This window comes from Helicobacter pylori (assembly GCF_014497725.1).
GTDB lineage: Bacteria > Campylobacterota > Campylobacteria > Campylobacterales > Helicobacteraceae > Helicobacter > Helicobacter pylori_DE.
The window spans coordinates 1-57,671 of record NZ_JACTGF010000008.1 but is presented as its reverse complement, the minus strand read 5'-3'; the positions used below and the strand labels follow the sequence as shown (position 1 = coordinate 57,671).

Genomic DNA, 57,671 nt, shown 5'->3' with positions numbered 1-57,671 from the left:
TTTATCAAGCGCTTTTGAGGCTTTAATGGCTGGGGTGTATTTAGAAGCGGGGTTAGCTAAGGTGCGTAAGATCATACAAAATTTACTCAATCGCGCTTACAAGCGTTTGGATCTGGAGCATTTGTTCATGGACTATAAAACCGCTTTACAGGAATTGACCCAAGCGCAATTTTGCGTGATCCCCACTTACCAATTACTCCAAGAAAAAGGGCCAGACCATCATAAAGAATTTGAAATGGCTCTATACATTCAAGATAAAATGTATGCGACCGCTAAAGGCAAAAGCAAAAAAGAAGCCGAACAGCAATGCGCTTATCAAGCGCTTCAAAAACTTAAGGAAGCCAAATGAACACTTTGGGGCGTTTTTTAAGGCTCACGACCTTTGGGGAATCGCATGGGGATATGATAGGGGGGGTATTAGACGGCATGCCTAGCGGGATTAAAATAGACTATGCACTATTAGAAAATGAAATGAAGCGCCGCCAAGGGGGGAGGAATGTTTTCACCACGCCACGAAAAGAGAACGATAAGGTGGAAATAACAAGCGGGGTTTTTGAAGATTTTAGCACAGGGACGCCCATAGGGTTTTTAATCCACAACCAAAGGGCTAGGAGTAAGGATTACGATAACATTAAAAACCTTTTCAGGCCTAGCCATGCGGATTTCACTTATTTCCATAAATACGGCATCAGGGATTTTAGGGGTGGGGGGAGGAGTTCGGCCAGAGAGAGCGCTATAAGAGTGGCTGCTGGGGCGTTTGCTAAAATGCTTTTAAGAGAAATTGGTATTGTTTGTGAAAGCGGGATTATTAAAATTGGGGGCATTGAAGCCAAAAATTATGATTTTAATCACGCTTTAAAAAGCGAGATTTTTGCCCTAGACAAAGATCAAGAAGAAGCGCAAAAAACAGCCATTCAAAACGCTATCAAAAACCATGACAGCATTGGGGGTGTGGCTTTGATTAGAGCAAGGAGTGCAAAAACTAATCAAAAGCTCCCCATTGGCTTAGGTCAAGGGCTATACGCTAAATTGGACGCTAAAATCGCTGAAGCGATGATGGGGCTTAATGGGGTGAAAGCGGTTGAAATAGGCAAGGGGGTAGAAAGCTCTTTATTAAAAGGCTCAGAGTATAACGATTTAATAAATCAAAAAGGGTTTTTGAGCAATCATAGCGGAGGGGTTTTAGGGGGCATGAGCAATGGGGAAGAAATCATTGTTAGAGTGCATTTCAAACCCACGCCAAGCATTTTCCAACCTCAACAAACCATAGACATCAATAATAACGAATGCGAATGCTTGTTAAAGGGTAGGCATGATCCTTGCATTGCGATTAGAGGGAGTGTGGTGTGCGAGAGTTTGTTAGCGTTGGTGTTGGCTGATATGGTATTACTCAATTTGACTTCAAAAATAGAGTATTTAAAAACGATTTATAATGAGAATTAAACGAAATTGGATACAATCAGCTTAAAAAGGATATAAATGGAAAAATTACCTAAAAAACGAGTTTCTAAAACCAAATCACAAAAACTTATCCATAGCCTAACCACCCAAAAAAACAGAGCCTTTCTCAAAAAAATCAGCGCTAATGAAATGCTTTTAGAGTTAGAAAAAGGGGCGTTCAAAAAAAATGAAGCCTATTTTATTTCTGATGAAGAAGATAAAAATTACGTTTTAGTGCCGGACAATGTGATTTCTCTTTTGGCAGAAAACGCCAGAAAGGCTTTTGAAGCCAGGCTTAGGGCGGAATTAGAAAGGGATATTATCACCCAAGTGCCGATTGATTTTGAAGACGTGCGCGAAGTTTCCTTGCAATTATTGGAAAATTTACGCCAAAAAGACGGGAATTTGCCCAATATCAACACCTTAAACTTTGTCAAACAAATCAAAAAAGAACACCCTAATTTATTTTTTAATTTTGACAACATGTTCAAACAACCCCCTTTTAATGAGAATAATTTTGAAAATTTTGACAATAGCGATGAGGAAAATTTTTAATGCAAACCATTGATTTTGAAAAATTTTCACAATACTCCAAGCCCGGCCCACGATACACCAGCTACCCCACAGCGGTGGAGTTTAAAGAAAATTTTAATGAAGAGAGCTTGAAAACGGCGTTTTTTAACCATGACCATCTCAAAAACCCTATGCCTTTATCGCTTTATACGCATTTGCCCTTTTGCAGGAGCGCATGTTATTTTTGCGCTTGTTCAGTCATTTACACCAGCTTAGAAGAGAAAAAAACCCGTTATATCAGCTACCTTAAAAAAGAACTCGCTCTTTTAAAAAACGCCATGAATACCAACAGAGAAGTGGCGCAATTCCACTATGGAGGCGGCACGCCGACCTTTTTTTCGCCCATTCAATTAGATGAAATCACGCAAAGCATTCAAGAAGTTTTCCCTAATTTCAGTCAAGATGTTGAAATGAGTTGCGAGATTGATCCTAGGCATTTCACTAAAGAACACATGCAAACCTTGTTTGATAGGGGGTTTAACCGCTTGAGTTTTGGGGTGCAGGATTTTGATTTTGAAGTCCAAAAAGCCATTCACAGGATCCAGCCTTTTGAAATGGTTCAAGAATCGGTGAAACTCGCCAGAGATTACGGCATCAAATCCATTAATTTTGATTTGATTTATGGCTTGCCCAACCAGACTAAAGAAAGTTTTTTAAAAACTTTGGAATGGGTTTTGAAACTGGATCCGGACCGATTAGCGGTGTTTAATTACGCGCATGTGCCTTGGGTGAAAAAAGCGATGCGTAAAATTGATGAGACCTTATTGCCAAGCCCTAGAGACAAACTAGAGATTTTAGAATCCCTTATTAGTTTTTTAGAAAAAGCCAACTACCAAATGATAGGCATGGATCATTTCGCTAAAAGCGATAATGAGTTGTATCTAGCCCTTCAAAAAGCGGAGTTACGCCGTAATTTTCAAGGCTATACCACGAAGAAATTCACCCAAACCATTGGCATTGGCGTTACGAGCATTGGCGAAGGGGGCGATTATTACACGCAAAATTATAAGGATTTGCACCATTATGAAAAAGCCCTTGATTTGGGGCATTTACCGGTAGAAAGGGGTGTAGCGCTCAGCCAAGAAGATGCGTTGAGAAAAGAAGTGATCATGCAAATGATGAGCAATTTAAAATTGGATTACTCTAAGATTGAAGAAAAATTTTCTGTTGATTTTAAAGTGCATTTTAAAAAAGAATTAGAAAAATTAAAGCCTTATGAAGAAGCGGGCTTGCTTTCTTTCAATTCTAAAGGCTTTGAGATGACAAAAACAGGGGGCATGCTCGTAAGAAACATGGCTATGGAGTTTGACGCGTATTTGCGTGGGGGCGAAAAACATTTCAGTAAAACGCTATGAATGAAAATGTTAATGGAAATATCTTTGAAGAAGTAGGGGACGCTTGCGTTAAATGCGCTAAATGCGTGCCAGGTTGCACCATATACCGCATTCATAAAGACGAAACGACTTCGCCTAGAGGCTTTTTAGATTTGATGCGCCTAAACGCTCAAAACAAGCTCCAATTAGACACGAATTTAAAACACCTTTTAGAAACTTGCTTTTTATGCACCGCTTGCGTGGAAACTTGCCCCTTTCATTTGCCCATAGACACTTTAATAGAAAAAGCCAGAGAAAAAATCGCTCAAAAATACGGCATCGCTTGGTATAAAAAATCCTATTTTTCCCTTTTAAAAAACCGCAAAAAAATGGATAGGGTGTTTTCGGTGGCGCATTTTTTAGCCCCTTGTATCTTCAAGCAAGTGGGGGATAGTTTAGAGCCTAGGGCGGTGTTTAAAGGTTTGTTCAAACGCTTCAAAAAAAGCGCTCTGCCTCCCTTAAATCAAAAAAGTTTTTTACAAAAGCATGCAGAGGTTAAGCCTTTAGAAAACCCCATTCAAAAAGTGGCGATTTTTATAGGGTGCTTGAGCAATTACCATTACCAACAAGTGGGGGAAAGCTTGTTGTATATTTTAGAAAAACTCAACGTTCAAGCGATCATCCCTAAGCAAGAATGCTGCTCAGCGCCTGCGTATTTTACCGGCGATAAAGACACCACGCTTTTTTTAGTGAAAAAAAACATAGAATGGTTTGAAAGCTATTTAGATGAAGTGGATGCGATCATCGTGCCTGAAGCCACATGCGCTAGCATGCTTATTAATGATTATTACAAGGTGTTTTTAGGCGAAAAAGATAAGGATTTGTATGTGAAACGCTTGGAAAAAATCACGCCTAAAATCTATCTGGCGAGCGTGTTTTTAGAGAAACACACCTCTTTAAAAAATCTTTTAGAAAAAATCCCTAAGGGAAAAAAAGAGGTTATCACTTATCATAACCCTTGCCATGCTAAAAAAACCCTAAACGCTCATAAAGAAGTGCGAAATTTGCTCAATTCGCATTATGAAATTAAAGAAATGCCGGACAATTGCTGCGGTTTTGGGGGGATTACGATGCAAACCGAAAAGGCGGAGTTTTCTTTAAAAGTGGGGCTTCTTAGGGCTAAAGAAATCATAGACACCAAAGCTGCAATTTTAAGCGCAGAATGCGGAGCATGCCACATGCAACTTAACAACGCCTTAAAGTCTTTAGACGACCCTAACACCCCGCAATTTTTGCACCCTTTAGAACTCATCGCTAAAGCCTTAAAAAGCGCTGAATAAAAGCCTTTTTAACCCCACTTTCCAACATCTTTTTATATAATGTAGGACTTTATAACGCCACTATAAGGAATGAAAATGCAAGAAATCAGCGCCTATAAACTCATCAAAGAAAAACTGCATGCCATACCTAACCTTCGCCATAAAGGGAGCTTGTTTGAAAAAATTTCTAAGCAATTTTTACAAGAGCATGACAGCGCTAACGAATACGAGTCTATTGATCTTTGGTATGATTGGGAATTAAGGGGGAAGGAGCGCGATAAGGGGATTGATATAGTCATTCAAACGACTTCAAAAGAATACATCGCCGTGCAATGCAAATTCCATCAAAACAACATCTCGTATAACGACATTTCACCTTTTTTAACCCAATTGCTAAGCGGGGTAGGGGAGATCAAGTTTAAAAAAGGGATCATCATCTCCACTTCTAATTTAACCTCTGAAGCCCTTAAAGCAATTGAGCAAATCAGAAGCACAGGAATGGGGATTGATATTGATGAAATCACTGAAGAGGATTTCATTTATTCTCGCATTGATTGGGAAAAGTTTGATCCCACAAAAACCGAAGACGAAATCCCCTTATGCGATAAGAAAAGACCGCGCTCCCACCAAACAGAAGCGATAAACGCCACCAAAGAGTATTTTTCTAGCCCTAAAAACACCAGAGGCAAGCTCATTATGGCATGCGGGACAGGCAAAACCTACACTTCTTTAAAAATCATGGAAGCTTTAGATCCTAAGATCACGCTTTTTCTAGCACCCAGCATCGCTTTGCTTTCTCAAACTTTTAGAGAATACGCGCAAGAAAAAAGCGAGCCTTTTTACGCTTCTATCGTGTGCAGCGATGATAAAACCGGGCAAAGTAAGAATGAAGACAATGACGATATTAAATTTTCTGAGCTCCCTTTAAAGCCCTCCACCCGCCTAGAAGACATTTTAAGCGCTTATGAAAAAGCGCAAAAAGAAAACAAGCGCTTCATTATCTTTTCAACTTATCAAAGCGCGTTGCGTATCAAAGAGGCGCAAGAAGCGGGTTTGAATGGAATCGATCTCATCATTTGCGATGAAGCCCACAGAACGGTAGGGGCTATGTATTCCACGAATGAAAGGGACGATAAAAACGCTTTCACGCTTTGCCACAGCGATGAAAATATCAAAGCTAAAAAACGCCTTTACATGACCGCCACGCCTAAAGTGTATAGCGAAAGTTCCAAAGCTAAAGCCAAAGAGAGCGATAACGTTATCTATTCCATGGATGATGCGGATACTTTTGGTGAAGAAATCTATACGCTCAATTTTGAAAGAGCGATCGCTTTGGATCTTCTCACAGACTACAAAGTCATGATTTTAGCGGTGCGAAAAGAAAATTTAAGCGGCGTTACTAACAGCGTGAATAAAAAGATCAGCCAGCTCAAAGCCGAAGGCACTAAATTGGATAAAAAGCTCATCAATAACGAATTTGTTTGTAAGATTGTCGGCACTCATAAAGGGTTAGCCAAGCAGGATCTAATCGTTTTAGATGATGAAAACAAAGAAGATCACAACTTGCAAAACCAATACGACACCGCTCCTTCTCAAAGAGCCATAAACTTTTGTAAAAGCATTAACACGAGCAAGAACATTAAAGACTCCTTTGAAACGATTATGGAATGCTATGATGAAGAGCTGAAGAAAAAGAGTTTTAAAAACCTACAAATCAAAATCGATCACATTGATGGCACCATGAATTGTAAGGAGAGGCTTGGCAAATTAGAAGAACTCAATCAATTCCAACCCAACACTTGCAAGGTTTTAAGCAACGCCAGGTGTTTGAGCGAGGGGGTGGATGTCCCGGCACTAGATAGCATTGTCTTTTTTGATGGCAAAAGCGCTATGGTGGATATTATCCAAGCGGTGGGTAGGGTGATGCGCAAAGCCAAACGCAAGAAAAGAGGCTATATCATTTTGCCTATCGCTTTAGAAGAGAGTGAAATTAAAAACCTGGATGAAGCCGTCAATAACACCAATTTCAAAAACATTTGGAAAGTGATAAAAGCCTTAAGAAGCCATGACCCAAGCCTGGTTGATGAAGCCACTTTTAGAGAAAAAATCAAAGTCTTTGGAAGCGATGACAATAATGAAACCAATCAAAGCGATAAAGAGCCACAAAAAGATAAAACCAAGCAAGATCCCAAACAAGCCCAAAAAACCCTTTTTGACGCTATCTTATTGCAAGATCTAGCAAACGCTGTGTATAATGTCATGCCCACTAAATTAGGGGACAGGAATTATTGGGAAAATTTCACCAAAAAAACGGGAAATATCGCAAGGACCTTGAACAACCGCCTAAAAATGATTTTTGACAAAAACCCTGAATTTTTCCACGACTTTTTAAATTCCTTAAGGGAAAATATCCATCAAAACATCAAAGAAGATGAAGCCTTGGATATGATCACCTCTCACATCATCACTAAGCCCATTTTTGATGCGATTTTTGGGGACAATATCCAAAACCCTATCGCTAAAGCCTTGGATAAAATGGTTCAAAAGCTTGCCACTCTGGGCTTAGAAGGGGAAACCAAAGATCTTAAAAACCTCTATGAAAGCGTGAAAACCGAAGCAGCGCACGCCAAAAGCCAAAAAAGCCAGCAAGAACTCATTAAAAACCTCTACAACACTTTCTTTAAAGAAGCCTTTAGAAAGCAAAGCGAAAAACTAGGGATTGTTTATACGCCTATAGAGGTGGTGGATTTCATTTTAAGAGCCACTGATGGCATTTTGAAAAAGCATTTCAATACGGATTTTAACGATAAAAACATCACGATTTTTGATCCTTTCACCGGAACCGGGAGTTTTATCGCCCGTTTGCTTTCTAAAGAAAATAATCTCATTAGCGACGAAGCCTTAAAAGAGAAGTTTTTAAACCATTTATTCGCTTTTGACATCGTGCTTTTATCTTATTATATCGCTTTAATCAATATCACTCAAGCCGCGCAAAGTAGGGATGTGGCTCGTTAAAAAATTTCAAAAACATCGCGCTCACGGACAGCCTGGATATTTATGAGGAAAAAAACGATAAGGGGGTGTTGCCAATCTTTGAAGATTTGAAAGAAAACAAAAAAATCAAATCCACCATAGAAGAAAAAAACATTAGAGTCATCATAGGCAACCCGCCTTATTCAGCCGGCGCAAAATCTCAAAACGATAACAACCAAAACCTTTCACACCCTAAGCTTGAAAAATGGGTTTATGAAACTTACGGCAAAAATTCCACATCTGGAAATGTGGGGAAAACCATACGAGACACGCTCATTCAAAGTATACGCATGGCGAGCGATCTTCTTAAAGATAAGGGGGTGGTAGGCTTTGTGGTGAACGGGAGTTTTATTGACTCTAAAAGCGCGGACGGGTTTAGAAAATGCGTGGCCAAAGAATTTTCGCATCTTTATGCGCTGAATTTGAGAGGCAATCAGCGCACTTCAGGGGAAGTGTCAAAAAAAGAGGGAGGGAAAATCTTTGATAGCGGATCCAGAGCGACGGTAGCGATTGTCTTTTTTGTGAAAGATAAGAGTGTTCCTAATAATACGATTTTTTACTATGAAGTGGAAGATTACTTGAAAAGAGAAGCCAAACTCAACTTGCTCGCGGGTTTTGAAAATTTAGATTCGGTGCCTTTTAAGGAAATCACCCCGAATGACAAAGGCGATTGGATCAATCAAAGAGAAGACGGCTTTGACAAACTCATCCCTTTAAAAAGAGACAAAAAACTCCAAAACCCTAGCATTTTTGACATCAATTCTAGCGGTGTTGTGAGCGGGCGTGATCCTTGGGTGTATAACTTTTCTCCAAAAAATTTAATGCAATCGGTGCAAACATGCATTGACACTTATAACGCTGATTTGAAGCGCTTCAATGAGGTTTTTAGGGAAGCTTTCAAACAACGCATAAAAGAAGGCGTCAAATCAGACAAACTTTACAAGCAACTCAACGATTCAGAAATCACCACCGATAAAACGAAAATTTCTTGGACTCGCGCTTTGAAACAAGAATTTATCAAAAATAAAAATCTGCAAGAAAGCCATAAAGATCGCATAAGATTGGCCCTGTATCGCCCTTTTAACAAACAATGGCTTTATTTTGATAAAAATTTAAATGAAAAACAATCCCAATTGCCAAAAATTTTCCCGGATAAAGACGCTCAGAATGTAATGATCAATACCGGTGTGGGTAATGGTAAGAATTTTAGCGCTCTTGTAAGCGATTTTATTTCTGATGATAGTTTGATCTCACCCAACCAAGCTTACCCTTTGTATCATTACGATGATCTGGGGAACCGCTATAACGCTATCAGCGGCTATGCGCTCAACCTCTTCAGGAGGCATTATAAAGATAATGCTATTACTGAAGAAGAGATTTTTTACTACATTTATGCGGTTTTACACCATAAGGGCTATTTGGAAAAATACAAAAATTCCCTCGCCAAAGAAGCGCCACGCATCGCTTTGAGCGATGATTTTAAAGAACTCTCTACTCTTGGCAAGGAATTAGCCGAATTGCACTTAAACTATGAGAATGGGGAAATGCACACAAGCGTTAAACACACCACACTGATGAACGCCGGAATGGAAGGCTATTATGATGTGGAAAAAATGACCAAAAAAGGGGATCGCATCACATATAACCACCATATCACCATCACTCAAATCCCTGAAAAAGCTTTTAAATATGTGGTGAATGGCAAAAGCGCGATTGACTGGGTGATTGAACGCTATCAAAAGACTATGGATAAAGACAGCTTGATTGAAAACAACCCGAACGATTACGCCGGCGGCAAATACATTTTTGAACTCCTTTGTAAGGTCATCACACTTTCGGTAAAAAGCGTGGATTTGATAGAAAAGATCAGCGAGAAGAGGTTTGAGTAAATAACCAACAATATAAAGAGTTTATTGAGACATCAATAGACAATATTAGGAAAGCTCACAATGAAAACTATTTAAGCATATTCGCAGGAGCTGGAATAAGCGCTGAATCAAAATTGCCTAAATGGGGTGATTTGATCAATGAGCTTCAAAAGTGTCTTTATGGTGATACCAAAAAAAATGAGGATTATCTTGTCCTTGCAGAAAAATTTTACAATCAATTTGGAGAGAGTTTTTATTACCAAACTTTAAAATCTCTAATCCCTAATAAATAGTGCAAAGAAAAATGATTTGCATTTGGAGATTGTCAAATTGAATATTAAAAATTTAATCACGACAAATTGGGACAATCTGTTTGAGCAAGCAATCAATGAGGAGGGCAGATTTTTTAATATTATAAAGAGCGATAAAGATATTGGGAGCTCAACCGGCTTTGCAAAGTTTATTAAAATGCATGGAAGTTTAGATGAAAACAACATCGTATTTAAAGAGCAAGATTATCTAGAATATAGTAAGTATTTCCCTTTGATTGAAACTATATTAAAGGAGTTTTTTCAACGGATACAGTGATTTTGCTTGGCTACTCATTGAGCGATCAAAATGTAAAGCAAATTATTTCTTGGGTAAATTCTCATTCAAAAAGTGTAAAACCAATCTATTTTATTAAAACAGCTAAAGAGTTTGATAGGATTGAATTTGAATTTTACAAAAATAAAAATATTCACATTCTTTATACCCAAGAACTTTTTGAAAAAAAAGGACATTATGAGGAACTGCTAAGCTTTCTAAAAGAGATAAAAAAAGATAAACCAAAAGATATTTCTAAAAGTTACAGCGGAGTTGTTTCTTCAACTAAGCAACTAAGAAAAATGATTTTTAATTTTGATTATAACGCAATGAAAAAAAGAATTAGTGAAATATCACTAAAAAGCTCTAGCGTTCTTAACGAATTAGAAAAAGCATTTTTACTCTACCATCTTGGACAAGGTATTCAAGCTTTTGAGACATTAAAAATAAATTCCAAACAAGCCTTTCGTGAAAGAAACTATGATGTTTGGTATATTAGTTTGTATAATATGTACAATATACCGCTATTTTATGGGTATAGTGATGAAAACAATAAAAAATTAGAAAAATATCACGAAGAAAGAGTATCAATAGATCTAAATGAGAGTTTTTATGAACTCCCTTTTTATAAAAGAGAGCAGCTAAAATATCTTAGAGATATTGGCACCACACTCGATACTAACTTGATAAAAGCCTACCAACTAAAAGAAAAAGCGTTAAAGGACTTAGAAATATGGAGCAGTAGCGATAGTTCTTTTAGCTTCAATAACAATCAAAACAAAGCTGATGGAATATTCAAAAAAACCCTGTCAGAATATTTCAGTTTCCTTATTATTGATGGAAATCAAGAGAAATTTTTTGAACAAATGACTGAAATATTCTTTTCTTTTTTAGCAATATATCAGATCCAAGAAAAAAGAAGAAACAATAATGAAGCAATACCGATTACTTTAAAATCGGAACAAATTTACTGCATCTTGAAATATTTCGATAACAAAATTCTAATGCAAAAACTCAATCAATATTTTCAAAAAACAAATATTATTTTTAAAACAGAAAGAGATATTGACTTGATAGGGATTTTTAAAAATATTTCTTCTCAATTTGTTAATATTGATATGTTTGAAACTAAATTTAGCAGACTTTTTAAGAATTTTTTGGTATTAAGCGCTTGGATAGAGTTGGATCAGAATACATTTGACGCTATTATTGAAATATGCCAAGAAAAAATAGATGAAGACCTGCTATGGAATAGTTACGATTCGATGGGATATTTCATTACAAAACAATGGAATAAATTTAAAATGGAAATTAAAACAGAGATCAAGTTTTCTATTTTGGATCGCATTCTCTTTTCTTTTATTAGAAAACTGACTGAGAACTTTAGCGGGTATTTAATAATCCTAGAAAGTTCACCACGCTGTATGCAAAATTTGCTCTTTATTTTGCAACAATACAATATTGAGTATAATATTGAGCTAGATCTCATACAGCAAGCCCTAATCAATACGCTTATTAAAGAAATAATGGAACTTCCTAATGACACACAGATATTCATTTCTAATTATCTCATTTGCGATTTATTTCCCATTACGAAGAATAACGATGGTGTCAATCAAAATGTAAAAAATTTTCTGCTCAATATTTGGGAAAAGAATCAAAATAGAAAGACAATACAAGAAGATGAAAATTATTTACTTCTAACACACAACATGCACAGAGTATGCATTTTAAATAGCGAGCAATATCAAAAGATATTCTTGAAACTAAAAAATAAATACATGAATAGAGAAACAATGAAAAAGTTCAATAATGAACAACCTATTCATGAGCAACTACTTAAACAAGCAATGCAAGAAGATGCGCTTGATAGGATGCTTGCTTTGCTTAAAGATTGTGAGAATAGTTTTAAAAAAGAATAGATTATTTCCTAATACTCATTGTTTAAAACATTGGAAGTTTATTAAACTTTATTAAGAAACCCCCAAAAACAGAAAAAATCGCAGAGCCAAACCGCCAAAACCCCCTAGAAAATTTAAAATTTTAAGTTTTAGGGGTGTTTTTCTTAAGAAATTTAGGTTTTTTATAGATTATTATGTTATTATTATACGAAATGTAGACTTTTAGAAGGAAAAATGTTGTATGAAAAAGTTTGTAGTGTTTAAAACGCTCTGTTTATCGGTAGTGTTAGGTAATAGTCTTTTGGCAGCAGAAGGTAGCACAGAAGTGCAAAAGCAATTGGAAAAGCCAAAAGACTATAAAGCAGTGAAAGGCGAGAAAAACGCTTGGTATTTGGGGATTAGCTATCAAGTCGGTCAGGCTTCACAAAGCGTTAAAAACCCTCCAAAGAGCAGTGAATTTAACTATCCTAAGTTCCCTGTGGGTAAAACCGACTATCTGGCTGTTATGCAAGGCTTAGGGCTTACTGTGGGTTATAAGCAGTTTTTCGGGGAGAAGAGATGGTTTGGTGCTCGTTATTACGGCTTTATGGATTATGGGCATGCCGTGTTTGGAGCGAACGCTTTGACATCAGATAATGGTGGGGTGTGCAAACTCAATGAGCCATGTGCGACCAAAGTAGGGACTATGGGCAATCTGTCTGACATGTTCACTTATGGTGTGGGTATTGACACTTTATACAATGTCATTAATAAAGAAGATGCGAGTTTTGGTTTCTTTTTTGGGGCTCAAATCGCGGGTAACTCTTGGGGTAATACGACAGGGGCCTTTTTGGAAACTAAAAGCCCTTATAAGCACACCTCTTATAGCCTTGATCCGGCGATTTTCCAGTTCCTTTTTAATTTAGGGATTCGCACCCATATTGGCCGGCATCAAGAATTTGACTTTGGCGTGAAGATTCCTACTATCAATGTTTATTATTTTAACCATGGGAATTTGAGCTTCACTTACCGCCGTCAATACAGCCTTTATGTAGGGTATCGTTACAATTTCTGATTTAAAACGCTTGTTTTTCTCTAATTGAAGTTTTTCAATTAGAGTTTTCTCCATAGACCACCGCTTTCTTTTGAAACATTTTTGAAAGTTTTTTGAAAATTAGAATTAAAATCTTTTTAATCATGTTATGATAATCCAAAAATTTAATAAGGATTAAGCATGCCCTATTCTTCTAAAGTCCAATCCCTTTCAGAATCCGCAACGATCGCTATCAGCACGCTCGCTAAAGAATTGAGATCGCAAGGAAAAGATATTTTAAGTTTTTCAGCGGGCGAGCCTGATTTTGACACCCCGCAAGCGATCAAAGATGCGGCTGTAAAAGCCCTAAATGACGGCTTCACCAAATACACTCCAGTGGCTGGGATCCCTGAATTACTAAAAGCGATCGCTTTTAAATTGAAAAAAGAAAACAACCTGGATTATGAACCGAGTGAAATTCTGGTGAGCAATGGCGCTAAGCAAAGCTTGTTCAATGCGATTCAAGCTTTAATAGAAGAGGGCGATGAGGTGGTTATCCCTGTGCCTTTTTGGGTAACTTACCCTGAGCTTGTGAAATACAGCGGAGGAGTGAGTCAATTCATTCAAACCGATGAAAAAAGCCACTTTAAAATCACCCCAAAGCAACTTAAAGACGCCTTAAACCCCAAAACAAAAATGCTCATTCTCACCACCCCATCAAACCCTACCGGCATGCTTTATAGTAAGGCGGAGTTAGAGGCTTTAGGCGAAGTTTTGAAAGATACCAAAGTTTGGGTGCTTAGCGATGAAATTTATGAAAAGCTTGTCTATAAAGGGGAGTTTGTTTCTTGCGCGGCGGTGAGTGAAGAGATGAAAAAACGCACCATTACCATTAATGGCTTGAGCAAGTCAGTGGCGATGACAGGCTGGCGTATGGGCTATGCGGCGAGCAAGGATAAAAAATTAGTCAAATTGATGAGTAATTTGCAAAGCCAATGCACTTCCAATATCAATTCTATCACGCAAATGGCTTCTATTGTGGCACTTGAGGGATTGGTGGATAAGGAAATTGAAACGATGCGTCAGGCTTTTGAAAAGCGCTGTAATTTGGCCCACGAAAAAATCAATGCGATTGAAGGGCTAAACGCTTTAAAACCTGATGGGGCGTTTTATCTGTTTATTAATATTGGCAGTCTTTGTGGGGGGGATTCGATGCGATTTTGCCATGAGCTATTAGAAAAAGAAGGCGTGGCGTTAGTGCCTGGAAAGGCTTTTGGATTGGAAGGCTATGTTCGTTTGTCTTTTGCATGCTCAGAAGAACAGATTGAAAAGGGGATTGAACGCATCGCTCGCTTTGTCAAATCAAAGGGATAAAAAAATTGGTATTTAAAAAAAGGGGGGTTAATCTTGTTTAGGATTTTATTTTGGGATTTTGTATTGTAGTTTAGCGGCATAGCGTGGTATAATGGTTTGATTTAAAAGTTTGAAAAGTGTAGTTTTCATAACTAAAATAGATTTTAAGGAATAATAAATGACAATGAGATTTGATCATATCTATCGCATTTTAAAAACGTGATGAGGAGTGGCTACCTTTCTTCTGAACCAACAAAGCAAGATCGGATAAAATCTTTCTTAATAAATAAGCGTGAATTTATAGGGTTTATTGAAATTGTTATTGGACCTAGCGAAAGCTTGTTTTTTGTATATGAAAACGAGCCGAGTGCAACATTTAATTTAAAAAACTACTTGTTGGTGTTAGCCAATAAGTGCAAAAAGTCATGATTTTGGGAAAGAAATGGACTCTATTAGGTGTTGAACTTTCAAACTCTAATACTTTTATTCAATCTCTTTTAAAATTAGGGTCTTTTTTGCATGGAAAAACTATTGAGTCTCTTAATAATCCAACAAACTATCCGCCAATTAATTTGGTAGTTACTCCAGCTTTGGCACCTTGGAAAACAACGGTGGAGATAGAGGAGCATAGAAAAATATAACATTTGACCACTATAGGCAAAGCTCTGCACAAAACATTAAAATCAATGAAATTGCTAATGATTTAAAAAGTGGTAAGATAGTTGGCACTAAAATTATTAGTGATGCTTTATTGAGTGCTAACTATTGTTTCATGGATGATGAGAATTTACTTCCGCCATAATTGACAAGATTGAATATCATTTCCGTGATAATACATTCCATTTTATCTTTAATGTTAGCAATAACTTCTTAAGCGGAAAATCAAGATTAACTATTGAAGTGCCTAGAAATGACATTAGAAAATATTAAGTTACCTGATATGAAAGAAATATATGTTAATCAATGGTATATAAACATTTTTATAGATATGTTGAAATGTTCTATCTATGAGGGTTCTTATATTATTGAAGGGATTAAACTATAATGGAAAACACAGATAATTGGAATGAGTGTTTCATGCCTGTTGTTAGCAGTGAAAACAATAACGAATCGTTTTTTTCTAAATTAAAATTAGTAGGTAGTATTGAACTTTTAATGATATATTTAAAGAATGAAGGCTATATTGTCTCATCTAATGATAATAATTTGTCTGTTCATATAGGTTGCGAGTGTGTTAATATAGATTTTAAATTAACAGAATTTGATCGTGATGATAAAAAATGTTACAATCGTATTGTTTTTGAATTTAAATATGATTTAAATGAAGAAGACAAACAATATTTGATTGAATTTGTTCCCATAAAATACAACAATAATCTATCTTATTCCCCAAAAGAAGAAAATCAATTTAAAAAAAAGGTTTAACACCACTAATTCTTAAAGCCTTTGAGCATAACCATATAAAAGTGAAACATAGGGAAAAAGAATTAGAAATTCTATTTTTTGAAAATAAACAAGAGCTTTATAACTCTATTAATAAACCCTAAATGAAGCACCCCCTAGAAAAGTTAAAAGACCCTGTAGAAAATCTTTTACTATGGATTGGGTGCTTTTTGAGGACGACTAAAATCATTTTTTCATCATTTGGGAATGGTTTTAATTCTTGTGCTAAAATCGGCATTTAAGGATCGTTTTTGTTTTTACAAATAAATTAAAAGAGGTGTTGGATGTTATTGAATTATGATTTTTTAGAATTTGAAAATGATAAAAAAGTTAGAGTGATAGACGATAAGTTGTGTGTAAATATTTTAGATTTTTTTGGCATTGGCGATGAGAACGATAAGATTTTTCTTGGCGATGAAATCTCTAATATTAAGGACAACCCTACTGAAGCTTATGCTGCTGAAGTTTATGCAATTGAGGGTGCTAAGCTTAATAGAGTGTATGAGAAAATTAGGAGCGGACTACCTTTTGGGATTATCTCAGCGTTTAGACCTTTTAAAGGAGTTTTTACAAAGGATTTTACTGATGAAGAGCAAAAAGCGCTTATAAAAGCAGCTAAAAGCGATTCTTTAACTAGGGATTTCCTTAGAGAAAATGATGGCATCTATAGAAAACTCTGTAATTGTAAAACATTCAATAAAGCTTTTGTGGATAAATTCACAACAGATAAGAGCAAAGCGACAATGAAAGATTTCATGTCTACTCAAGGATTTATCACTAAATACAAATACTCCTATAGCGACTATGCACAAGAAACACAACGCCTAAAATCTTTTTTAGATGGAAAGCGTGATTTTCTTGGTTATATTCAAGCGATTGGTTATTGGAAAGAAGAGGTAGAAAACGATATTTTGCCTAACAAAGAAATAAGTTTTTTTGTATTTCAAAACGAGCCAAGCAAGACATTCAATTTAAGAAATTATTTGTTGTTATTGGCAAGATTGTTTGATCAAGAGGCGATCTGTTATTGTAAAAACGCTATTCATGATAAAGAAAACACTTATAAGGTAGAATTGGTGAGCACTTTATCTGGTGATTTTAGTGAGGTGTGGGCTGAGTTCTCGGATATTACATTCTCAGTGCCTAGTCAATTACCGCAATCTCTCACACACTTAAAAAATAAGGTAGCTGCATTCTTTTCAAAACAGCCTGGTGGCAATTGTGGTATGAGTTTTAAGGAAATTGATAAGGTTCAAATAAAAGCGACATGCATGCCTAATATTGTTACTGGGGCATTTGAAGATGACATAAAATTATCTATTAAGCATAGTCAGTGGCGCGGTTATCCTAAAGTTTTTGATATTGAAAAGATAGAGAGCATAGAAAGAAAAGTTATTGAAGAGAGAGAACAATATAAAATAGGTTCGGCACAGAACCTTAAAATCAATCAAATTGCTGATGATTTAAAACAAGGTGAGATAGTTAGTAATAAACTTATTGCGAACGCGCTTGTAACGCAAAAAGTGCCTAGTGATACGCCACATGATGACGATTTAGATTAATTTAAAAACCCTAAATGAAACACCCCCTAGAAGAATTAAAAGACCCTATAGAAAATCTTTTGCTATGGATTGGGCGCTTTTTGCGTTATAAATGCACAAGCCTGTCTAATTCCCAAGTGAAAGATCAAAACAAGGTTTTTGAATGCTTGAACGAATTCAATCATGCGTTCATCAATTCAAGCCAATTAGAAAAAGTTTGCAAAAAAGCCCGTAATGTTGGATTACTAGGTATCAACACTTACGCATTGCCCCTACTCAAATTTCATGAATACGCTCAAAAACTTTCTTTAAAATCGCTCAAAAATATAGATGAAGTCATGCTGGCTGAATTTTTGAGTATTTATACCGGGGGTTTGAGTTTAGCCACCAAGAAAAATTACCGGATCGCTCTGCTAGGGCTTTTTAGTTACATAGATAAGCAAAATCAAGATGAAAATGAAAAATCTTATATCTATAATATCACGCTTAAAAATATAAGTGGAGTGAGTCAAAGCGCAGGCAACAAGCTCCCTACTCATTTAAACAATGAAGAATTAGAAAAATTTTTAGAGAGCATTGATAAAATAGAAATGTCCGCTAAAGTGCGTGCACGAAACCGCCTGCTCATTAAAATTATCGTTTTTACAGGCATGCGCTCCAATGAAGCCTTGCAGCTTAAAATAAAGGATTTCACTTTAGAAAATGGCTGTTATACGATTTTAATTAAAGGCAAGGGCGATAAATACAGAGCGGTGATGCTCAAAGCTTTCCACATTGAGAGCCTTTTAAAAGAATGGCTCACAGAAAGGGAATTGTATCCTGTTAAAAACGATTTATTGTTTTGCAACCAAAAAGGCATGGCTTTAACGCAAGCTTATTTGTATAAGCAAGTGGAGCGCATCATCAATTTTGCAGGACTCAGGCGGGAGAAAAATGGGGCGCACATGTTAAGGCATTCTTTTGCGACCTTGCTCTATCAAAAACGCCATGATTTGATTTTAGTTCAAGAAGCTCTAGGGCATGCGAGCTTGAATACGAGCAGGATTTACACGCATTTTGACAAACAGCGTTTAGAAGAAGCGGCGAGCATTTGGGAAGAAAATTAAAAAACACCCCCCTACTCCCTTAAAAAAAGGATTTTTACCATAGAATAACCAAAACCCCATTTTTTAAGAAATTAAAAAATTTTTAGCTTGCTCATTTAAAATTTTGCTTTCAAATTCTAACAGCCACTTTTTGACTTCTATGCCCCCATTATACCCCCCTAAAGCGCCATTTTTACGCACCACTCTATGACAAGGCACGATCAAAGAAATAGGGTTATTATGATTAGCGTTGCCAATCGCTCTGCAAGATTTAGGGTTATTAATAAGCTTTGCGATTTCATCATAACTTTTTGTCTTGCCATAAGGGATAGTCATTAACGCAGACCAAACTTGTTTTTGAAAAAAAGTCCCTATCAAATCTAAAGGCGCATCAAATTCAAAAAGTTGTCCCAAGAAATAACGCTCTAAGGCTTGAACGCTGAGTTTTAATGGGGTATTCATAGGGGTATTATGAGAAAAATTGGCCACATCAAAATCCAATCTCAATAAATGGCTCTCATTAGCGCACAAATGCAAATACTCTAAAGGGAAACTCTTAGGGGTCTTAAAATAGTAGTGGTATAAAACCATCAATTAAAAAAAGAGTTTGTATAAAATAATCAATAACGACAAACCATACACCCCTAAAATCAAAGCTTTATGCATTTTTTCATTCAAAAGCCCTATGATCCATTTAATCCCAATGCTCACGCCCATAACAGATCCTAATCCCACAATCGCCCCTGCTAAGAGCACCTCTTTATTGATGATGTGGTGATACATTAAAGAAAAAGCTCCTGAAATAGAAGAAAACAAGATGAAAAATAACCCTAGCGCCACGCATTTTTTAGAATCATACCCTAAAAAATAATGCATCAAAGGCACCATGAGCATCCCCCCACCAATCCCTAAAGTGATGGCAAAAAACCCGGTGAGCGCGCCAATTAAAAATAATTTTAAACCTTGCAAATGATAGCGTTTAGTATTCGCTATCAAATCTTTTTTTTTGGGTTTCAAAACAAATTGGATCATAGAATACACGACTAAAAGCGCGAAAATAACCATTAAAATTTTACTGGAAACGATTTTTAAAACAAATCCGCTAAAACTCGCCCCTATCAGCCCCCCTGCCCCTATCAACAAGCCTAAAGAAAAATCAAGCGACTTTTTTTTGAAATTCAAAACAGAGCCAACAAACGATGAAAGCGCCATTTGCAAAATGGAAATCCCAATGGATTCTTCAAAAGAATGCCCGGTTGCGAGCATGATAGGGACAATGATCAGCCCCCCACCAATGCCAAAAATCCCTGATAGAATGCCAGTAAAAAGCCCTATCGCTATATATAACGCATAAATATCCATAAAAAACCCTTAAAAAGTAAGAACCCCCTAAAAAACCTCTCTAAAAGAAAATTGAAAATAACCCTATTCTAATCAAACGCTAACACCAAACCCCCTAAACAACGCCTTTAAAAGTGGTGCCTTTATTGGTCTGTTTTGTTTTTGCAACACAAAACATGCGAATCTTCATTGGGTTCGCTGACTGAAAGGTTTCTTAATTCATAAGCCAGTTTGATAGACGCCATAGCGTCATCCAAGCCAAACCCCCCTTGAGCTAAAATCTGTTTGTAGCTTTCTATATACAGGTTATCAAAGCTCTGCGTGAGATTGACTTCTTCGCCCTCTAGGATCATTTTATGATAAACTTTTTCTTTAGCCACTCCCATGTGTTCTGGATTGATGGAAAAAAACCATCTTATTTTGGCATGCTCTAAAAAGAGTATCCCACACACGCAGTCAGGCTCTTCTCTATTAATAACCTTGTCTTTAACGCCTCCAAACAAATACAATAAAGTGTCAAAAATATTCACTCCCATTTGAGTGGCTAGCCCCCCACTCCTATTCACATCCGCTCGCCATGAAGAAAAATACCATTTCCCTTGAACGCTGATATAAGTGAGCGTGATGTCAAACACCTTTTCAGGGTTTTTGTCTAATTCGCTTTTAATTTTTTCTTTTAAAGCCAGCGTGTCGCAATGCAAGCGCAAAGGCAAAAGACTGAACACCCTTTTTTGGTATTTCACCTCTAAATCTTTTAATTCCTGTATTTCGCTAGGGTCTAAAACTAAAGGTTTTTCACAAATCACATGCATGCCGTTTCTTAACCCGAAACGGATGTGATCAAAATGCGTGTGCGTGGGCGTGCAAACACTCAAATAGTTGATTTCTTTACCCATAGCCTTAGACTGCTCTAAATGCTTTTCAAAATCTTCAATATTGGTAAAAAACTCTGATTGTGGGAAATACTCATCTAAAACCCCCACGCTATCATGAACATCAAAAGAGCAATCCAAAAAATGCCCTGTATCTCTAATCGCTTGCAAGTGCTTGGGAGCGATAAACCCCCCTGAACCAATCATCGCAAAAAGCATTCATCTTCCTTAAATCATTTTGAATCTCATTTTAGCAAAGATTAGCTTATTTAAGCTTATATTATTGGCAATTAAAACACTCCACCGATCGATCCAACACGCTTTTTTCATCTATGCTAGGGCTTTCGCTGCGCAAATAATAAGTGGATTTGAGTCCTAATTTCCAAGCGAGCGTGTAGATTTCATGCAAGGTTTTACCGCTAGCGTTTTCTATGCGTAAAAACACATTAATGCTTTGGCCTTGATCGATCCACTTTTGGCGCACGGCCGCTGCTTTAATCAAATCTTTAGCGTCAATATCATAGGCTGATGTGTAAAAATTCCATGTTTCTACATTCAAATTAGGCACTACCACAGGAATGAGCCCGCTCAAATTTTCTTCAAACCATTTTTTCTTATAAATGGGCTCAATCGTTTGGGTTGTGCCTACTAAAATAGAAATGGAGCTTGTGGGAGCGATCGCCATTAAATAGCCATTACGCATGCCGTTGGCTTTGACTTTTTCCCTCAAACCTTGCCAATCGCAAGCGTGATTGAAAAGCCCTTTTTCGGTGAGCTTTAAGGCTTCATTATTGGCTTTATCAATGGGGAAAATCCCCTTACTCCATTCTGAATTTTCAAAATCCTTATAAACCCCTTTTTCTTTCGCTAGATTCGCGCTCGTGTCAATCGCATGGTAGCTGATTTGCTCCATTAAAGCGTCAATTTTTTCTAAATGCTCTTTAGACCCCCAAGCGATTTGGTGTTCTGCGAGCATTTGCGCTTCACCCATAACCCCTAACCCTATGGCTCTATTTTGTAAATTGGTAGCTTTGACTTTGCGGTTAGGGTAGAAATTCAAATCAATCACATTGTCTAAAAGCCTGATAATGATCGGCACGACCCTTTTAATATCTTCTTCAGTGTTGATCTTGCTTAAATTGATGCTCGCCAGATTGCACACCGCCGTTTGCCCGTCTTTAGCGATTTTAGTAGCGATATAGATTGGCTTGCCTTTTAGAATATCCGTGCTAGTGAGCTTGTTAGCGCATTTAGTGATATTACTATCTGTCGTTACCAACTCTTTTTCTTCAAAAAACTCTATGGTGCCATCAGTGTATTCTATTTGCATGTAGTAGTGGTTGGGTGCGGTGTTTTGAAAAATCTCCGTGCATAAATTAGACGATCGAATGATTCCTGCATGAGCGTTTGGGTTGCACCGATTGGCGTTATCTTTAAAGGCCAAGAAAGGCAAACCGGCTTCAAAATAATTCATTAAGATTTTTTTCCATAAATCTTTAGCGTTAATGTATTCTTTAATGATTTTGGGATCTTTTTCATACTCTAAATAGCGTTTTTCAAAATCCTGCCCATAAAGCTCAGTCAAATCCTTACACTCATAAGGGTCAAACAAAGTCCACATCGCGTCTTCTAAAACCCTTTTCATGAACAAATCGCACACCCAAAGAGCCGGGAATAAATCATGCGCTCTTCGCCTTTCATCGCCGCTATTTTTCCTTAAATCAATGAACTCCATCACATCAATGTGCCAAATTTCCAAATACACCGCAATCGCGCCCTTTCGTGTGCCTAATTGATCCACCGCAATCGCCACATCGTTAGCGATTTTTAAAAACGGGATCGTGCCAGCGCTCGCATTCTTATGCCCATCAATATAACTCCCAATAGAGCGCACCAAAGAAAAATCCCAGCCAATCCCCCCGCCGTATTTGGACAACAGCGCCATTTCCTTATAGCTGTCAAAAATCCCTTCAATATTATCCGGCGTGCTGCCAATATAGCATGAGCTTAATTGGTGTTTGGTGGTGCGGGCGTTCGCTAGAGTGGGGGTCGCGCACATTGCTTCAAATTTGCTCAAAACTTCATAAAATTCTAAAGCGATTTTATTGGGTTCTTGTTCGTTTTGCGCCAAAAACATCGCAATGCTCATAAACATGTGCTGGGGCAATTCAATAGGGTTGTTGTTAGCGTCTTTTAACAAATAGCGATCATACAAGGTTTTAATCCCTAAATAATTGAATTGGAAATCCCTTTCAGGCTTGATCTGGCTGTTTAAAAACTCTAAATCAAATTTTTCCTTAAAGCCCTTAAGGATGCGGCCCTTTTCTTCAGCGTTTTCAAAATACTCTTTCAAATGCCTATATCCTGTAAAACCACTCACTTTATGGTATAAATCATACAAAAAAAGCCTTGAGGCGACAAAACTCCAATTAGGCGTGTCAATATCTATCTTATCCACAGCGGTTTTAATCAAAGTTTGTTGGATTTCTTCAGTAGTGATCTTGTCTCTGAATTGCAATCTCGCATCCACTTCCAGCTCACTTTGGCTCACGCCCTCTAAATTGTCCGTAGCGTCCTTAGTGTATTTTTGGATTTTGGTAATGTCCAAAGGCTCAATGCGCCCGTTTCGTTTAACCACCGTAATCAAAATTTTTCCTTAAATTTGAATTAAATCGTTTGTTTTTTAAATTTGGAATTGTATCAATAAAAAACTTAAGAAAAAGAAAAGTTCAAGTTGGATTTGTTCTATTAATGAGAATGAGTTTTAAAGTTTTTTAATTTTTTTATACCCCCTCCATTTAATGCTATTTGAGTTAAATCACCACCCCCATTTAGCGCAAAGCTTAAGAAAACCTTGAAACCCCAAAATGACTAAACCCTCTACAAGGAGATTGCTAGGATGCCCACAATACGCCGAAATTTCATGCATAGCGATAATAAAGGGTATCGTTAAAAGCATCATATAAAAATCCCTTAGTCTTGCCCCTAACACAGCGTCATAAAACGCACCAAAAAACCTAGCCTTAAAAATGGCTTTAAAAAACTTGGGGAATCCTTGCCAAGTTTCAATAATGAAATAACCTACCGACCTGCCTTTTGGGTTGAACAAGAGATTAGACAATAAAGCCGCTATTAGACCCACTAACCACACATAATAGCTGTATTTAGGGTCAAAAAGCGGATCGCTAGCTGAACCATTTATGTCATAAAAAATCCTAGTGGTTATGGAGATACATCCTCCATAGACTAGAGCCATTGCCCATCGATATTCCAAATCGCTCAAACGCTCTTTGATATTCATACTCTCTCCTTTCTCCCCTAAAACTACCTATCATACACAAAATGACGATCATAGGTGGGTTCTCTTGGAGCTTGCGGCTCTCTATCAACGCCACGGATAAAATCTTCTACCCTATCGCCTATTTCAGCCCCAGAATATGCCCCTATTCCACCACCAATGCCTGCACCAAACACAGTACCCCACGGACCTCCAAGAGCCCCAATCATTCCACCCATTGCACCACCCATTCCAGCTCCAACACCTTCTCCTATATCTCTGCCAAGCTGACCCCTTGCCTCTATTTTAGGACCAGCTATAGCCACATTAGCCATTGCACCGCATAAAACCACTACACAACTGAATGTTCTTAATCCACTCATAACAAATCCTTTCATAAAATTGAGATTCAAAAATTGAGACTCAAGGCATGTTTGGCACACCTTGATAAGAATATTTATACCACAACCCTATTTAAAATCATTGTTACAAATCAGCTAAATATCACAAAAACCTCAATAAGCGTTTTGTTTCTACTCAAATTACAGAATTAAAGTAAATGATTATAATATTTTAGGATTTTTCATTATTGAAGCAAATTAAGGTTTCTTAAAAAACTTAAAATACCCGTTTTCAATGTTGGTTTGAGGGGCGCGTGAAAGGCTTAACGAACCGCTAGGAATGTCTTTAATGATGGTGGTGCCGCTGCCGATTAAAACATTAGAGCCGATATTTATAGGGGCGACTAGCTGGCTATCGCTCCCTATAAAGACATTTTCACCGATGATCGTTTGGTGTTTCTTTTTGCCATCGTAATTGCAAGTGATCACACCAGCCCCCACATTTGTGTTTTTCCCTATCTCACAATCCCCTAAATAGCTCAAATGCCCTGCTTTAGCGCCTTGGAGTTTGGCGTTTTTAGTCTCTACAAAATTCCCCACATGGCTATCACAAATCACGCTTTTAGGGCGTGCATGGGCAAACGGCCCCACGCTGCTATTAATGATTTGGCTCTCTTCTATCACGCTATAAGCCTTAATGCGCGCGTTTTCTATCAAGCAATTCCCACTCAAACGCACCCCTTGCTCTAAAACGCACTCCCCCTTAAAACTCACGCCTTTTTCTAAGTAAATGCTCTTTGGTAATTGCATCATCACCCCCGAGTCCATGGCGTTTTTTCGCAGTCTTTCTAGCATGATTTCTTCAGCTTTCGCTCTTTCTGTTTGGCTATTCACCCCTAAAAAACACTCTTCTTCTAAAAAAATAGAGTCAATTTTTTCGTTTTCATTGATCCCTAGAGCGATTAAATCCGTGAGGTAGTATTCTTTTTGGGCGTTTTGGTCATGGAGTTTGGGCAAGTATTTTTCTAAAAACTCCCTTTCAAAAAAATACACGCCAGCGTTCACGCTTTTAATTCCTTTTTCTTTGGCGTTAGCGTCCTTTTCTTCTACAATCTTTTTAACCTGATGGTTTTCTAAAACAACGCGCCCATAACCTTTAGGGTCAGCCAAATGCAGTAAGCCTATGGCGTTATTATGGCTTTCTAACAAGGGGGTAAGGGCGTCTTTAGTGATTAAGGGCATGTCCGCATTCAAAATCAAAACCCGCTCATGTTGAGTGAAAATAGGCGTTTTATCTTCTTGCATGATAGCCCCACCTGTCCCTGAATATTTTTCCACGATTTGAGCGTGAAAAATCACGCCCTTAAAACGCTTTGACACCACTTCTTTAATGCGTTCTTGTTGGTGGTGTAAGACAAGATGCACATCATCACTGATTAAAAAAGCCACTTCTAAAATGTAAAACAGCATAGGCTCCCCGCAAATCGTGTGTAAAGTCTTAGGCAGGCTAGAATGCATGCGAGTGCCTTTGCCAGCGGCTAGTATGATTACAGAAAGCATTAAAATCCTTCAATTTATAGGGTTATTTTAGGGAATTTTAACATGCCTTATCTTATAATTTGACCTTGTTTTTATTAAAGATTTAAGGCTAGAATTGTGCGTTTTTTCATTTTTTTAATGCTTGCTCTCATTTGCCCTTTAATATGCCCCTTAATGAGTGCGGATAGCGCTTTACCTAGCGTCAATCTCTCTTTAAACGCTCCTAGTGATCCTAAACAGCTCGTAACCACCCTTAATGTCATCGCCTTACTCACGCTTTTAGTTTTAGCCCCATCGTTGATCTTAGTGATGACGAGTTTCACCCGTTTGATCGTGGTGTTTTCTTTTTTAAGGACCGCTTTAGGCACGCAACAAACCCCTCCCACTCAAATTTTAGTCTCGCTTTCTTTGATATTGACTTTTTTCATCATGGAACCTAGCTTGAAAAAGGCTTATGATACAGGGATTAAGCCTTATATGGATAAAAAGATTTCTTACACCGAAGCGTTTGAAAAAAGCGCTTTGCCTTTCAAGGAATTCATGCTTAAAAACACACGAGAAAAGGATCTAGCGCTTTTTTTTAGGATTAGGAATTTGCCTAACCCTAAAACCCCTGATGATGTGAGCTTGAGCGTTTTAATCCCGGCGTTTATGATAAGCGAATTGAAAACAGCGTTTCAAATCGGCTTTTTACTCTACTTGCCTTTTTTGGTGATTGATATGGTTATCAGCTCTATTTTAATGGCGATGGGCATGATGATGCTCCCGCCCGTAATGATTTCTCTGCCTTTTAAAATTTTAGTGTTTATTTTAGTAGATGGGTTTAATTTATTGACCGAAAATTTAGTGGCGAGTTTTAAAATGGTTTAACATTAAAAACATTCAAGCTATAAAAGCTTGAAATTAATTTAAAACCCATAATTCAAATACGCTGTAATGGATCTCCCTGGTGCGGGCTCTCTTCCTGTAGGGCTTGTGCCAATCCCCCTAAAATAATACTTCATGTTGAAAAGGTTATTGATTTGCAAGCTTCCTGTGATTTTATGCCTACCGCTTTGCCATAAAACGGAGCTTACTTGAACGTTCAACACAAAATACAAGGGCAATAACCCCACTGAATTACAACCATACTCTAACCCTCCTGTGTATTCTGGGTTTAAGGGCAGGCACACGGTTTGATCTTTGGCTTGATTGAGCATAGAACTATAAGCGCGGCTATAAAAATAACTGCTGATTCCAAAAGTCGTGTGCTTGTAAGTATACATCATGTCAAATATGAATTGGTTAGGGCTCACATAAGGCAAACGCTTCCCTTTAATGTCAAAGGGTTTATTGACAATGCCTGTAAAATAATAAGCAATATCATCAGCGTTAGAAGTGATGCGCGCATCAATGTAAGTGTAAGCCACATGAAATTGCAAACCCCTAATCGGCGCGTAATACAATTCCAATTCCACCCCTTGACTCCTAGCATTCACAGGCTGCGGGCTATAGCCTCCCGCATAGTAACGATTGGCAAAAATCACAAAATAATTGGTATTAAAGCTCAATAGATTTTTATAGCTATAGCGTTGCCCCACTTCAATTTCATTGAAAATTTGGTTGTAATTAGTCCTAGTAATGCCTACCATTGTGTGTTGTGGGGGGATAAAACTGCGGCGGTAGTTTTCGCATACCATATCCAATTTTCCATAGGTTTATAGCCAATGTTAAGGGCGGGACTCCATTCGTTTTGACGCTGTTTTTTACTGGTCCATACGGAAAAATCGTGCTTTTCTGGCTCTTTGTTGTTATAGTTCAAAAAGGTGTATCTAATCCCTGGAGTTATCGCTAATTTAGAATCAAAAAGCTCTATTTTATCGCTCAACCATACCGCTGTATAGTTATTAAACATTTCTTGATTGTTATTAGGCGTTTTAGAAAGAACATATGGGGGCATATGGCACACCCCATCAATAATATCTGATTTTTCGCATGTGCTTTGATCGGATCTAATGAACATGTCCATCGTCATAAAACGCATGCCCACATTAAAAGTTTGCTTAACTTTATTGGTATTGACAACTAAGTTCAAATTAGGCTCAAAAGCGTTCATCACATAACGCCTTAAATGATCAAAAATAAAAAATCCTGGATAATTTTGATTGGTATAAACAGGGCCTAATTTAGGATTGGTATTGACATTTAAATAGTTAGAATCAAATTTAAAATCCCTTGACATGTCATGCCCATAGTAACTGAAAGTGAAATCCCCCCCTACCCTATCCGTGTCCCCAAAAAAGTTTTGATACACAGCTCCCCATCGCTTCGCTCTCCCGCTTTTATCGTTATTAGGGCGGTTGTTTTGAAAACGATTTTGATTGTAAGCGGCTATGCCTAAAGATCCAGGGTCTGTCAAGAAATAACTATAATATTGAAAAAAAGCGGTGATCTTGTTGCTATCATTGATTTGATACAATGAATCTAACATGTAGTTTTGAATGTTCGTAGGGCTGTTGTATCTAAACCCTTGCCCTTTGAGCCAATTGACTTGAGCTTGGATTCCAAAATGCTTATTCATCATACCCCCCGTTCTTAAATAGGTGTTAAAAAGCATGTTATTAACTAAGCTTTTGTCAATGTTTTTAGAATTTTGATTGAAAAACCCCCCATTTTCAGATTTGCCCCAAAAAGTGGTCCTCTCGCTCACCTGACTTTCCCACTTGGTAGGAATGCCTTTGGTGATAATGTTGATCACACCGCCAAAAGCGTTAGGGCCATAACGCACGCTCTCCCCACCTTTAGTTACACTGATTCTATCCACAGATTGAAAGGTTACAGGAAAAATAACCGTGCCAATTTCAACATAGGGCGCGACATAAATAGGAATCCCATTGACTAGAATCATTCCCGTATTAGAGTGCCCTGGGCCTCCCGCACCAAACCCCCTAATGGAAATGCTAGGCACAGCTCCAATACCTGTAGAGTTTCTAATATGCACGCCTGGCACATTTTGCAAAGCTTCTTCAATGCTTTGATTGGCGCTTTTAGTGAGCTGCTTGTTAGAAATCACCGTGCGAGAACCCATATAGTTTCTAACTTCCTTGCTCCTCCAGCTTAAAGGCGCTTCTTTATCGTTAGCCACCCCTGAAGCTTCCACCCTTTCCAAATTATGAGTTTTGACAGCATGCATGCTATGACTCAAAACAGCCAAAGAGACTAAAATCCTTTTCATTTACCACCTTTTATGAAAAATGTTCTTTTTTATAACAAGGTGAAATTTATAATAACTATTATGAGTTTTAGCTTAAATTTTTAAAAAATTATTATTTAGATAATATTAATGACTTTTTTTATCAAAAATGCCGATTAATGCGAATGTTTATAGAAAAGATTGGGAGAAAAATAAAAATTTTTTAATATTTCTAATGGGGGGAATTTTAAACGAATAAAGGGTTTAAAAACCCTTTATGGCTAGCCTTTAAACCAAAATTTGAGTCGCATAAAAAGCTATCAAGGAAAACGCATACGCTACAACGGTTGTGAAGATGAATAAATACGCTACAAACTTTATCCCCCCAGCTTCCCTACCAAAAGTAATGGTCGCTGCAAAACAAGGGATATAAAACATCACAAACACGATAAAAGCGATCCCGCTTGGCACGCTGACTTCTTTTCTTAAGATCCCTCTAAAAGCGTCAGATTTTTCATTTTGATCCCCTAAAGAAAACAACACCCCCAAAGTAGAAACCACCACCTCTTTAGCCATAAATCCGGTTACAAGCGACACACTCAAACGCCAATCAAAATCCATAGGGCTAAAGACTTTTTCTAAATACGCCCCGCCTCTTCCTACAATGCTATTTTTTAAATTCTTTTTATCCAATTCTGCTTTTAATTCTTTTAATTTTTCTTCCTTAGCTTCGCTTGAAAGAGCGGTGTTTTTATCCACCAATAAGCTTTCTTGCTTATAAGCCTTCATAGCCGCATCATTTTTAGGGTATTGGGACATAAACCAGATTAAAATCGCTCCCACTAAAATATAAGTCCCGGCTTTTTTAAGGTAGGAAAGCGATTTGGTGTAGATACTGAAATAGACCATTCTCCAACTGGGAAAGCGGTATTTGGGCATTTCCATGATAAAGGATTCGGTTTGTCCTTTAAACACGCTTAATTTGAGTAATTTTGCCATCACTAACGCCACAACCGCCCCCAAAATATAAATACAAAACAGCACAAACCCCGCGCTTGAAGAGGGGAAAAACGAGCCTACAAACAGCACATAAATAGGCAGTCTTGCCGAGCAACTCATAAAGCCGATCACAAAAAGCGTGATCAGTCGTTCGTTATAGTTTTGTAAGGTTCTTGTGGCCATGTAAGCAGGCACTGAGCAGCCAAAACCGGTGATTAAAGGGATAAAGCTCTTCCCATGCAAGCCAAACTTATGCAAGATCCCATCTAATAAAAACGCTACCCTACTCATATAGCCTGTCGTTTCTAGTAAAGAAATCCCAAAATACAACACCACAATTAAAGGCAAGAATGAAACCGTCGCTCCCACTCCCCCAATAATGCCATCGCCCACCAAAGACGCTAAATCTTCATTAGCCACATTTCCTTTAACGCCATCGCTTAAAAATTTAAACCCTGTTTCAAGCGCTTTTTGCACTCCCCCCCCTATTAAAAAGCTCAAGGAAAAAATGACAAACATAAACCCTAAAAAAATGAAAATCCCATAACGCGGGTGCATTAAAATCTTATCAATCTTATAAGTGTGTTCAAAACTCGCGTTTTGCTTGTTTTCACTGATCACTGATTTAGCGATTCTTTGAGCGCTCTGGCTGTATTTTAAAGATTCCTTAAAGCTTTGAGATGGGACTTTGATGCTTTCATTATTTGCAGTGTTTTGAGAATAAAGCCTGACAATTTCATCTAACAAAAGCTCGGTGTTCAAGCGATCTTCTTTGGATCTTGCGCTCGTAGGCACGCACACAACCCCTAATTCTTTAGAGAGCTTTTCTGTATTGATGTTGATCCCTTCTTTCTTGGCTTCATCCCACATGTTGAGCGCGAGCAGCATTTTTTTATTCGTGTCTAATAGCTGCGCGCTTAAGGCTAAATTACGCTCTAAATTGGTGGAATCCACCACATTGAGAATGAGATCGTATTGCCCTTTTTCTAAAAAATCTTTAGTAACCTTTTCTTCAGTGGTGAAATCATTGAGCGCGTAAGTGCCCGGTAAATCAATGATAGTGATTTGATGCTCTTTGTGTATCAAACCCACTTCCATTTTATCCACGGTAACCCCGGCAAAATTCCCCACTTTCAAATGGGCGTTGCTCAAAGCGTTGATTAAGGACGATTTCCCCACATTAGGCTGACCTACAAGAGCGATAGTGATTTCTTTCATTGGGTTTGAATGCTCCACATTAAAGCCTTTTAATTTTTAGTTATATCGTTTTTAGATTAAAAGTCAGCACTATAGCGCTATAAGACTAATTGTTATATAATAAAAGCGAGACAAGAATGTTAAAAAATGAAAGGAGCGTGTAATGTTGTGCGTGTTTGATATAGAAACCATTCCTAGCGTGAGCTTGTGTAAAGAGCATTTTCAATTAAAAGAAGATGATGCGCTAAAAATCTGTGAACGGAGTTTTGAAAAGCAAAAAGAAAAAAGCGGGAGCGAGTTTTTGTCTCTTTATTTGCATGAAATCATCTCTATTGCAGCAGTCATTGGCGATGATTACGGGCAGTTTATCAAAGTGGGGAATTTTGGTCAAAAACACGAAAATAAAGAGGGTTTTACAAGCGAAAAAGAGCTTTTAGAAGATTTTTTTAGATACTTTAACGAAAAGCAACCGCGCCTAATAAGCTTCAATGGCAGAGGCTTTGATATGCCTCTACTCACGCTCAAAGCCCTTAAATACAATTTAACTTTAGACGCTTTTTACAGCCAAGAAAACAAATGGGAAAATTACCGCGCGCGCTATAGCGAGCAGTTTCATTTGGATTTAATGGATAGCTTGAGCCATTATGGATCTGTTAGGGGGTTGAATCTAAATGGCATTTGCTCTATGACGAATATTCCTGGTAAATTTGATGTGAGTGGGGACTTAGTGCATGCGATTTATTACAACCCCAATTTAAGCCAAAAGGAAAAAAAAGGCATTATTGACAGCTATTGCCAGAGCGATGTGCTTAACACTTACTGGCTTTTTTTAAAATACGAAGTGCTGAAAGGGGCTTTAAATAAGGAGCAATACCTTGGGCTATTGAATGATTTTTTAGCCAAATTCCCTAAAGAAAAATCCTATTCAAGCGTTTTTATTAACGCTTTAGAGAAAGAAATTAGGGAGTTTGCTTGAAGCTTTATAATTGTATAAACAATCTATCTAATATTTTTAATAAAGAGTCTTTTATGCCTACAATATCAAAAAATAAACCATATAGTTTTATTAAAAACCTTGAGTTTTACACAATTAAACGCATTAAGGATATGGGATCTCACCCTAGCGAAGACCATTTAAATAAATTGCTAGAATTGTTTAAACAAGATTTAAGTATTGATCTAAAAAGAGAGATAGCAAGCTCTATTGGTAGGCAACTTGATGATGATATTATTTATAATTTTTTAAAGCAAGAAGCTTTTAAAGAACATTACATGGAAGTTGTTTATCAATTTTTACGCACTGCTTTATATAAATCTAAGGATATGCGATTCGCAAAATTATGCGATGACTTGTTGCAACACTATCAAAATGAAAACATGCAAAAAATGAAACAATACTATGACTACCGCCACACCAAAAAACCACCTTTAAAAATTATAGAAAATATTATTAAAAAACCTTCTTTATTAGTTGGGGATAATGCGCAAACGCTCAATAAAATCGCTCCTAGTTCTGTCAATCTTATTTTTACTTCACCACCTTACTATAATGCTAGAATTTATAGCGATTATAAAAATTACAAAGATTATCTAAGCGCCATGTCTCAAAGTTTAAAGGCTTGTTTTAGAGTGTTAGAAGAGGGGCGTTTTATTATCATTAATGTTTCACCTGTGATCACTAAAAGAGCTGGGCGTGAGTTTGAAAGCGTGCGTTATCCTATTCATTTTGATTTCCATCAAATTTTAATTGACAATGGATTTTACTTTGTAGATGAAATCTTATGGATTAAACCTGATTTTAGTGTGCCTAATCGTATCGGAGGGTATTTGCAAAATAAAAAACCTTTAGGATACAAACCTAATTGTGTGAGTGAAAGTTTGTTAGTTTATCGTAAAAAAGCCCCTTTTCTACTAGATAAAAATATTAAAATAGCTGAAAAACGACTAAAACCAATTAAACAAAATCATACTTTATTTGGAAAAAAAGAATTGCCTATAGAAACCACTAATTGTTGGTATATTACTCCAAAGTCTAGTAAAGATCATCCAGCGGTATTCCCTGAAAGTCTTTGTGAAAGAGTGCTAAATTACTACTCTTTTGAAAATGAAGTTGTATGCGACCCTTTTGCCGGTAGTGGCACTTTTGGAATGGTTGCAAAATCTATGGGGCGTATTCCTTTATTATGCGAACAACATCCAAAATACGCTCAAAATCTAATCAAACTTGGTTTTAAGGAAATCTAAAAATGAATTTTAATGAATTAGCTTTAAATCATACGATTGATTTACTCTTAAAAGGAAAAGATTATAGAGAAGTAGTTTTAAATACTATCAACACAGAGTTTTTAGATTTTGCTATATCTTTTTTTAAAGATATTGTTTATGCAAAAATGCATGATAAATCTATAGATTTTAGTTGGTATCAGCAGTATGTTATGGATAATAAAGATCCAAAAGATATAGCCATTTTGTGTGGAACCAATATCAAAACTATTTTTAATACTTATGGGACTTCTACTAAAGAAGTTGTTTTAGATATTGCACAAAATAATTTAAAATATCTATATGAAATATTGCAGAATTTAGAAAACGACAACATGACAGATTTAGGTATCAATATTAAAATTACCTATAAGGATATTAGTGTTAATTTAGACTTAAAAGAAAGCTTGCTTGTTGTTAATGCCTTAGCAACCAAGAAAATTGCTTTAAGGGGAAGCGCATATTCTATGATAGGTAAAAGAATTGAAAAGCCTTTAATGTTAGAATTGTGCAAGCGTTGCGGTATTTCAGAAAGTCATATTGACGCAACTAATTTTAAAAAAGACAAAAAATTGGAGTATGATAGAGAAGTAGATTTTAAACTTTATAATAAGGATAGGAGTAAAGTTTATAGGGTAGAAGTTAAATTAATGAGTAAAGGCAATCCCGAAAGTGCTGATGCGGTCATTGCAAGAGATACGGATATTTTTATAGCTTATACCTTAAGCGAACAAAATAAACAACAGCTTGAATATTTAAATATTGTTTATTTAGCTCTGAAAAATAATTCAAATATTATATTAGATTTTAAAAAACTCTGTAAGCGTTTGGATATACCATTGATAAATCATGCATGATGAATTTGTGTTCTGTCTAAGATATTGTGGTTTTTAGGAAAACTACCTTTAATTCAACCCAATATCCATCAATGAGCCTTAAGTTACTAGACACATATCGCTAAAAACAAATTCCTACTCCAAATTTTTGGCATAAGAAGAGACATAAAGCCTCTTCATAAAAAGGATTGAGCGATTTTAGCGTCTTTCTGGGGGCTGTATGCCTAGCCAATCTTTATAAAACACCTCTATATCAGGCTCAAAATCATGGATCACAGGATACCAAGGAGTTGGGGCTTCAACATCTAAAAGGATGCCGCAATCCGGGCAAATATACTCCCGATACACTTGCCAGTGAGTATCACTGGCTAAGAGTTTAGGATACACCTCTTCCATTTTTTCTGCTGTATCGCGCACATAGATATTTGCATGCAATTTCCAATTCTCCTCTGGAGTGCAAAACGCATGGCCGCATGAACACTTAATAACCCACTTCTTTTGAGGATCTTGCACCACAAACAAATGCGGCCCCAAGGGTAAGACGATTTTGTCATCAAAATCTACCTTATCTTGCAACACCTTCAAATACATTTGAAACCTTTCATGATCTTTAGGCATGCTAAGCATTTTTAAGACAGTGTTCCAATCCAAGTTCCCCTCTACCAAATTTTTAATTTGTTCTTGTGTGTATTTTGACATAACCATTCTCCTTTCTTTATTTCTCATCAACCAACAGAACTGTGCGCACATCAGGCAATTTGCTCAAATCCATCCTGTATTTAGATCCATAGGTGAATACGCCAAGCTCATCTTCTTTCATGCTCCAGCTCTTTGGCAAGTTCCAAAATGTTTTAAAATCGTTTAAAAACTTGGGCGAGAGATCAAAGCTAGTCGCATACATGTGCTTAACCTGTTTGGAAGCCTCTTTTTCAAGGATAGCGTTTCTTTCTTGCTCCATCCATTGTTTTACCGGTATGGATCTAGCCTTTCTGTTTTCAAGAATTTCTTTTCTTCTGGCTTTCGTTTTGGCTTCATCTCCTACCCAAATGCCGTCTTTATTCTGACTCACCACTGCGCCATAAACCTTGTAAGCGTATTCTGGCAATAGCTGTTTGCTGTTGAGATCTTCTAAAATCGCATTCAAATCCCTTTCAATCGGATCGCCAAATCCAGGACCGCCTTTGATGTAATTCAAATACAAGTCGTAATTATCAAAGCAGTTCTCAGTGGTGATGCATTGCTTATCCCTTTTGACTTGAGACGCATGAGAAATGTGTTTTTCATAACCTCGATCAGTTGGGTTGAAATCACCCCCTAAAGGCAAACTGGCGTTATTTTTAATCCTATTTTCTAAGTTGGTGTTATGCGCTTCAAACCTATAACCACTGGCCGCTGGATAACCACCCATCATGCCCCAATCGCTATTCATGTAGCCATTACCCATAAAGAACATGGTCCAGTCATGCGCGCCCCACACCATTCTTAAAGTTTCAAACCCGTTACCGCCTCGATATTTCCCATACCCACCGGTATTGGCCTTGACATTCCTGCCTAAATAGAGGAGAGGTTCTGCCATTTCCCAGATTTCAATATCGCCCATATCGCCTTCTGGATTCCAAATAGCCGCTGCGTGATTCAAGCCGTCTTTTATCGCGCAAGCTCCAGTCCCACAAGAGCTCGTCTCAAAGCTATTCACCGCATGGATTTCTCCATCTTGGTTGATACCGCCGCCTTGCAACCAGTTAGAAGTGTTAGCGTTTCCAGAATTGACTTCTTCTAAATACCCTCGGCTGTAATACGCTTGAGACAAACCTCTCCACAAAGCGCTCCAGCCTGATACCAAGAAATGCCACGCATAAGCATGCCCGGTGCGCCTGTCATCTGGATTCATCCAAGTCCCTTTTTTGAGTCTGAATTGAGTCGCAAAATAAGCGCCATCGTTGATGCGAGAAGTGGGTATTAAGGTTTGAGTCATCATCACCCAAATACCGCTAGTAAAAGACACTTGGTTGCAATTGAAAGAGTGCCATCCCCACCTGGACGCGCCATCAAAATCTAATTTCCATGTAGCGTCCTTATTGATAGTGATTTCCACAGGAGAGTGCATGATCGTATCTAGCTTAGCAAATTCAGAGCATACGCCAATATCCTTATGCGCATAAGGCACATCCACAAAAGCGACCTTTCTATACTTGCCGGGTATGGTCATGGATTTGATCCTAGAGATAAGGCCTCTCCTCCCCTCTTCAATCACTTCATCAATAAATCGCATGTAAGAATCAATGCCGTCTTCTTTAATGACTTCCATCACTAAATCCCTAATCATGTGGCACCCAGCAATCCTAGTCCTTTCATCTAAAATCCAATATTTAGGCGTTCTTACTGATCTTTGAGATTCATGCAACCAATCTTTAAAGCTCTCATCATTCGCCCCTGTTTTACGGCAAGTGATCATGTATCCATCCCCAAACCTTTGAACCTGCCCGGTGCTCATCGATCCTGGAGTAACCGACCCAGTATCAATCACATGCGTAACGCCGCCTACCCACCCAATCAATTTTTCATCGTGAAAGATAGGCACAAGAGTCATGATATCGCATGGGTGCACATTCCCAATCGCGCAGTCGTTATTGGTGAAAATATCCTTATCGTTGATACCAGGGTTATCTTCCCAATTATTCTCTACCATGTATTTAATAGCCGATCCCATAGTGCCTACATGGATAATGATACCCGTAGAAGTCAGCACGCTATCGCCCACAGCGTTATAAAGCGTGAAGCACAATTCCCCCTCTTGCTCAACAATAGGGCTTGCAGCAATCCTTTTAGCTGTTTCTCTGGCATGCACGATACCGCCTCTTAATTTAGAGAACATCTTCTCATAGCCGATCGGATCTCTTTCTTTAAACTCTAGTTTTTTAAGGCCATTATAATGTCCTGTTTTTTCTGTCCTAGCTAGGATTTCATCTCTAGCTTGTTTTAAAGTTTTGCCGTTTTTCAATAAATTTGCCATTTTGAACTCCTTTATTTAATTTCTTTCAAGTGGAACAATCGGTGTTTGTCTAGTCTTGTCGCAAAGCCTTTGGGTATCACGAAAGTGGTCGCATCTGATTCCACGATCGCAGGCCCTATGACTTCATTTCCAGGCAGTAATTTTTCCATTTGCCACACATCTGCATCCACCCATTTTTTATGCCGATAGAATTTTCTAACGCCTATTTTGGCTTCTTTTGGGGGCGTAGCGCCATGCTCTTTTTCAACCGGAATCACAGGTTTTTGCGTAGCCACAACACCACGCATGATCACGCCGGTCACGCTAAAACCAAGCTCTGGAGAACACGCTGATTCAGAATAAACACGAGCGTAGGTTTTTTCATATTCTTTGACAATCTCTTCCCAATCAGCCACGCTTGCAGCTTTTGACACAGGAGAAGTGATCTCTAAATCATTCAATTGCCCCATATACTGCATCCTGTATCCAGGTCTTAAGATCACATCTTTTTGAGAAAATCCATTGATCTTGAACTCTTCAATCACTTTGAGGGTCAATTCATCCCATGCGTCTTGAATGATTTTGCATGCTTCTACTTTTGACTTGTCTGAAGAATACTGCGCAATGGCAATATCCACGCTCTTATCGTATCTGTATTCAAAATCAGCGCAAGCGCAACCAAAAGCGCTAAATCCAGCCGCCCATGCAGGCACTACCACATCCTTAAACCCTAAGCCTTCTGTATAGCCATAGGTATGCACAGGCCCCGCGCCACCATATGAAAAGCACACAAAATCAGATGGGCTATACCCTTTAGCGCTAATATTGGATCGCAAGTATTCTTTAAGCTCCAAATCAAGCAACTCAATCACACCCGCAGCCGCATCTTCTACGCTAATGCCTAGCGGATCAGCGATTTGTTCTTTAATGTGTTTTTTAGCCCTATCCACATCTAATTTGATCAAACCGCCTAAGAAATTATCCGGGTTCAAATAGCCTAAAACAATATGGCAATCGGTTACTGAAACCGTGTCTAAACCGCTGTCTTTCCAACAAGTGCCAACTCTATACCCCGCGCTGTCAGGCCCTAGTTTGACCGATCGGCTGTGCGGATCAATGCGCACAAAACTCCCAGCGCCCGCGCCAACAGAATCCATAGCCACAAGCGGTAGAGATAAAACAAGGCGCGCCATATCAGGGTCAGAAGCGATGTTAAAATTGCTCTTAACGATAAGCGCCATATCAAAGCTCGTGCCGCCAATATCGCTGCATGCAATATTGTCATAACCAAGCGTTTCGCCTAACAATTTAGATCCAATCACGCCTCCAATAGGGCCGCTCACAATAGTCCTAGCGAGTTCTTTAGCTTTCCAGCTAATGGTGCCTCCATGCGTTGCCATCACCCTAAGATCAAATTTAGCGCCATGCTCTTTGAATCGGTTGCTGACTTTAGAGAGAGTTTGTCTGCTTGGCTCAGCCGCATAAGCTTCTAAGATAGTGGTGTTCATTCTGTGGCTTTCTTTTCTTTGAGGGTAGTAATCCACCGAAGCGAATACAGGAACATTTTTACCCAATTTTTCAATCTCTTTTAACGCTATATCTCTAACGATTCTCTCACTTTCAGCGTTTTTATGAGATTGCAACAAGCAAATCACAATGGCCTTTGCGCCTGCGTCTAAAAGCTCCTTAACAGCGATTTTAACCTCTTCTTGGCGCACTGGGATAACCACTTGCCCCTTGACATCGGTTCTTTCTGTAACGCCTCTAATCCTTTTTAAAGGAATCAGCGGATCATCATACTTGTGCGTGTTGATATGCAACCTTTCTTCTAGCGCATACCCCAAGTAGGATTGCAACGCTCTGCCCATAGAATGCATTTGCTCAAAACCCTTATTGCAAATTAGGCCCACTTCCATCCCACGCCTTTGGACGACCCGATTGAGCATCGCCGTACCTGAATACACGCAAGTGATCAACTCTGGATAAACCTTATCCACATCTGATTGCCAGTGCGATAAAGCGTCTTGCGAGCTATTGTAAATAGCTAAGCTCTCATCTTCTGGGTTGCTTTGGGCTTTACCGACGACGAAACTGCCATTTTCTTTCACAAAAAATGTGTCCGTCATGGTGCCGCCGGCATCAATACCCATCACCTGAACTTTTGCGTCTTTCATTTTTTAGACTCCTTAGTATTAAAGTGTTGCTCGAGGCAACCTATTAGAAGTATAAGGCTGATTTTTAAATGGAAATCGTTTATTTCAAAGTTGTTTGTAATAAGGGAAAATTTGGTGTAATAAAGTGAAAAGTAGTAACAAATTCATTTAAAACGCTACTGATATTTATCTTAAATTACCCAAAAATATCATATAAATACCATATAGGAAGAAAAATATTAAACTGATATTAAATCAAAAGGCGAAATTCAATTCTAAAGTGCCGATCTGATGGTGCTTGGGCTGGGATTGAAAGGTTTTACTAATATCAGTGATCGTAAAAGCCACCCTGAGGCTACGCCACATCATAGCTGCTCCTATTTCACTGGCATAAACAAAGTATTCCAAATTAGCAATGCCCCTAGTTTCAGGGCTATTGCCTTGAATGAAGATGTTAAGGGGTTGGAAGCGCCCAAAAGCCCCTACAAAAAAATAGATAGAAAATTTATCGCTATAAGGCATGCCCCCATCAAAAGCGGTATTGACCTTATTGACACCATAATCAGCGTCCAGGTTATACCCAGCCCTAAAGAGCGAGCCGAGTTGGAAATAATCCCTTGCATTACCCAATTCCACATTAAACCCAGGCATTAACTCCATAGAAAAAAAACGAGTCTTTAAAAGGGGGACTTTTTTGAGCAATTGGTAGTGCAATTCAAAGATAAATTCGTTTTTGAGCTGCGTGTTCCAGCCATAAAATTGGGGATCATGACCCCATTTATGAATGAGACGCTGCGTTTGAGCGGCCAAAGAATCTTGCCCTGTCGTGCCTAAAGAAAGCGTGAATAACTCCATGAAAGTTTGATGGCGGTTATACACATTCAAATTCACCCGTAAATACCCCCCATAAGGGTGGTTGTCATGCAAATGCACCAGTTTTCTGTTTTTAAGTGAAGGGGTATACATGTCTTGGGCGAGAGAAATGCCAAAACGAGTAACCCTAGGGCTTTTATTGAAAAACCCTAAATACGAAGACCATTTCATCGCTTTATTTTTAGAAAAATCAAACTCTTTAGTAGAAAAGCCTATTTGATTGCCTGCCGTGTAATACTCATCAATGTAAGGATTGATATAACCATCATTTTCAGTCATCAAATTGATAGAATAGCGTTTAGAGGGCGTTAATGGGGTAGAAATATCCTCTTTTGCCCATGCAAACATTCCTAATGATAAACATAAAATAAATTTGAAAAACAAAACACTTCCTTAGGTTATTATGGGGTTGGTTATTGTAACGAAATAAGGCTGAATTACAAGAGCGTTTAAAGAGTAAAAAGAGAAAACTTTACCCATTGAAAAGAGCGTGGTTTTAGGCATAAAAAACTCACACTAAAAAATAAAACACCCCACACACGACTAGGCCTACAAAAATTAAAGTCAAAACGCAATAGCCCATAATATCTTTAGCGCCCAAACCTGCAATGGCTAAAGCGGGCAAAGCCCAAAAAGGCTGTATCATATTCGTCCAAGCGTCTCCCCAAGCGATAGCCATAGAAACCACGCCCGGATCCACGCCCAAGCTTTGCCCAGCCGGAAGCATGATAGGAGCTTGAATCGCCCATTGCCCTCCGCCAGACGGAATAAAAATATTGACAATCCCCGCGCTCAAAAAAGTCATGAGCGCGAAAGTTTTTTCATTAGCGATGTGCGTGAAGGCTAAAGAAAGCATTTGCGCTAAAGAATGACCTCCCACGCTATGGCTTGCCATCATCCCCATGATCCCGGCATAAAAAGGGAATTGCAATAAAATCCCAGCCACGCTCCTAGCGGAACGATCGATCGCTTTCACATAAGCTAAAGGGGTTTTATGGAGCAAAATCCCTAAAAAAAGGAAAATCGTATTGACAATGTTTAAACCAAGCCCTCCTCCTTTAAAAAAATAAATACCAAGATACCCAAAACCCAAAAAAACCAAAAGATAAGAAAGCAAAGCGCTGTTTTCCAAAAAATGCGCGATCGTTTTATCTTGTTGGTGGTCAATGAGTTCAATCTCTTTGTATTCGTCTTTTAAAAGCTTTGAATCAATCTCAACGATTTCTTCTTTTTTAGGGTGGATCATTGCCATTAAAAAGGGTAACCCTACAAGAATGATCCCTATAATGATTAAATTATAAGCAGAAAAAATCGTCTGACTGATAGGGATAGCTTTTTCAATCACCCCAGCGCTTATTTTGGACAGATTTTCATTTTGGGTGGCAACGCTTAAAGGGATAGAGCCTGATAAACCCCCATGCCAGATGACAAAACCCGAATAAGCGCTAGCAATAAGCAGTCTGTAATCCACCCCTTTAACATTTTTGGCGATCTCTTTTGCAAAAATCGCACTGATCACTAAGCCAAAACCCCAGTTGATCCAATTAGCGATTAACGATAAAAAAGTAACCAACCATAAAGCCGTATAATACCCTTTAGGCAAAGACGCCAAGTATTTTAAAAGTTTTTGGACTAATTTAGCGCTAGCTAGAGCCTGACCCAGCACCAAAATAAGAGCCATTTGCATAGAAAAACCTAAAAGCGTCCAAGCGCCATTCCCCCAACTAGAAATGACAGACGAAGCGTCCTGTCCTGTCAAACAATAAACAAGAACGAACACGACAAACGATAAAAGAGCGACCAAGACAAAGGAGTCCGGCAAACATTTAGACGCTAAAAACACGCACGCTGAAGTCAAATGCCTTAATAAAAACATAAACACCCCCTTTTACAAGCTATAAGCGCACTTCAAATTCAGCTTCTGTCTTTTCTTTCACTTGATCAAGGCTGACCCCCTCTTGCAATTCCACTAATTTCATGGCGTTATTGGAAAACTCAAACACCGCTAAATCCGTTATCAATTGATGCACCACGCCTTTTCCCGTTAAGGGTAAGGAGCATTCTTTTTTCACTTTAGACTCCCCGTATTTGTTGCAATGCTCCATGATGACAATCACTTTTTTAGCGCCATGCACCAGATCCATAGCCCCTCCCATGCCCTTTATGAGCTTTTTAGGGATCATCCAATTAGCCAAATCCCCATTTTGTGAGACTTCCATCCCTCCTAAAATCGCCAAATCAATATGCCCCCCACGAATCATCGCAAACGAATCTGCGCTATTGAAAAACGAAGCGCCCGGCACCACGGTTATGGTTTCCTTTCCTGCGTTGATAAGATCCGCATCAACGCCCCCTTCTAAAGGGTAAGCGCCAATCCCTAATAGCCCGTTCTCGCTTTGGAAAACGATATTCATCCCGCTCACTTCATTAGCCACAAGCGTGGGCAAGCCTATCCCTAAATTCACATACATGCCCTCTTTTAATTCCTTTGCCGCTCTTTTAATGATAGCCTCTCTCATTTCGCACTCCTTGTCGTGGTTTTTTCTATCCGTTTTTCAAATTTCTCGCCCTTATAGATGTGTTGCACATAGATTCCTGGCAAGTGTATTTCATCTGGGTCTAATTCCCCAACTGGGACAATTTCTTCCACTTCAGCGACGCATATTTTTGCCGCCATCGCACACAAGGGATTGAAATTTCTAGCCGTTTTTCTAAATACCAAATTCCCTAAAGTATCGCTTTTGTAGGCTTTAATAAGCCCATAATCGCCCGTTATCGCTCTTTCTAAAATATACTCTTTGCCGTTAAACTCCCTTGATTCCTTGCCTTGAGCGATTAAAGTCCCAACACCGGTTGGGGTGTAGTAAGCGGGTATCCCAGCCCCTCCAGCGCGCAAGTTTTCAGCCAGCGTGCCTTGCGGTGTCAAAACGACTTCAATTTCTCCGTTCAGCATTTGCGATTCAAAAATCTTATTTTCTCCCACATAGGAAGCGATAATCTTTTTAATCTGCTTTTTTTCTAAAAGAATGCCAAGCCCAAAATCATCAACGCCACAATTATTGCTCACGACAATCAAATCCTTGATGCCTTTCTTATAAATGTAATCAATGGCGTATTCGGGTATCCCGCACAGCCCAAAACCGCCCACTAAAATAGTGTCCCCATCTTTTAACTCACTCAACGCTTTGTCTAAATCGGTTATAACCTTGTTCATCTCATTCTCCTTATTTTTGTTCAACTACCACTGATAGCCCTTGACCGCCGCCCACGCACAACGACGCGCAGCCCACGCCATGCCCACTCCTTTTCATTTCATGCAATAAAGTCACTAATATCCTAGCGCCGCTTGCGCCAATAGGGTGGCCAATCGCTATCGCGCCTCCATTCACATTCACGATATTAGGGTTTAATTCAAGTTCTTTTAACACGGCGATGCTTTGTGCAGCAAAAGCTTCATTGAGTTCAAAAAGATTGATGTCATTGAGATTCATTTTGACATTTTTAAGGTTGTTTTTAATCGCAATACTAGGGCATATACCCATTATATCCGGACTGCAACCACCCAAACCAAACCCCTTGATGGTGGCCATTGTTTTTAACCCCAATTTTTGCGCTTTTTTAGCGCTGCATAAAATGATAATGCTCGCGCCATCATTGATCCCTGATGAATTCCCTGCCGTTACCGATCCGTCTTTTTTAAAGGCGGGTTTGAGCTTTGCAAGGGATTCTAGTGTCGTGTCTCTAGGGTATTCGTCTTCTTTAAAAACCACCACGCCTTTTTTATTCGCTATTTCAATAGGCGTGATTTCTTCTTGGAATTTCCCTGCATTAATGGCGGCTCTCGCTTTGAGTTGCGATTGGAGCGCGAATGCGTCTTGATCTTCTCGGCTTATGTGGTATGCTTGAGCGACATTATCAGCGGTGATCCCCATGTGGTAATCATTGAACGCATCCCACAATCCGTCATGTATCATGGAATCTATCATGTTTGCATTCCCCATTCTTTTCCCCTCTCGCATGTCAAACGACAGATAAGGCGCTGCGCTCATGTTTTCCACGCCACCGCACACCACCACTTCATCGCGCCCAAGCGCAATGCTGTCATGCGCTAATTGGATAGCTTTCATAGACGATCCGCAAACCATATTGACGCTAAAAGCGTTTCTGTCATTAGGGATACCGGCGTCCAGTTGGATCTGTCTGGCGATATTTTGACCCAAACCAGCGCCTAAAACATTGCCTAAAACGACAGAATCCACATCGCTAGGCTTAAGAGAGCTCGCATTCAAAGCGTCTTTAAGCACGCTAACGCCCATTTGCCTAGCACCCACATTCTTCAGAGAGCCTAAAAAACTCCCTACAGCGCTACGCTTTGCCGCCACTACAACCACTTCATTCATGTCTTTGCCTTTAAGTTGATTTACTCATCATAGTATCACTTTTAGGTGATTGAAACCCTAATAAGTTTTATTCTGTTTTAGGTTTTGTTTTGGATTAAGGGTGATCCGTTTATTTTTTTCACAAAAATATTATTTTAGCGTTTAATGATTGTCGCACGATTCTTTATTGTCTATTCTTAATAAAGAAACATTCACTCAAGCGTTCTTTAATTTTAAGTGCGATTATGCTACAATTAGGGACATTATGCTTTCAATAAAGGGTGTTTTTGACTAAAAAATTCATGTCTTGGATGGTGGTTATCGGGGCTTTAATTTGCGTGCTTTTAGGGGTGTTTATCTTCTTTACCAGCATGTCGGTTAAAAAATCTTTAACCGCTTATCTTAACGCTTATTTGGATCAACGCCCCCATATTAAGGGCATGGGGATTGCAGGCACTCCCTTTGAATGCGAAGGGTTTTTTAAAATTGCATGCACTTCTAAAGAGCTCAGTTTTTTAGACTCTCAAAACTCCCCTATTATGGATTTTAAAAATTTGAGTATTAAGCTCCATTCTTTAGATAAAAGCTCTCTTACCCTTTCTGTCCATTCTCAAATCCAATCCCCTATTTTAGAACAATCCGTTCAGCAAAAAATCAGCCAAATCCCCCTAAAAGATTTGAATACCTTATTAGAAAAAATGAAACCCACGCGCTTGAATTGCTCTTTAACATTCAACGCTTTAGATGAAAAAACCTTAAACGACCATTTAAAATGCGATTTGACTAATGCGGAAAATATCCTTGCTTACACTTTTTTTCAAGAGGGTTTAATGGAAGCGCAAGAAAATCTCTCCCTTAAAAATATTTTTAAAACCTTGAGTTCTAAAGACGCTAAAGCCATAGAAGAGTTGCAAGACAAACTGCGTTTTTCAGCGCCAAAGTTGGGCGTTTCTATCCAAGCGCGCCATCTTAAAAATGTTTTAGAAGCCTTTTACCACCAAAATAAAGAGAGTTTGGGCTTTTTTTCCCCTTATTTTAGCTTGCGTTCTCAAACCCCTAGCGTCTCTTATGAAAGCATGTTGGCTTCTTTAGAAAACTATTTTATAGCCTTGTTCCAATCCCATTTTAAAGACAATACAGCGCTCCAACAGAATTTTAAAGGGTTGTTGCAAGCCTTTGTTTCTATGGCTAAAGACAAACGATCCCAGATCGCTCTTAACGCCCAAGCTAAAGACAACACCAAGCTTACTTTTAACGCCTTGTTAGAAAGCCTTAGCGTGAATTTCTTTCAATCTTACAAAATAAGCCATGAGTGATTTCAAAGTCCCCCCCAAAGCTAAAGGGTTTAAACGCCTTTTTAAAGCCCTTTTTTATTCTAAAGACGGGCTTAAATGCGCATGGGCTGAAGAGAGCGCGTTCAGGCAAATTGCCATCTTGGCTCTTTTTTGCATCACTCTAGCGAGCTATTTAGCTAAAGATTTTTTAGAATGGGGGCTATTGATCTTGCCTTGTTTTTTATCGGTGGTGATTGAACTCATCAATAGCTCCATTGAAAAGGCTGTGGATTTTACTGGCACCGAGTTCCACCCTTTAGCTAAAAAGGCTAAAGACATGGCCAGTGCAGCCCAACTGATAGGGCTTATTTTTTGGGCTTTTATTTGGGGGCGTTACCTTTTAACGCTTTATTTTAATTAAATTTTAGGGAGACACATGCAAGATCATTTAGTTAATGAAACAAAAAATATTGTAGAAGTGGGGATTGATTCTTCTATTGAAGAGAGCTATTTGGCTTATTCCATGAGCGTGATCATAGGGCGCGCTTTACCGGACGCTAGAGATGGCTTAAAGCCTGTGCATAGGCGTATTTTGTATGCGATGCATGAATTAGGCCTTACTTCCAAAGTCGCTTACAAAAAAAGCGCTAGGATCGTGGGTGATGTGATTGGTAAATACCACCCCCATGGCGATAACGCGGTTTATGATGCGCTAGTGAGAATGGCGCAAGATTTTTCCATGCGCTTGGAATTAGTGGACGGGCAGGGCAACTTTGGCTCTATTGATGGCGATAACGCCGCAGCGATGCGTTACACTGAAGCCAGAATGACCAAGGCGAGTGAAGAAATTTTAAGGGATATTGATAAAGACACCATTGATTTTGTGCCTAATTACGATGACACCTTAAAAGAGCCAGATATTTTACCAAGCCGTCTGCCTAACCTTTTAGTCAATGGGGCTAATGGGATCGCTGTAGGGATGGCGACTTCTATCCCCCCTCACAGGATGGATGAAATCATAGACGCTTTAGCGCATGTCTTAGAAAACCCTAACGCTGAATTAGATGAAATTTTGGAATTTGTCAAAGGGCCTGACTTTCCCACCGGTGGGATCATTTATGGTAAAGCAGGGATTATTGAAGCCTATAAAACGGGGCGAGGGCGCGTGAAAGTGCGGGCCAAAGTGCATGTGGAAAAAACAAAAAATAAAGAAATCATCGTTTTAGATGAAATGCCCTTTCAAACCAATAAAGCCAAATTAGTGGAACAAATCAGCGATTTAGCGCGAGAAAAACAAATTGAAGGCATTAGCGAAGTGCGCGATGAAAGCGATAGAGAGGGCATTAGAGTGGTGATTGAATTAAAAAGAGACGCGATGAGTGAAATTGTCTTAAACCACCTTTACAAACTCACCACCATGGAAACCACTTTTAGCATTATTTTACTCGCTATTTACAATAAAGAGCCTAAGATTTTCACGCTTTTAGAGTTGTTGCACCTTTTCTTAAACCACAGAAAAACCATTATTATAAGACGCACGATTTTTGAATTAGAAAAGGCTAAGGCCAGAGCGCATATTTTAGAGGGCTATTTGATCGCATTAGACAATATCGATGAAATCGTGCAGCTCATTAAAACAAGCCCAAGCCCAGAAGCGGCTAAAAACGCCTTAATGGAGCGTTTTACTTTGAGCGAAATCCAAAGCAAAGCCATTTTAGAAATGCGTTTGCAACGCTTAACAGGCCTTGAAAGAGATAAAATCAAAGAAGAATACCAAAACTTGCTGGAGCTTATTGATGATCTCAATGGCATTTTAAAGAGCGAAGATCGCTTGAATGAGGTCGTCAAAACAGAGCTTTTAGAAGTCAAAGAGCAATTTTCTTCTCCAAGGCGCACTGAAATTCAAGAATCTTACGAAAGTATTGACATAGAAGATTTGATCGCTAATGAGCCTATGGTGGTGAGCATGAGCCATAAAGGCTATGTGAAAAGAGTGGATTTAAAAGCTTATGAAAAGCAAAATCGTGGCGGTAAGGGCAAGCTTTCAGGAAGCACTTATGAAGACGATTTCATTGAAAACTTTTTTGTGGCTAACACGCATGATATTTTGCTCTTTATCACCAATAAGGGGCAATTGTATCATCTAAAAGTCTATAAAATCCCAGAAGCGAGCCGGATCGCTATGGGTAAAGCGATTGTGAATTTAATCTCACTCGCTCCGGATGAAAAAATCATGGCAACCCTAAGCACCAAAGACTTTAGCAATGAACGCTCTTTAGCTTTCTTCACAAAAAATGGCGTGGTGAAGCGCACCAATTTGAGCGAATTTGAAAGCAACAGGAGTTGTGGTATCAGAGCGATTGTTTTAGATGAAGGCGATGAATTAGTGGGCGCAAAAGTTGTGGATAACAACGCCAAGCATTTGCTCATCGCATCGCATTTGGGTATTTTCATTAAATTCCCTTTAGAAGATGTGCGCGAGATCGGAAGAACTACTCGTGGGGTTAGAGGGATTAAGCTGAATGAAAACGATTTTGTTGTCGGTGCGGTCGTTATTAACGATGATGGCAACAAGCTTTTGAGCGTGAGCGAGAACGGGCTTGGCAAGCAAACTTTAGCCGAAGCGTATAGAGAGCAATCTCGTGGAGGTAAGGGGATCATTGGCATGAGGCTCACTCAAAAAACCGGCAATCTAGTGGGCGTTATCAGCGTGGATGATGAGAACCTGGATTTGATGATCCTTACTGCAAGCGCAAAAATGATCAGAGTCTCCATTAAAGACATTAGAGAAACCGGAAGAAACGCTAGTGGGGTAAAACTCATAAACACCGCTGATAAAGTCGTGTATGTCAATTCTTGCCCTAAAGAAGAAGAGCCAGAAAATTTAGAAAACCCTCCTGCACAATTATTTGAGTGATGCGTTTCTTTTCATTCTTTTATTTTTTATTGTATTTTTTAGGGGTTTCTTTGCATGCTCTAAACCCCCTAGAAGATCAAGAATTTTTAATTTCGTATCGCTTAAAAATCGTTGATTCTAGAGTGATGGGCGAAGAGTATTCTGTCTCTAAACCTATCGTTAGCCGCATCAAAACAGCCCCCTATGTATTAGACTATCATTGCTCTATTATTACTAGCAACTTACCCGATTTGAAAAACCCCTTGCTCCAAACCAAACTAGAACGCTTCCTTTTAGAAATAGCGTTAAAAAAAGAAAAAGAGCGAGTCATAGACTGCATTTTAAAAAGCCAAGTCGCTATCACGCATTATGATCACAGCTATAAAAACGGCACCACTACCACGAGCATTCTTAACCTCAAAGCCTTAAGCGTTAGAGCGAGTTTAGTGGGAGATGCGCTGTTTTTAGATATTTTTAGAAAGGAAGAATAATGAAAATCGCCATTGTAGAAGATGATATTAACATGCGTAAAAGCCTGGAGCTTTTTTTTGAGCTTCAGGACGATTTAGAGATTGTGAGTTTTAAAAACCCTAAAGACGCTTTAGCCAAGTTAGATGAAAGCTTTGATTTAGTCATCACGGATATTAACATGCCCCATATGGACGGCTTGGAATTTTTACGCCTTTTAGAAGGCAAATACGAATCCATTGTGATTACCGGTAATGCGACCTTGAATAAAGCCATTGATTCCATTCGTTTGGGCGTGAAAGACTTTTTCCAAAAACCTTTTAAACCAGAATTGCTTTTAGAGTCCATCTATCGCACTAAAAAAGTTTTAGAATTTCAAAAAAAACACCCTTTAGAAAAACCTTTAAAAAAACCACACAAACACAGCTTTTTAGCCACTTCAAAAGCTTTAGAAGAGAGCAAACGGCAGGCCTTAAAAGTCGCAAGCACAGACGCTAATGTCATGCTATTAGGCGAAAGCGGGGTGGGTAAGGAAGTTTTTGCTCATTTCATCCACCAGCATTCGCAACGCTCTAAACACCCTTTTATCGCAATCAACATGTCCGCAATCCCAGAGCATTTATTAGAAAGCGAGCTTTTTGGGTATCAAAAAGGGGCGTTCACGGACGCCACAGCCCCTAAAATGGGGCTTTTTGAAAGCGCTAATAAAGGCACGATCTTTTTAGATGAAATCGCTGAAATGCCCTTTCAATTGCAAAGCAAACTTTTAAGAGTGGTTCAAGAAAAAGAAATCACGCGCCTTGGGGATAATAAGAGCGTTAAAATTGATGTTCGTTTCATTTCCGCTACCAACGCTAACATGAAAGAAAAAATCGCTGCGAAAGAATTCAGAGAAGATTTGTTCTTCCGCTTGCAAATTGTGCCTATAACTATCGCGCCTTTAAGAGAGAGGGTAGAAGAGATCTTACCCATTGCTGAAATCAAGCTTAAAGAAGTGTGCGATGCGTATCATTTGGGGTCAAAATCTTTTTCAAAAAACGCCGCAAAACGCCTTTTAGAATACTCTTGGCATGGGAATGTGCGAGAGCTTTTAGGCGTCGTGGAAAGAGCGGCGATTTTAAGCGAAGGAGCAGAAATCCAAGAAAAAGATTTGTTTTTGGAAAGGTAGGGATTTAGGGGGTTTTAAAGGGGATAATTATTTCAAAACATTCTCTCCTCAAAAATAAGTTTTTATAATAAAGTAACTAAAACCCCATTTTTTATTAGTGCGGTTATTGTGTTTTAAACTCATTTGTAGTAGGATTAGCGTGAAAGAGAGTTTAAAGAATTAAATGCCTTTTCTTTTGTAATGGCTTGCGGAGTAGAAAAAATCGCATGCTTCTCTCTATAATAATCTATAATTGCTAACCACTTAATGATGATTTAACTTTCGCCCCCATTTTTCTTAATTTCATGGCTCTCCTTTTATTAATAATTTTTGTGTAGGATTAGGTTTGGTGAGTTTAGGGGTTCCAAACCTACCCCTTGTAATTGAGTCATAGGGCGGAATGGTGGCTCACTCTCGCTATTTTATAAAGGTTTGAGACGCTATAGTTGATGCCGTCTCTGTGATGGTTAGAGAGTGTCCCAATGGCCTCTAACTCCCTTAATTTTTTCTCAAACTCTCATGCGATAGATTTTAAAGGCATGGTTTCTTTGCTAGCTCTTATTTATATAATCAATGGTTATTGTTGCCGCTAATCTCATAATTTTGAACCATGACGCAATAGCACCTCTGCTCTCTAATATTTAGCTGTCTGTTATTTTCAGCCCTACATCGTTTCTACAAACAAATGCAAACTATTTCAACTCCAAAGCTAAAAATTTTCCCGTGTAGCTTTGGGTTTTTTCGCAATTTTGTGCCACTTCTAAAGGCGTGCCGCTCGCAATGACCCTCCCACCCTTATCCCCCCCATCAGGCCCCATGTCTATAATGTAATCAGCGTTTTTGATAATATCTAAATTATGCTCAATCACTAGCATGGAATTGCCTAACGCCACTAAAGAATGCAAAACCTGTAAAAGGTGATTCACGTCTTCAAAATGCAAACCGGTAGTAGGCTCATCTAAAATATAAAGGGTTTTGCCTGTGTCTTTTTTACTCAATTCTTTAGCCAATTTGATCCTTTGAGCCTCCCCCCCGCTTAAAGTGGTAGCGTTTTGCCCTAAAGTGATATAGCCCAAGCCCACATCTATAAGCGTTTTTAACTTCACGGCGATTTTAGGGAATTTAGCAAAAAATTCATAAGCCTCTTCCACGCTCATGTTCAACACATCGGCAATGGATTTGCCTTTCACCTTGATTTCTAAAGTTTGGGGGTTGTATTTAGTGCCCTTACAGCTATCGCATTGGACCAACACATCAGGCAAAAAATGCATTTCTATTTTAATATCCCCATCGCCTTGGCATTTCTCGCACCGCCCCCCTTTAACATTAAAGCTAAAACGGCTCGCGCTATAGCCTAAAATTTTAGCTTCTTTCTGCTCGGCAAATAAAATCCTGATTTCATCCATCACCCCTGTGTAAGTGGCAGGGTTGCTTCGTGGGGTTTTGCCTATGGGGGCTTGATCCAAATAAATCACTTTATCCAAATGCTCCAACCCTACAATCTCCACCCCATTCAAACTTTGAGCTTTTTTAGCATGGTTTAAAAGGGTTTGAGCGGTGGGTAAAAGGGTTTGTAAAATCAGCGAACTTTTACCGCTCCCGCTCACCCCAGTAATACACACCAATTGTTTTAAAGGGATTTGAACGCTCAAATTCTTAATGTTATTGATATTGACATTTTTAATTTCTAAAAAATGCTTTTCTTTAGGGAGTTCAAATTTGGGGCGCTCAATCTTTTTAGTGCCGTTGAGATACAAGGCGGTAGAATGGTTATTTTGCAATAAATCTTCCACGCTCCCGCTAAAAACCACTTCACCCCCATGCCTTCCAGCCTTTGGCCCAATATCCACAACAAAATCCGCATGCTTAATCGTCTCTTTATCATGCTCTACGACAATGAGCGTGTTCCCCTTTTTTTGTAAATTCCTAAGGGTGTTGATGAGTTTGAGCGTGTCTTTTTCATGCAAGCCAATGCTAGGCTCGTCTAAAACATACAAAACCCCTGTCAAGCCACTCCCGATTTGACTGGCGATTCGTATCCTTTGGCTCTCCCCTCCGCTAATCGTTCGCGCATCCCTCCCCAAAGTCAAATACCCTAGCCCCACATCGTATAAAAAAAACACCCTTTCTAAAATCTCTTTTAAAATCGGTTCAGCGATCTTTTTTTCTTGCTCGTTAAGATAGCTAAAATGCGTGGGATCATTAAAAAAATGATAAACCTCTTCAATGGGCTTAGTTAAAAAATCCGCCATTTTCAAGCCGGCGACTTGGACGCTCAGACTGGAGGCTTTCAAACGATGCCCATTACACGAAGAACAGGTTTTTTCGCTCATGTAATCGCTCAAATCCTTTTGCTCTTTAAACATGTCATAAGCGATTTGGATAATGCCTTTCCAAGGGCGTTTCAAGGGGCTGTTTTTAAAATGAAAGCTGATTTCAGTGCCATTCCCATATAAAAGAGCGTCTTGCTGCTCTTTATTCAATTCGTTAAAACAAAGTGCGGTGTCAATGCCATTATACTCGCAAAAGCCTTCAAACATTTGAGCGTAATAACTGCGGTTATACCCAAAAATCACTTTAATCGCTCCTTGATTTAAAGGCGTGTTAGGATCTAAAATCTTACTAATATCTAGGCTAAATTTTGTCCCCAAACCCAAACAGCTCTCGCACGCCCCTTTAGGCGAATTGAATGAAAAACTCAAAGGCTCTAATTCTTCAAAACTCATCTTACACTTAAAACATGCCTTATGTTCGCTGTAATGCTTTCTTATGCTTGGCGCGTTGTCTTGCAAGATTTCCACTTCTAATTCCCCATAGCTTTCTTTAAGGGCTTTTTCTATTGCGCTAGCGATCCGTGAAGCATTTTCGCTATTGATAACCACCCTATCCACCACCGCTTCAATAGTGTGTTTTTTGGTTTTATGCAAATGGATTTCTTCATCTAAACGCACCATCACCCCATCAACAAAAGCCCTCACATACCCCTTCAAACGCAAGCTCTCTAATTTATCGTTAAACGAACCTTTTTTATCTTTAATAATGGGGGCTAAAATAATGATTTTAGAATTTTCTTCTAAATGACAGATTTGAGAAATAATATCGCTCGCGCTCATAGAACTAATGGGTTCTAAACATGTGGGGCAAAATTGCTCCCCAACCCTTGCAAACAACAACCTTAAATAATCATAAATCTCAGTGATCGTCCCCACAGTGGATCTAGGGTTTTTAGAAGTGGTCTTTTGATCAATAGCGATCGCTGGGGTTAGGCCTTCAATCTTATCCACATTAGGCTTGCCCACTTTGTCTAAAAATTGCCTCGCATAGCTAGACAAACTCTCTAAATAACGCCTTTGCCCTTCAGCGTATAAAGTGTCAAACGCCAGAGTGGATTTACCCGAACCGCTTAATCCGGTAAAAACAACAAATTGGTTTTTAGGGATTTCTAAAAAGATATTTTTGAGATTGTTTTCCCTAGCCCCTTGAATAATGATCTTATCCATAATGGTTTTATGTTGCAAGAGTTTCCTTAAAATAAGAAAATGGATTAAAAGGAGCTATTATACTTCAAAAAAGAATGGTTTTATTATCATTTCTTATTCATAAGAGTTAAAAATATTTGCTTGATTAAGGATAAACATGCTATTATTTTATGAGACAATTTTAAAGATAGGAATGTAAAGGAATGGAATTTATGAAAAAGTTTGTAGCTTTAGGGCTTCTATCCGCAGTTTTAAGCTCTTCGTTGTTAGCCGAAGGTGATGGTGTTTATATAGGGACTAATTATCAACTTGGACAAGCCCGCTTGAATAGTAATATTTATAACACAGGGGATTGCACAGGGAGTGTTGTAGGTTGCCCCCCAGGTCTTACCGCTAATAAGCATAATCCAGGAGGCACCAATATCAATTGGCACTCCAAATACGCTAATGGGGCTTTGAATGGTTTTGGGTTGAATGTGGGTTATAAGAAGTTCTTCCAGTTCAAGTCTTTTGATATGACAAGCAAGTGGTTTGGTTTTAGGGTGTATGGGCTTTTTGATTATGGGCATGCCACTTTAGGCAAGCAGGTTTATGCACCCAATAAAATCCAGTTGGATATGGTCTCTTGGGGTGTGGGGAGCGATTTGTTAGCTGATATTATTGATAACGATAACGCTTCTTTTGGTGTTTTTGGTGGGGTCGCTATCGGCGGTAACACTTGGAAAAGCTCAGCGGCAAACTATTGGAAAGAGCAAATCATTGAAGCTAAAGGTCCTGATGTTTGTACCCCCACTTATTGTAACCCTAACGCCCCTTATAGCACCAACACTTCAACCGTCGCTTTTCAGGTATGGTTGAATTTTGGGGTGAGAGCCAATATCTACAAGCATAATGGCGTAGAATTTGGCGTGAGAGTGCCGCTACTCATCAACAAGTTTTTGAGTGCGGGTCCTAACGCTACCAATCTTTATTACCATTTGAAACGGGATTATTCGCTTTATTTAGGGTATAACTACACTTTTTAAACCCTTTAAAAGGGTGTCTTTAAGCCCTTTTTAGTCTTTATGAAAAGGGTTTTAGTTTGAGTTTTCACACCTTAAAAAGCTAAGATCAATTAAAAAAACTTTTGAGCGTAACCAACAAAACCAACACCATTGAGTAGGCATTTGGAAAATTCATCTAAGGGTTTTAAGGGGATTGTTTGCAAGAAATAGAAAATCTGCACCAAAGCGTTTTGTTGCAAGAAGTTTTGCAAGCGTTCGCACCTTTAGAAGAAGGGGTTTTGATTGATTGCACTTTAGGGTTAGGGGGGCATTCTAAAGCCCTTTTATCCCAAAAACCGCACCTGAAACTCATTGGTATTGATAAAGATAAGTTCGCTCAAGAAATCGCTAAAGAACGATTGAAAGCCTTTGAAGGGCGTTATAATCTCTTAAGCGGAGGGTTTGCCAAACGCTTTAAAGAAGCCCTAGAAATTCATGGCGAGCGAATCAAGGGGGTTTTAGTGGATTTAGGGGTGAGTTCTTTGCAGCTTGATGATGATAACAGAGGGTTTAATTTCCACTCGCACGCTTTGGATATGCGCATGGATTTAGAAAGTGAATTGAACGCTCAAAAAGTCATCAACTCTTATCCTGTAATAGCGTTAGAAAAAATCTTTAGAGACTATGGCGAAATCAAAGAATACAAAAAAATCGCCCATAAAATTGCAGAAAGGCGCGCTAAAAAACCCTTTAAAGACGCTAAGGATTTGAGCGAGTTTTTAAGCTCTTTTTCTAAAAATAAAAAAATCCACCCAGCGACTTTGGTGTTTCAAGCCGTTCGCATAGAAGTCAATAGCGAATTAGAAGAGTTAAAAGAGTTTTTACAATGCGCCAGAAACCTTAAGGGAGCGATTTTGTGCGTGATTTCTTTTCATTCTTTAGAAGACGCGTTAGTGAAAAACGCTTTCAAAGATTACGCTAAAAATTGCATTTGCGATCCTTCAAGTTTCAAATGCACTTGCTCTAACAATCACGCTTTAGGCACAATTTTAACTAAAAAGCCCATCGCTCCAAGCCCAGAAGAAATTAAAAATAACAGGCGTTCACGAAGCGCTAAAATGAGGGTTTTTAAATTCAAACCATGAACAAGTCAATGAGTAAGCCATGAGTATCAAAACCCATTCTTCAAATGAAAAAGAACGCTTTGTGCGCATAGATGAGGACGAAAAAAAGGAATTATTCGCTGGAACTGCAAATGAAAATCCGCACGGCCTTTCTTTAATGGCTTTAATAGGGGTGTTGGTTTTTGGGGGCGCGTTTTTAGCTCTGTTAGCGCCTAAAATCTATTTAAGCAATAATATCTATTATATTAGCCGTAAAATCAACACCCTAGAAGATCAAAAACGCCTGCTTTTAGAAGAACAACAAATCCTAAAAAACGAATTAGAAAAAGAGCGTTTTAAATACTATATAGAGAATAGTGAAAATATTGGCGATATTGCATTTTAAATAAAACCCCCTATCTTAAGAGAGCCTAATTAATGCTTTGTTTCAATACGAAATATAAAGCCCTTTTAAACCCTTAATGTTTAGAAAAAACCCCCTTAAATGGTATAATAAAGGGACTAAAAGCCCATAAAAGTTAATCAAGGAGTAACCATGAAAAAAACGATTTTAGCGTTGTTTTTATCAGCGTGTATAGGGTTATCGCCTGTTTATGCGAGTAACGCTTTGATTTTACAAACAGATTTTAGCCTAAAAGATGGAGCTGTCTCGGCGATGAAAGGCGTCGCTTTCAGCGTTGATTCCAATCTTAAAATCTTTGATTTAACGCACGAAATCCCTCCGTATAATATTTGGGAAGGTGCTTACCGCTTGTATCAGACCGCTAGTTATTGGCCAAAAGGTTCGGTATTTGTGAGCGTAGTTGATCCGGGCGTAGGCACTAAGCGTAAATCGGTGGTGCTAAAAACTAAAAACGGCCAGTATTTCGTCTCGCCGGATAACGGCACGCTGACTTTGGTGGCGCAAACTTTGGGGATTGATAGCGTGCGTGAAATTGATGAAAAAGCTAACCGCTTGAAAGGTTCTGAAAAATCCTATACTTTCCATGGCCGTGATGTGTATGCTTACACCGGTGCGCGTTTGGCTTCTGGGGCGATCACATTCGAGCAGGTTGGGCCAGAGCTTCCCCCAAAAGTCGTTGAAATTCCTTACCAAAAAGCGAAAGCCACAAAAGGGGAAGTGAAAGGCAATATCCCGATTTTGGATATCCAATACGGCAATGTTTGGAGCAATATCAGCGATAAACTGCTCAATCAAGCAAAAATCAAACGCAACGATATTTTGTGTGTAACGATTTCTAAAGGTTCCAAGAAACAATACGAAGGGAAAATGCCGTATGTTGCGAGCTTTGGCGATGTTTTAAAAGGCCAGCCGTTGGTCTATCTAAACAGCTTGTTGAATGTTTCCGTGGCACTGAATAGGGATAATTTCGCGCAAAAATATCAAATCAAATCCGGTGCTGATTGGAATATTGATATAAAGAAGTGCACTAAATAAGGCGCTTTTTAGAAAATTAAGGGGGGGTTAAAGGTTTTTACCTATCAAACTTTGATTAACACAGCCTAATTAATGATAAATAAACTATAATACAAACGCTCGTTGTTAAAAATTTGTTTCAATATGAAACACTAGTTCCTTGTAAAAGCGTTAAATTTCAAAA

Annotated in this window: 41 protein-coding genes and 4 pseudogenes (1 of these 45 running past the window's edge); 27 read left to right on the top strand and 18 right to left on the bottom strand. The window is 38.6% G+C overall.

Going from position 1 to position 57,671, the window contains the following annotated elements:
* The 14 genes and pseudogenes from rnc to xerH form a co-directional block, all read left to right on the top strand.
* Window positions 1-349: the 3' portion of a ribonuclease III gene (gene rnc / locus H7N69_RS06425; RefSeq protein WP_187885155.1), read on the top strand. Its footprint begins 371 nt before the window's first position; 349 of the gene's 720 nt are visible here — the last part of the coding sequence; its start codon lies off the left edge, out of view; its stop codon occupies window positions 347-349.
* Window positions 346-1,443: a chorismate synthase gene (gene aroC / locus H7N69_RS06420; RefSeq protein WP_187885154.1), complete on the top strand. Its 1,098-nt coding sequence runs from the start codon at window positions 346-348 to the stop codon at window positions 1,441-1,443. Before rnc ends, aroC begins: the two co-directional genes overlap by 4 nt.
* Before the next feature lie 36 nt (window positions 1,444-1,479).
* Window positions 1,480-1,995, top strand: coding sequence for a DUF2603 domain-containing protein (locus H7N69_RS06415; protein ID WP_000413463.1), 516 nt, complete (start codon window positions 1,480-1,482; stop codon window positions 1,993-1,995).
* Entirely contained in the window at window positions 1,995-3,368 is a 1,374-nt protein-coding gene (gene hemN, locus H7N69_RS06410; protein ID WP_187885153.1) for an oxygen-independent coproporphyrinogen III oxidase, read from the top strand. Before H7N69_RS06415 ends, hemN begins: the two co-directional genes overlap by 1 nt.
* Complete coding sequence (locus tag H7N69_RS06405; protein WP_187885152.1) at window positions 3,365-4,666, top strand: (Fe-S)-binding protein; 1,302 nt, start codon at window positions 3,365-3,367, stop codon at window positions 4,664-4,666. The genes hemN and H7N69_RS06405 overlap by 4 nt, the downstream gene beginning before the upstream one ends.
* 75 nt (window positions 4,667-4,741) lie before the next feature.
* Window positions 4,742-9,567, top strand: a pseudogene (locus H7N69_RS06400) (type ISP restriction/modification enzyme).
* A 288-nt stretch (window positions 9,568-9,855) separates the two neighbouring features.
* Window positions 9,856-12,053 (top strand): annotated as a pseudogene (locus H7N69_RS06395) (SIR2 family NAD-dependent protein deacylase).
* A gap of 220 nt (window positions 12,054-12,273) precedes the next feature.
* Entirely contained in the window at window positions 12,274-13,086 is an 813-nt protein-coding gene (locus H7N69_RS06390) for an outer membrane protein (RefSeq protein WP_000714983.1), read from the top strand.
* Between the two features lie 159 nt (window positions 13,087-13,245).
* Window positions 13,246-14,418, top strand: a complete 1,173-nt coding sequence (locus H7N69_RS06385; protein WP_078247393.1) for a pyridoxal phosphate-dependent aminotransferase — start codon at window positions 13,246-13,248, stop codon at window positions 14,416-14,418.
* Window positions 14,419-14,619: 201 nt separating this feature from the next.
* Window positions 14,620-15,442, top strand: a pseudogene (locus H7N69_RS07930) (hypothetical protein).
* Window positions 15,442-15,822: a hypothetical protein gene (locus tag H7N69_RS06370; protein ID WP_001875596.1), complete on the top strand. Its 381-nt coding sequence runs from the start codon at window positions 15,442-15,444 to the stop codon at window positions 15,820-15,822. The pseudogene H7N69_RS07930 and the gene H7N69_RS06370 overlap by 1 nt, the downstream one beginning before the upstream one ends.
* Window positions 15,823-15,944: 122 nt before the next feature.
* Window positions 15,945-16,082: a hypothetical protein gene (locus H7N69_RS06365; protein WP_001873870.1), complete on the top strand. Its 138-nt coding sequence runs from the start codon at window positions 15,945-15,947 to the stop codon at window positions 16,080-16,082.
* A gap of 42 nt (window positions 16,083-16,124) precedes the next feature.
* Window positions 16,125-17,402 (top strand): hypothetical protein, encoded by a 1,278-nt coding sequence (locus tag H7N69_RS06360; protein WP_187885151.1) that lies wholly within the window; start codon window positions 16,125-16,127, stop codon window positions 17,400-17,402.
* 14 nt (window positions 17,403-17,416) lie between these two features.
* Window positions 17,417-18,487 carry a tyrosine recombinase XerH gene (gene xerH / locus H7N69_RS06355; protein ID WP_187885150.1) on the top strand — a complete coding sequence of 357 codons (1,071 nt, stop codon included), beginning with the start codon at window positions 17,417-17,419 and terminating at the stop codon, window positions 18,485-18,487.
* A gap of 63 nt (window positions 18,488-18,550) precedes the next feature.
* Here the strand turns inward: xerH and H7N69_RS06350 are convergent, their stop codons facing one another.
* From H7N69_RS06350 to glmU, 7 genes are all read right to left on the bottom strand, one after another.
* On the bottom strand, window positions 18,551-19,057 hold the full coding sequence (locus H7N69_RS06350; protein ID WP_187885149.1) for a methylated-DNA--[protein]-cysteine S-methyltransferase: 507 nt from the start codon (window positions 19,055-19,057) through the stop codon (window positions 18,551-18,553).
* Window positions 19,058-19,060: 3 nt separating this feature from the next.
* Window positions 19,061-19,828: a sulfite exporter TauE/SafE family protein gene (locus tag H7N69_RS06345; protein WP_187885148.1), complete on the bottom strand. Its 768-nt coding sequence runs from the start codon at window positions 19,826-19,828 to the stop codon at window positions 19,061-19,063.
* 122 nt (window positions 19,829-19,950) lie between these two features.
* Window positions 19,951-20,898 carry a Gfo/Idh/MocA family protein gene (locus H7N69_RS06340; RefSeq protein ID WP_187885147.1) on the bottom strand — a complete coding sequence of 316 codons (948 nt, stop codon included), beginning with the start codon at window positions 20,896-20,898 and terminating at the stop codon, window positions 19,951-19,953.
* A 61-nt stretch (window positions 20,899-20,959) separates the two neighbouring features.
* Window positions 20,960-23,326 (bottom strand): ribonucleoside-diphosphate reductase subunit alpha, encoded by a 2,367-nt coding sequence (locus H7N69_RS06335; RefSeq protein ID WP_187885146.1) that lies wholly within the window; start codon window positions 23,324-23,326, stop codon window positions 20,960-20,962.
* Between the two features lie 171 nt (window positions 23,327-23,497).
* Entirely contained in the window at window positions 23,498-23,980 is a 483-nt protein-coding gene (locus H7N69_RS06330) for a hypothetical protein (RefSeq protein WP_001021873.1), read from the bottom strand.
* A gap of 23 nt (window positions 23,981-24,003) precedes the next feature.
* Window positions 24,004-24,354 carry a hypothetical protein gene (locus H7N69_RS06325; RefSeq protein ID WP_001959809.1) on the bottom strand — a complete coding sequence of 117 codons (351 nt, stop codon included), beginning with the start codon at window positions 24,352-24,354 and terminating at the stop codon, window positions 24,004-24,006.
* A gap of 201 nt (window positions 24,355-24,555) precedes the next feature.
* Window positions 24,556-25,857, bottom strand: coding sequence for a bifunctional UDP-N-acetylglucosamine diphosphorylase/glucosamine-1-phosphate N-acetyltransferase GlmU (glmU, locus tag H7N69_RS06320; protein ID WP_187885145.1), 1,302 nt, complete (start codon window positions 25,855-25,857; stop codon window positions 24,556-24,558).
* Between the two features lie 96 nt (window positions 25,858-25,953).
* Here glmU and fliP point away from each other — a divergent pair, with 96 nt between their 5' ends.
* A complete protein-coding gene (fliP, locus tag H7N69_RS06315; RefSeq protein WP_001210311.1) occupies window positions 25,954-26,706 on the top strand; it encodes a flagellar type III secretion system pore protein FliP in 753 nt (250 codons plus the stop codon).
* A gap of 38 nt (window positions 26,707-26,744) precedes the next feature.
* Here fliP and H7N69_RS06310 read toward each other — a convergent pair.
* Both H7N69_RS06310 and feoB read right to left on the bottom strand, forming a co-directional pair.
* Window positions 26,745-29,050, bottom strand: a pseudogene (locus tag H7N69_RS06310) (TonB-dependent receptor family protein).
* A gap of 246 nt (window positions 29,051-29,296) precedes the next feature.
* Complete coding sequence (gene feoB / locus H7N69_RS06305) at window positions 29,297-31,225, bottom strand: ferrous iron transport protein B (RefSeq protein ID WP_187885144.1); 1,929 nt, start codon at window positions 31,223-31,225, stop codon at window positions 29,297-29,299.
* 142 nt (window positions 31,226-31,367) lie between these two features.
* On the opposite strand from feoB, the gene H7N69_RS06300 reads away from it, so the two are divergent.
* From H7N69_RS06300 to H7N69_RS06290, 3 genes are read left to right on the top strand one after another with little or no spacing between them, the layout of a single operon-like run.
* A complete protein-coding gene (locus H7N69_RS06300) occupies window positions 31,368-32,180 on the top strand; it encodes a 3'-5' exonuclease (protein ID WP_187885143.1) in 813 nt (270 codons plus the stop codon).
* A 53-nt stretch (window positions 32,181-32,233) separates the two neighbouring features.
* A complete protein-coding gene (locus tag H7N69_RS06295) occupies window positions 32,234-33,448 on the top strand; it encodes a DNA-methyltransferase (RefSeq protein WP_078248233.1) in 1,215 nt (404 codons plus the stop codon).
* Between the two features lie 2 nt (window positions 33,449-33,450).
* Window positions 33,451-34,323, top strand: coding sequence for a CfrBI family restriction endonuclease (locus tag H7N69_RS06290; RefSeq protein ID WP_187885142.1), 873 nt, complete (start codon window positions 33,451-33,453; stop codon window positions 34,321-34,323).
* A 177-nt stretch (window positions 34,324-34,500) separates the two neighbouring features.
* Here the strand turns inward: H7N69_RS06290 and H7N69_RS06285 are convergent, their stop codons facing one another.
* The 8 genes from H7N69_RS06285 to H7N69_RS06250 form a co-directional block, all read right to left on the bottom strand.
* On the bottom strand, window positions 34,501-35,001 hold the full coding sequence (locus H7N69_RS06285) for an acetone carboxylase subunit gamma (protein WP_001875362.1): 501 nt from the start codon (window positions 34,999-35,001) through the stop codon (window positions 34,501-34,503).
* A gap of 16 nt (window positions 35,002-35,017) precedes the next feature.
* On the bottom strand, window positions 35,018-37,315 hold the full coding sequence (locus tag H7N69_RS06280; RefSeq protein ID WP_187885141.1) for a hydantoinase B/oxoprolinase family protein: 2,298 nt from the start codon (window positions 37,313-37,315) through the stop codon (window positions 35,018-35,020).
* An 11-nt stretch (window positions 37,316-37,326) separates the two neighbouring features.
* Window positions 37,327-39,468 (bottom strand): hydantoinase/oxoprolinase family protein, encoded by a 2,142-nt coding sequence (locus H7N69_RS06275; protein ID WP_187885140.1) that lies wholly within the window; start codon window positions 39,466-39,468, stop codon window positions 37,327-37,329.
* Window positions 39,469-39,702: 234 nt separating this feature from the next.
* Entirely contained in the window at window positions 39,703-40,704 is a 1,002-nt protein-coding gene (locus tag H7N69_RS06270; RefSeq protein WP_187885139.1) for a lipid A deacylase LpxR family protein, read from the bottom strand.
* A 127-nt stretch (window positions 40,705-40,831) separates the two neighbouring features.
* The gene (locus H7N69_RS06265; protein ID WP_187885138.1) at window positions 40,832-42,196 is read right to left on the bottom strand and encodes a TIGR00366 family protein; all 1,365 of its coding nucleotides are present in this window, start codon (window positions 42,194-42,196) and stop codon (window positions 40,832-40,834) included.
* A gap of 19 nt (window positions 42,197-42,215) precedes the next feature.
* The gene (locus H7N69_RS06260; protein ID WP_001206236.1) at window positions 42,216-42,839 is read right to left on the bottom strand and encodes a 3-oxoacid CoA-transferase subunit B; all 624 of its coding nucleotides are present in this window, start codon (window positions 42,837-42,839) and stop codon (window positions 42,216-42,218) included.
* Window positions 42,836-43,534: a CoA transferase subunit A gene (locus H7N69_RS06255; RefSeq protein ID WP_187885137.1), complete on the bottom strand. Its 699-nt coding sequence runs from the start codon at window positions 43,532-43,534 to the stop codon at window positions 42,836-42,838. Before H7N69_RS06255 ends, H7N69_RS06260 begins: the two co-directional genes overlap by 4 nt.
* Before the next feature lie 10 nt (window positions 43,535-43,544).
* The gene (locus H7N69_RS06250) at window positions 43,545-44,720 is read right to left on the bottom strand and encodes an acetyl-CoA C-acetyltransferase (protein ID WP_187885136.1); all 1,176 of its coding nucleotides are present in this window, start codon (window positions 44,718-44,720) and stop codon (window positions 43,545-43,547) included.
* A gap of 350 nt (window positions 44,721-45,070) precedes the next feature.
* On the opposite strand from H7N69_RS06250, the gene H7N69_RS06245 reads away from it, so the two are divergent.
* From H7N69_RS06245 to flgR, 5 genes are read left to right on the top strand one after another with little or no spacing between them, the layout of a single operon-like run.
* Complete coding sequence (locus tag H7N69_RS06245) at window positions 45,071-46,015, top strand: hypothetical protein (RefSeq protein ID WP_415751418.1); 945 nt, start codon at window positions 45,071-45,073, stop codon at window positions 46,013-46,015.
* A complete protein-coding gene (locus H7N69_RS06240; protein ID WP_187885134.1) occupies window positions 46,008-46,394 on the top strand; it encodes a diacylglycerol kinase in 387 nt (128 codons plus the stop codon). The genes H7N69_RS06245 and H7N69_RS06240 overlap by 8 nt, the downstream gene beginning before the upstream one ends.
* Before the next feature lie 15 nt (window positions 46,395-46,409).
* Window positions 46,410-48,890 carry a DNA topoisomerase (ATP-hydrolyzing) subunit A gene (gene gyrA, locus H7N69_RS06235; protein WP_187885133.1) on the top strand — a complete coding sequence of 827 codons (2,481 nt, stop codon included), beginning with the start codon at window positions 46,410-46,412 and terminating at the stop codon, window positions 48,888-48,890.
* On the top strand, window positions 48,890-49,360 hold the full coding sequence (locus H7N69_RS06230; RefSeq protein ID WP_165559478.1) for a hypothetical protein: 471 nt from the start codon (window positions 48,890-48,892) through the stop codon (window positions 49,358-49,360). Before gyrA ends, H7N69_RS06230 begins: the two co-directional genes overlap by 1 nt.
* On the top strand, window positions 49,360-50,505 hold the full coding sequence (gene flgR, locus H7N69_RS06225; protein WP_025275915.1) for a transcriptional activator FlgR: 1,146 nt from the start codon (window positions 49,360-49,362) through the stop codon (window positions 50,503-50,505). The genes H7N69_RS06230 and flgR overlap by 1 nt, the downstream gene beginning before the upstream one ends.
* A 671-nt stretch (window positions 50,506-51,176) precedes the next feature.
* On the opposite strand, the gene uvrA is transcribed toward flgR, so the two are convergent.
* Window positions 51,177-54,002, bottom strand: coding sequence for an excinuclease ABC subunit UvrA (uvrA, locus tag H7N69_RS06220; RefSeq protein ID WP_187885132.1), 2,826 nt, complete (start codon window positions 54,000-54,002; stop codon window positions 51,177-51,179).
* Between the two features lie 164 nt (window positions 54,003-54,166).
* Here uvrA and hopE point away from each other — a divergent pair, with 164 nt between their 5' ends.
* From hopE to H7N69_RS06200, 4 genes are all read left to right on the top strand, one after another.
* Window positions 54,167-54,988, top strand: a complete 822-nt coding sequence (gene hopE / locus H7N69_RS06215; protein WP_038419998.1) for a Hop family outer membrane protein HopE — start codon at window positions 54,167-54,169, stop codon at window positions 54,986-54,988.
* Window positions 54,989-55,164: 176 nt separating this feature from the next.
* Complete coding sequence (rsmH, locus tag H7N69_RS06210) at window positions 55,165-56,091, top strand: 16S rRNA (cytosine(1402)-N(4))-methyltransferase RsmH (RefSeq protein ID WP_187885131.1); 927 nt, start codon at window positions 55,165-55,167, stop codon at window positions 56,089-56,091.
* Between the two features lie 19 nt (window positions 56,092-56,110).
* The gene (locus H7N69_RS06205) at window positions 56,111-56,455 is read left to right on the top strand and encodes a hypothetical protein (protein ID WP_079301012.1); all 345 of its coding nucleotides are present in this window, start codon (window positions 56,111-56,113) and stop codon (window positions 56,453-56,455) included.
* A gap of 150 nt (window positions 56,456-56,605) precedes the next feature.
* Window positions 56,606-57,508: an SAM hydrolase/SAM-dependent halogenase family protein gene (locus H7N69_RS06200; RefSeq protein ID WP_187885130.1), complete on the top strand. Its 903-nt coding sequence runs from the start codon at window positions 56,606-56,608 to the stop codon at window positions 57,506-57,508.
* The last annotated feature ends 163 nt before the right edge of the window (window positions 57,509-57,671 follow it).

What these genes read in the sequence shown, in the direction of transcription:
- aroC (WP_187885154.1), top strand. Translation starts at nt 346, where the DNA reads ATGAACACTTTGGGGCGTTTTTTAAGGCTCACGACCTTTGGGGAATCG.
- H7N69_RS06415 (WP_000413463.1), top strand. Translation starts at nt 1,480, where the DNA reads ATGGAAAAATTACCTAAAAAACGAGTTTCTAAAACCAAATCACAAAAA.
- hemN (WP_187885153.1), top strand. Translation starts at nt 1,995, where the DNA reads ATGCAAACCATTGATTTTGAAAAATTTTCACAATACTCCAAGCCCGGC.
- H7N69_RS06405 (WP_187885152.1), top strand. Translation starts at nt 3,365, where the DNA reads ATGAATGAAAATGTTAATGGAAATATCTTTGAAGAAGTAGGGGACGCT.
- H7N69_RS06390 (WP_000714983.1), top strand. Translation starts at nt 12,274, where the DNA reads ATGAAAAAGTTTGTAGTGTTTAAAACGCTCTGTTTATCGGTAGTGTTA.
- H7N69_RS06385 (WP_078247393.1), top strand. Translation starts at nt 13,246, where the DNA reads ATGCCCTATTCTTCTAAAGTCCAATCCCTTTCAGAATCCGCAACGATC.
- H7N69_RS06370 (WP_001875596.1), top strand. Translation starts at nt 15,442, where the DNA reads ATGGAAAACACAGATAATTGGAATGAGTGTTTCATGCCTGTTGTTAGC.
- H7N69_RS06365 (WP_001873870.1), top strand. Translation starts at nt 15,945, where the DNA reads ATGAAGCACCCCCTAGAAAAGTTAAAAGACCCTGTAGAAAATCTTTTA.
- H7N69_RS06360 (WP_187885151.1), top strand. Translation starts at nt 16,125, where the DNA reads ATGTTATTGAATTATGATTTTTTAGAATTTGAAAATGATAAAAAAGTT.
- xerH (WP_187885150.1), top strand. Translation starts at nt 17,417, where the DNA reads ATGAAACACCCCCTAGAAGAATTAAAAGACCCTATAGAAAATCTTTTG.
- H7N69_RS06350 (WP_187885149.1), bottom strand. Translation starts at nt 19,057, where the DNA reads ATGGTTTTATACCACTACTATTTTAAGACCCCTAAGAGTTTCCCTTTA.
- H7N69_RS06345 (WP_187885148.1), bottom strand. Translation starts at nt 19,828, where the DNA reads ATGGATATTTATGCGTTATATATAGCGATAGGGCTTTTTACTGGCATT.
- H7N69_RS06340 (WP_187885147.1), bottom strand. Translation starts at nt 20,898, where the DNA reads ATGCTTTTTGCGATGATTGGTTCAGGGGGGTTTATCGCTCCCAAGCAC.
- H7N69_RS06330 (WP_001021873.1), bottom strand. Translation starts at nt 23,980, where the DNA reads ATGAATATCAAAGAGCGTTTGAGCGATTTGGAATATCGATGGGCAATG.
- H7N69_RS06325 (WP_001959809.1), bottom strand. Translation starts at nt 24,354, where the DNA reads ATGAAAGGATTTGTTATGAGTGGATTAAGAACATTCAGTTGTGTAGTG.
- glmU (WP_187885145.1), bottom strand. Translation starts at nt 25,857, where the DNA reads ATGCTTTCTGTAATCATACTAGCCGCTGGCAAAGGCACTCGCATGCAT.
- feoB (WP_187885144.1), bottom strand. Translation starts at nt 31,225, where the DNA reads ATGAAAGAAATCACTATCGCTCTTGTAGGTCAGCCTAATGTGGGGAAA.
- H7N69_RS06300 (WP_187885143.1), top strand. Translation starts at nt 31,368, where the DNA reads ATGTTGTGCGTGTTTGATATAGAAACCATTCCTAGCGTGAGCTTGTGT.
- H7N69_RS06295 (WP_078248233.1), top strand. Translation starts at nt 32,234, where the DNA reads ATGCCTACAATATCAAAAAATAAACCATATAGTTTTATTAAAAACCTT.
- H7N69_RS06290 (WP_187885142.1), top strand. Translation starts at nt 33,451, where the DNA reads ATGAATTTTAATGAATTAGCTTTAAATCATACGATTGATTTACTCTTA.
- H7N69_RS06285 (WP_001875362.1), bottom strand. Translation starts at nt 35,001, where the DNA reads ATGTCAAAATACACACAAGAACAAATTAAAAATTTGGTAGAGGGGAAC.
- H7N69_RS06280 (WP_187885141.1), bottom strand. Translation starts at nt 37,315, where the DNA reads ATGGCAAATTTATTGAAAAACGGCAAAACTTTAAAACAAGCTAGAGAT.
- H7N69_RS06275 (WP_187885140.1), bottom strand. Translation starts at nt 39,468, where the DNA reads ATGAAAGACGCAAAAGTTCAGGTGATGGGTATTGATGCCGGCGGCACC.
- H7N69_RS06265 (WP_187885138.1), bottom strand. Translation starts at nt 42,196, where the DNA reads ATGTTTTTATTAAGGCATTTGACTTCAGCGTGCGTGTTTTTAGCGTCT.
- H7N69_RS06260 (WP_001206236.1), bottom strand. Translation starts at nt 42,839, where the DNA reads ATGAGAGAGGCTATCATTAAAAGAGCGGCAAAGGAATTAAAAGAGGGC.
- H7N69_RS06255 (WP_187885137.1), bottom strand. Translation starts at nt 43,534, where the DNA reads ATGAACAAGGTTATAACCGATTTAGACAAAGCGTTGAGTGAGTTAAAA.
- H7N69_RS06250 (WP_187885136.1), bottom strand. Translation starts at nt 44,720, where the DNA reads ATGAATGAAGTGGTTGTAGTGGCGGCAAAGCGTAGCGCTGTAGGGAGT.
- H7N69_RS06245 (WP_415751418.1), top strand. Translation starts at nt 45,071, where the DNA reads ATGTCGGTTAAAAAATCTTTAACCGCTTATCTTAACGCTTATTTGGAT.
- H7N69_RS06240 (WP_187885134.1), top strand. Translation starts at nt 46,008, where the DNA reads ATGAGTGATTTCAAAGTCCCCCCCAAAGCTAAAGGGTTTAAACGCCTT.
- gyrA (WP_187885133.1), top strand. Translation starts at nt 46,410, where the DNA reads ATGCAAGATCATTTAGTTAATGAAACAAAAAATATTGTAGAAGTGGGG.
- H7N69_RS06230 (WP_165559478.1), top strand. Translation starts at nt 48,890, where the DNA reads ATGCGTTTCTTTTCATTCTTTTATTTTTTATTGTATTTTTTAGGGGTT.
- flgR (WP_025275915.1), top strand. Translation starts at nt 49,360, where the DNA reads ATGAAAATCGCCATTGTAGAAGATGATATTAACATGCGTAAAAGCCTG.
- hopE (WP_038419998.1), top strand. Translation starts at nt 54,167, where the DNA reads ATGGAATTTATGAAAAAGTTTGTAGCTTTAGGGCTTCTATCCGCAGTT.
- H7N69_RS06205 (WP_079301012.1), top strand. Translation starts at nt 56,111, where the DNA reads ATGAGTATCAAAACCCATTCTTCAAATGAAAAAGAACGCTTTGTGCGC.
- H7N69_RS06200 (WP_187885130.1), top strand. Translation starts at nt 56,606, where the DNA reads ATGAAAAAAACGATTTTAGCGTTGTTTTTATCAGCGTGTATAGGGTTA.